At 62.4% G+C, this 46492-nt stretch carries 40 protein-coding genes and 2 pseudogenes; 9 read left to right on the top strand and 33 right to left on the bottom strand.

Features of this window, described 5'->3' with window-relative positions:
- The 10 genes from F753_RS41400 to F753_RS41355 form a co-directional block, all read right to left on the bottom strand.
- The coding region (locus tag F753_RS41400; RefSeq protein WP_023446122.1) for an ExeA family protein at positions 1 to 1154 on the bottom strand (1154 nt) is incomplete at its 3' end.
- A 10-nt stretch (positions 1155 to 1164) separates the two neighbouring features.
- Positions 1165 to 2268 carry a 3-dehydroquinate synthase gene (gene aroB, locus F753_RS41395; protein WP_023446121.1) on the bottom strand — a complete coding sequence of 368 codons (1104 nt, stop codon included), beginning with the start codon at positions 2266 to 2268 and terminating at the stop codon, positions 1165 to 1167.
- Between the two features lie 23 nt (positions 2269 to 2291).
- The gene (aroK, locus tag F753_RS41390; protein ID WP_031298066.1) at positions 2292 to 2837 is read right to left on the bottom strand and encodes a shikimate kinase AroK; all 546 of its coding nucleotides are present in this window, start codon (positions 2835 to 2837) and stop codon (positions 2292 to 2294) included.
- Positions 2838 to 2842: 5 nt separating this feature from the next.
- Entirely contained in the window at positions 2843 to 4918 is a 2076-nt protein-coding gene (locus F753_RS41385) for a type IV pilus secretin PilQ (protein WP_023446119.1), read from the bottom strand.
- A 53-nt stretch (positions 4919 to 4971) separates the two neighbouring features.
- The gene (pilP, locus tag F753_RS41380; RefSeq protein ID WP_051375891.1) at positions 4972 to 5454 is read right to left on the bottom strand and encodes a type 4a pilus biogenesis lipoprotein PilP; all 483 of its coding nucleotides are present in this window, start codon (positions 5452 to 5454) and stop codon (positions 4972 to 4974) included.
- 48 nt (positions 5455 to 5502) lie between these two features.
- Positions 5503 to 7080 carry an IS66 family transposase gene (gene tnpC / locus F753_RS41375; RefSeq protein WP_023445189.1) on the bottom strand — a complete coding sequence of 526 codons (1578 nt, stop codon included), beginning with the start codon at positions 7078 to 7080 and terminating at the stop codon, positions 5503 to 5505.
- An 18-nt stretch (positions 7081 to 7098) separates the two neighbouring features.
- Positions 7099 to 7458, bottom strand: a complete 360-nt coding sequence (gene tnpB, locus F753_RS41370; protein ID WP_023445190.1) for an IS66 family insertion sequence element accessory protein TnpB — start codon at positions 7456 to 7458, stop codon at positions 7099 to 7101.
- Between the two features lie 124 nt (positions 7459 to 7582).
- Positions 7583 to 8206 (bottom strand): type 4a pilus biogenesis protein PilO, encoded by a 624-nt coding sequence (gene pilO, locus F753_RS41365; protein WP_003301043.1) that lies wholly within the window; start codon positions 8204 to 8206, stop codon positions 7583 to 7585.
- Positions 8203 to 8775 (bottom strand): type 4a pilus biogenesis protein PilN, encoded by a 573-nt coding sequence (pilN, locus tag F753_RS41360; RefSeq protein WP_014821721.1) that lies wholly within the window; start codon positions 8773 to 8775, stop codon positions 8203 to 8205. Before pilN ends, pilO begins: the two co-directional genes overlap by 4 nt.
- On the bottom strand, positions 8775 to 9839 hold the full coding sequence (locus F753_RS41355; RefSeq protein WP_023446117.1) for a pilus assembly protein PilM: 1065 nt from the start codon (positions 9837 to 9839) through the stop codon (positions 8775 to 8777). Before F753_RS41355 ends, pilN begins: the two co-directional genes overlap by 1 nt.
- Positions 9840 to 10019: 180 nt before the next feature.
- On the opposite strand from F753_RS41355, the gene F753_RS41350 reads away from it, so the two are divergent.
- On the top strand, positions 10020 to 12452 hold the full coding sequence (locus F753_RS41350) for a penicillin-binding protein 1A (protein WP_023446116.1): 2433 nt from the start codon (positions 10020 to 10022) through the stop codon (positions 12450 to 12452).
- A gap of 62 nt (positions 12453 to 12514) precedes the next feature.
- Here F753_RS41350 and F753_RS41345 read toward each other — a convergent pair whose 3' ends face one another.
- The 3 genes from F753_RS41345 to rpmE all read right to left on the bottom strand — a co-directional run bounded on the left by F753_RS41345 (position 12515) and on the right by rpmE (position 14960).
- A complete protein-coding gene (locus F753_RS41345; protein WP_014821724.1) occupies positions 12515 to 13783 on the bottom strand; it encodes a malic enzyme-like NAD(P)-binding protein in 1269 nt (422 codons plus the stop codon).
- 149 nt (positions 13784 to 13932) lie between these two features.
- Positions 13933 to 14727 (bottom strand): thermonuclease family protein, encoded by a 795-nt coding sequence (locus F753_RS41340; RefSeq protein WP_023446115.1) that lies wholly within the window; start codon positions 14725 to 14727, stop codon positions 13933 to 13935.
- A 20-nt stretch (positions 14728 to 14747) separates the two neighbouring features.
- Positions 14748 to 14960: a 50S ribosomal protein L31 gene (gene rpmE, locus F753_RS41335; protein WP_014821726.1), complete on the bottom strand. Its 213-nt coding sequence runs from the start codon at positions 14958 to 14960 to the stop codon at positions 14748 to 14750.
- A gap of 192 nt (positions 14961 to 15152) precedes the next feature.
- Between rpmE and F753_RS41330 the strand changes: the two genes are divergently transcribed.
- The 3 genes from F753_RS41330 to F753_RS41320 all read left to right on the top strand — a co-directional run bounded on the left by F753_RS41330 (position 15153) and on the right by F753_RS41320 (position 19895).
- Positions 15153 to 17375, top strand: a complete 2223-nt coding sequence (locus tag F753_RS41330) for a primosomal protein N' (RefSeq protein WP_031298062.1) — start codon at positions 15153 to 15155, stop codon at positions 17373 to 17375.
- A gap of 114 nt (positions 17376 to 17489) precedes the next feature.
- Positions 17490 to 19229 carry an arginine--tRNA ligase gene (gene argS / locus F753_RS41325; protein WP_023446113.1) on the top strand — a complete coding sequence of 580 codons (1740 nt, stop codon included), beginning with the start codon at positions 17490 to 17492 and terminating at the stop codon, positions 19227 to 19229.
- Positions 19230 to 19895, top strand: a complete 666-nt coding sequence (locus F753_RS41320; protein WP_023446112.1) for an SPOR domain-containing protein — start codon at positions 19230 to 19232, stop codon at positions 19893 to 19895. It abuts the gene before it with no gap.
- 56 nt (positions 19896 to 19951) lie between these two features.
- On the opposite strand, the gene F753_RS41315 is transcribed toward F753_RS41320, so the two are convergent.
- From F753_RS41315 to trxA, 4 genes and pseudogenes are all read right to left on the bottom strand, one after another.
- Positions 19952 to 20923: a CDP-6-deoxy-delta-3,4-glucoseen reductase gene (locus F753_RS41315; RefSeq protein WP_031298059.1), complete on the bottom strand. Its 972-nt coding sequence runs from the start codon at positions 20921 to 20923 to the stop codon at positions 19952 to 19954.
- A 74-nt stretch (positions 20924 to 20997) separates the two neighbouring features.
- Complete coding sequence (gene ubiD / locus F753_RS41310; protein ID WP_023446110.1) at positions 20998 to 22464, bottom strand: 4-hydroxy-3-polyprenylbenzoate decarboxylase; 1467 nt, start codon at positions 22462 to 22464, stop codon at positions 20998 to 21000.
- 123 nt (positions 22465 to 22587) lie between these two features.
- Positions 22588 to 23866: pseudogene (rho, locus tag F753_RS41305) on the bottom strand (transcription termination factor Rho).
- Between the two features lie 231 nt (positions 23867 to 24097).
- Entirely contained in the window at positions 24098 to 24424 is a 327-nt protein-coding gene (trxA, locus tag F753_RS41300) for a thioredoxin TrxA (protein WP_003283463.1), read from the bottom strand.
- A gap of 183 nt (positions 24425 to 24607) precedes the next feature.
- On the opposite strand from trxA, the gene ppx reads away from it, so the two are divergent.
- A complete protein-coding gene (gene ppx, locus F753_RS41295) occupies positions 24608 to 26110 on the top strand; it encodes an exopolyphosphatase (protein WP_014821733.1) in 1503 nt (500 codons plus the stop codon).
- 116 nt (positions 26111 to 26226) lie between these two features.
- Here ppx and ppk1 read toward each other — a convergent pair whose 3' ends face one another.
- Positions 26227 to 28434 (bottom strand): polyphosphate kinase 1, encoded by a 2208-nt coding sequence (ppk1, locus tag F753_RS41290; RefSeq protein WP_023446109.1) that lies wholly within the window; start codon positions 28432 to 28434, stop codon positions 26227 to 26229.
- A gap of 19 nt (positions 28435 to 28453) precedes the next feature.
- Positions 28454 to 29467, bottom strand: a complete 1014-nt coding sequence (gene hemB, locus F753_RS41285) for a porphobilinogen synthase (RefSeq protein WP_023446108.1) — start codon at positions 29465 to 29467, stop codon at positions 28454 to 28456.
- Between the two features lie 303 nt (positions 29468 to 29770).
- Between hemB and elbB the strand changes: the two genes are divergently transcribed.
- From elbB to F753_RS41270, 3 genes are all read left to right on the top strand, one after another.
- Positions 29771 to 30436 (top strand): isoprenoid biosynthesis glyoxalase ElbB, encoded by a 666-nt coding sequence (gene elbB, locus F753_RS41280; protein WP_003301082.1) that lies wholly within the window; start codon positions 29771 to 29773, stop codon positions 30434 to 30436.
- Between the two features lie 142 nt (positions 30437 to 30578).
- Positions 30579 to 31046, top strand: a complete 468-nt coding sequence (locus F753_RS41275; RefSeq protein WP_003301083.1) for a thioesterase family protein — start codon at positions 30579 to 30581, stop codon at positions 31044 to 31046.
- Positions 31047 to 31157: 111 nt separating this feature from the next.
- Complete coding sequence (locus tag F753_RS41270) at positions 31158 to 33296, top strand: putative bifunctional diguanylate cyclase/phosphodiesterase (RefSeq protein ID WP_023446107.1); 2139 nt, start codon at positions 31158 to 31160, stop codon at positions 33294 to 33296.
- Here F753_RS41270 and F753_RS41265 read toward each other — a convergent pair.
- The 5 genes and pseudogenes from F753_RS41265 to F753_RS41245 form a co-directional block, all read right to left on the bottom strand.
- Entirely contained in the window at positions 33271 to 33726 is a 456-nt protein-coding gene (locus F753_RS41265) for a YaiI/YqxD family protein (protein WP_031298057.1), read from the bottom strand. The genes F753_RS41270 and F753_RS41265 overlap by 26 nt on opposite strands.
- A gap of 14 nt (positions 33727 to 33740) precedes the next feature.
- Positions 33741 to 34395 (bottom strand): annotated as a pseudogene (locus F753_RS41260) (LysE family transporter).
- A 50-nt stretch (positions 34396 to 34445) separates the two neighbouring features.
- Positions 34446 to 35207, bottom strand: coding sequence for a TerC family protein (locus tag F753_RS41255; RefSeq protein WP_023446103.1), 762 nt, complete (start codon positions 35205 to 35207; stop codon positions 34446 to 34448).
- Between the two features lie 8 nt (positions 35208 to 35215).
- A complete protein-coding gene (locus F753_RS41250; protein WP_014821740.1) occupies positions 35216 to 35797 on the bottom strand; it encodes a mechanosensitive ion channel domain-containing protein in 582 nt (193 codons plus the stop codon).
- Positions 35794 to 37704 carry an ATP-binding cassette domain-containing protein gene (locus tag F753_RS41245; RefSeq protein ID WP_023446102.1) on the bottom strand — a complete coding sequence of 637 codons (1911 nt, stop codon included), beginning with the start codon at positions 37702 to 37704 and terminating at the stop codon, positions 35794 to 35796. The genes F753_RS41250 and F753_RS41245 overlap by 4 nt, the downstream gene beginning before the upstream one ends.
- Before the next feature lie 69 nt (positions 37705 to 37773).
- On the opposite strand from F753_RS41245, the gene F753_RS41240 reads away from it, so the two are divergent.
- Complete coding sequence (locus F753_RS41240) at positions 37774 to 38250, top strand: TIGR02444 family protein (protein ID WP_023446101.1); 477 nt, start codon at positions 37774 to 37776, stop codon at positions 38248 to 38250.
- On the opposite strand, the gene F753_RS41235 is transcribed toward F753_RS41240, so the two are convergent.
- The 9 genes from F753_RS41235 to F753_RS41195 all read right to left on the bottom strand — a co-directional run.
- Positions 38226 to 39080: an AlgP family protein gene (locus tag F753_RS41235; protein WP_023446100.1), complete on the bottom strand. Its 855-nt coding sequence runs from the start codon at positions 39078 to 39080 to the stop codon at positions 38226 to 38228. The genes F753_RS41240 and F753_RS41235 overlap by 25 nt on opposite strands.
- Before the next feature lie 102 nt (positions 39081 to 39182).
- Positions 39183 to 39650, bottom strand: a complete 468-nt coding sequence (locus F753_RS41230; RefSeq protein ID WP_014821744.1) for an Rsd/AlgQ family anti-sigma factor — start codon at positions 39648 to 39650, stop codon at positions 39183 to 39185.
- 258 nt (positions 39651 to 39908) lie between these two features.
- Entirely contained in the window at positions 39909 to 40400 is a 492-nt protein-coding gene (locus tag F753_RS41225) for a disulfide bond formation protein B (protein ID WP_014821745.1), read from the bottom strand.
- A 105-nt stretch (positions 40401 to 40505) separates the two neighbouring features.
- Positions 40506 to 41726 carry a heme biosynthesis HemY N-terminal domain-containing protein gene (locus F753_RS41220; protein ID WP_023446099.1) on the bottom strand — a complete coding sequence of 407 codons (1221 nt, stop codon included), beginning with the start codon at positions 41724 to 41726 and terminating at the stop codon, positions 40506 to 40508.
- Positions 41723 to 42916, bottom strand: coding sequence for a uroporphyrinogen-III C-methyltransferase (locus tag F753_RS41215; protein WP_023446098.1), 1194 nt, complete (start codon positions 42914 to 42916; stop codon positions 41723 to 41725). Before F753_RS41215 ends, F753_RS41220 begins: the two co-directional genes overlap by 4 nt.
- A gap of 16 nt (positions 42917 to 42932) precedes the next feature.
- Positions 42933 to 43703, bottom strand: a complete 771-nt coding sequence (locus tag F753_RS41210; RefSeq protein ID WP_023446097.1) for a uroporphyrinogen-III synthase — start codon at positions 43701 to 43703, stop codon at positions 42933 to 42935.
- On the bottom strand, positions 43700 to 44638 hold the full coding sequence (gene hemC / locus F753_RS41205; protein ID WP_023446096.1) for a hydroxymethylbilane synthase: 939 nt from the start codon (positions 44636 to 44638) through the stop codon (positions 43700 to 43702). The genes F753_RS41210 and hemC overlap by 4 nt, the downstream gene beginning before the upstream one ends.
- A 155-nt stretch (positions 44639 to 44793) precedes the next feature.
- A complete protein-coding gene (locus tag F753_RS41200; protein WP_014821750.1) occupies positions 44794 to 45540 on the bottom strand; it encodes a LytR/AlgR family response regulator transcription factor in 747 nt (248 codons plus the stop codon).
- The coding region (locus F753_RS41195) for a sensor histidine kinase (protein WP_023446095.1) at positions 45537 to 46492 on the bottom strand (956 nt) is incomplete at its 5' end. The genes F753_RS41195 and F753_RS41200, both read right to left, overlap by 4 nt.

Genomic DNA, 46492 nt, shown 5'->3' with positions numbered 1-46492 from the left:
GGTGCTGGTGCTGGTGCTGGTGCTGGTGCAGGTGCAGGTGCAGGTGCAGGAATTGTAGGGACTGCGGCATTCGCGGTGGGCCCGCCATTCTCGTCCTCGCTCTCGCCACCAGCAGCGGCCGCCAGCGGCTCGCGCACCACCGGCTGTGCGTCGCCACCCAGTGGCAGGGACAACGGCCGCTCTTGTCCATCGAACTCGATGGCAGCCGGGTCCTGCTCCCCGGTCTCAGCAGACGGCCCCGAGGCAGACGAACCATCGAGCGGCAGGGAGGTCACTTCGGGGGCCGAAGGGCGCTCGGAATCGCCGCCACGCAAGAAAAGAAAGCCGACAGCTATAAGAACAAGGACTGCGACTACAGCAACCAAATGTTTTTTGGGTAGCGGAAATCCGATACCGCCCGATTTCCGCCGCCCGCGCTTGCTCTGCATCGCGGCGATGAGCTCGTCTCGGGCCAACTGATTGATCGCCCCCGGCCAACCACCAGACTGCTCATGGATACGACCAATCTGCTCTTCGCTCAGACACTCTAGGCCGCTACCGGCACCCTCCAGCCGCAATGCCAGGTACTCCCTGGTTTCGTCCTCTTCATACGGCTGCAGCGCGATGGCATGGTAGCGCTCCTCGCCATCACTCAAGGCCTCGAGCCGCCCGCCAAGCGCAGACTCACCGAACAGGAACACATGCGGCCTGGCCTCAGGGGTGCCCGCAGCCAGACGCAGAAGGGTTTCCACCGCAGCACCCGTCAACTGCTCGGCGTCGTCGACCAATAGATAGACTTCCTGACCTGTCAACGCCAGCTGGATGACCTGGGCCATCACGCCGTCGAAATCGGCCTCCTGGCTGTTCAGTGCTTGAGCGATCTGTGCCAACAGCGCGCTCGCATCCATCGTAGCCTGAGGGGTAATGACTACGCTCTGCACCGCCTGCTTGTTGCTACTGGCAACCAGTGCCTGACGCAAAAGGGTTTTTCCACTTCCCTCCGGCCCGGTAACCAGCAGCAGCAACTGGCTGTAGCGCGCCAGATGATGAAGCTGCCCAAGCACCGGCTTGCGCTGCGCGGGAAAGAACTTGAAGCCCGGAACGCGAGCCGCAAAGGGGTCATGGCTGAAGCCATAGTGATTCAGAAACGCGTCGTCCGCAGACAAACTGGTCATGGAAATTTTCTTATGCTCCAAGGTGTTCCGTCATTGCACCGTAACTGGCGCTCAAGGTGGTTTCCAGCACGTCGCGAGGGAAGTCCCCGGTCACAACAGCCTCGCCCATTCGCCGCAGCAAAACGAGGCGCAGCCGACCGTCCAGAACCTTCTTGTCGACGGCCATGTGCTCGAGAAAGTCCTGCGGCTTCATCTGCGCAGGGGGCACGACCGGAAGCGCCGCGCGCTGCAGCAACTTGATGGCCCGGTCACGCTCCATCCGCGTGATCCAGCCCAGCTGACAAGACATCTCCAACGCCATCACGGTTCCCGCCGACACGGCCTCACCATGCAACCAGACGCCATAGCCCATATGTGTTTCTATCGCGTGGCCAAATGTGTGACCTAGATTGAGAATCGCGCGCACGCCGGACTCGCGCTCATCAGCGTTCACCACCTTGGCCTTTGCAGCGCAGGAGCGATGGATCGCCTCCGTCAGCACCACAGGATCAAGCGCTCGAAGTCGATCAACATTTGCCTCAAGCCAGCCAAGGAAGGGCTCGTCGCAGATAAGCCCATACTTGATCACCTCAGCCAGCCCCGCAGAAAGCTCACGAGGCGGCAATGTCTTCAAGGTCGCGGTGTCAATGATGACCGCTCGGGGCTGATAGAACGCCCCGATCATGTTTTTGCCTAGAGGGTGATTGATACCGGTCTTGCCGCCGACCGAAGAGTCCACTTGCGACAATAGCGTGGTGGGAACCTGAATGAAGTCCACGCCACGCTGATAGCTGGACGCTGCATAGCCCGCCATATCGCCAATGACGCCGCCACCCAGCGCGATGACCGTGGTATTGCGATCGTGCCTAGCTCCGAGCAGAGCGTCGTAGATCAGCTGCAGGGTTTGCCAATTCTTGTGTTCCTCCCCGTCGGGAAGAATCACCGGAGTAACGGTGTAGTCGGAAAGGGTCTGAGTCAGTCGATCGAGATACAGCGGCGCAACAGTTTCATTAGTGACAACGGCCACCTGCCGCCCGCGGATCCTGTCGGAAAACAGCTCGGCGCGATCAATCAACCGTTCGCCAATATGAATGGGATAGCTACGCTCACCGAGATCGACCTGAAGAGTCTGCATGGGGCCCCCAACAATAAAGGGGTCTAGGATAGCGCAGATTCATCTCGGCTTTCACGAGGCGGTAAAGACGCGAGCCGGTCGAGAATTTCCGTCACAACCATCCGCGGCGGACGTTCGTCGGTCTCGATGATGACGTCCGCTATCGAGCGATATAGCGGATCGCGAATGGCCATGAGGGCGGACAGAACGCTGCGGGGATCACTAGCCTGCAATAGCGGCCGGTTGCGGTCGCGGGCGGTGCGTTCGAGCTGCTGGTCGACCGACGTGCAAAGATAGACGACTTGCCCACCGGCACGAAGGGCCTGCCGATTATCCTCTCGCAACACCGCACCACCGCCAGTGGCCAGCACCACTCCCTCGAGCTGGCAGAGATCGGCGATCACCGCCCGCTCCCGCTCGCGAAAACCGCCCTCACCCTCCACGTCAAAGATCAGTGGAATGCTGGCACCGGTCCGTTGTTCGATCTCCTTATCGGAATCCTTGAATGGGAGACGAAGCTCTTTGGCAAGCAAACGCCCGATGGTGCTTTTGCCAGCACCCATCGGGCCTACGAGGATAGTGTTCTTCAATGAGGTCAGCGACTCACAGCAACAGCTTGGTGATTGAGAATCTTGGGAGTCAAGAATATCAGCAACTCGGATTTTGAGTCTGCCACGACGTCCCTTCGAAACATACGCCCAAGATAAGGCAGATCACCCAGGAACGGAACTTTATCCACCGACCGGCTTTGCGTGTTGGAGAAAACCCCACCAATAACGACAGTCTCGCCGTCATTCACAAGGATTTTCGCGTTCACTTCATTTTTGCGGATGGTCGGAGTGCCGTTGACGTCGTTTGCAAAATCCGGCTCGTCCTTGGTGACTTTCACCTCCATGATGATCCGGTTATCAGGGGTAATCTGGGGCGTCACCTCCAGCGAAAGCGCGGCCTCCACGAAGGTTGTGGAAGTAGCACCGCTTGAACTCGCCTCTTGATAAGGAATCTCCGACCCCTTGAGAATCTTTGCCGTTTCCTTATCAGCCGTCATGACCTTTGGCTGAGAAACCACTTCGCCATTACCCGACTTTTCCATCGCCGAAAGCTCGAGATCAAGAATCAGATTATCTGTGATATAGCCAATTCCGATTCCGGCAGTCCGATTCGCTACGCCAAGGTCAACGAACGGATAATTACCGTTGCCATCTTCGCCACTTTCACCAGCCTCATCGCCAAAATCGTCGCTACCGTAAACAGCGCCCCGACCGTTAGCGAACAGCTGCGTCCCACCCCAACGTACGCCCAGCGCCTTGTCATAATCTACGTTCGCCTCGACGATTCGAGCCTCGATCATGACCTGTCGGACTGGAATATCCAGCTGCGCCACGATGCGCCGAAGTTCGTCCAAGCGCTCCTGAGTCTGGTAGGCAATGATGTTGTTCGTACGGTCATCAACCGCGAGCGATCCACGCTCGTCTGCCTGCCCCTCGGAATTGGTCACCGACTGAAACAGCCGCGCAATATCGGCAGCTTTTGCATAATTGACCTGAACGACCTCGCGACGAAGTGGAGCAAGCTCGGCGATCTGCCGCTGCGACTCAAGCTCCTGACGCTCACGGGCAGCAATCTCGTCGGCAGGCGCGACCAGCAGCACGTTACCAACCTGGCGCTTATCCAGACCTTTGGTTTTAAGCACCAGATCCAGCGCCTGGTCCCAAGGCACGTTTTGCAGACGCAGGGTTATGTTGCCAGCGACGGTATCGCTCGCCACCAGGTTCAGATCGGTGAAGTCAGCGATCAGCTGCAGTACGGAACGAACGTCGATATCCTGAAAGTTGAGCGAGAGTTTCTCGCCCGAATAAGCGAAGCGCTCAGCCTTGCGCTTCTCGGCTTCATCCTCGGTCAGAGGCTTGATGCTGATGGTCAGTTTGTTGTCTGTCTGGTACGCCAGATAATCGTATCGACCGGTCGGCTCGATGGCGACACTAGCTCCACCGGCCTGAGCGGACGAATCGACAAACTTTACGGGCGTAGCGAAATCCTGAACATCAAGACGAACACGCAGCGCCTCCGGCAGTTGAGCCTTGTCGAAGAGGACACGAATCTTTCCGCCCTGCTCCTCAATGGTCGAGCCTACCGATGGGTCAGAGAGCGTAATAACGACGTTTCCGGCACCGTCTTCACCCCGACGGAAATCGATGTTCTCGATCGCCTTACCTACAGCCATCGCCTTGGCAGGCGCAGCCACTGGAGCAACGGGCGCAGCTGAAACAGCTGGGGCACGTACAGCACCCGAACTTTCGCCCAATACCACAAAGAGATTGTTACCATCTACGCGAGTGGAGTAGGGCACCAGAGTATTGAGATTAACGATCAGTCGGGTACGGCCTTGGGCTTCAACGACGGTCACGCTCCGCGCATTGCCAACTCCTAGCTCGCGATTCTTCGCTCCGAGCTTATTGGATACGCCGGGCAGGTCGAGCGCGATCCGCGCAGGCTGATCGAGGGTATAACCACGCGGTGCAGCCACCGGTTCGTCGAACGCAAGCTTCAATTCAACACGGTCGCCAGGCAGCGCAGCGACATCGAGGGCGTTCAGGTTGGCCGCCAGCAGGGCTGGAGAAATAAACGCCGCCAGCAAAGAGATACCTAGGCGTGAAAGGGTAGTGTTCATAAATTGCTTCCGTTGTGCAGACCGGTAAAGGTTTTCCATGCTTTTGCCCCGCGCTAGGTGCGCTCTTTCAAGGTCAGACTGCGCGGGCGCTCGAGCCACCCACCCTCTCCATCAGGTACGATTTCCACTACATCCACTCCCGCATCGCTGATCTCGACGATACGGCCATGGTTGCGCCCCAAATAGTCACCAATCTTGACGCGATGAACCCCGTCGCCGCCCTTGATCAAGGCGTACCGCCCCCCACCATTGGCTAACGTGCCTACCATCGTGAAGTTCTCGATATTGAACCCCTCAAGAAACTGCTTAACTCGCGACTCATCGGGCTGGATATCTTTTGAGCCCTTTTGCCGCTGGGTTAAATCAAGCTTGACGGGAGGCTGAAACGGATGTCGCAGGGCGGCAGCGCTATAGGTAAAGGCTTCGTAGGGAATGAATGCCGGTAGCGGCTCAATTGTCCCTTTCGGCTTCGCCCTGACCTCATTCATATATTGCTGCAGATCGCCGAAGTCGTTGCTGCTGCCGCAGCCAGTCAGCGCAACGTAAGCGCTCCATAAACCCCGTCCTAGCGGACGGGGTTGTTTTCAGGAAGCAGCTGGCGCTGGCGAGCAGTTCCACGGCAACAGCGCTTCGTAGCCTTCGACGCTGTTGACCTGAGGCAGGCGCTCAAGGATGTGGCGCAGGTAGGCGTAGGGCTCCTGGCCATTGGCTTTGGCGGTTTCGATCAGACTATAGATCTGTGCGCTGGCCGTGGCGCCTTTGGGTGTGTCGCTGAACAGCCAGTTTTTGCGGCCGATGACGAACGGGCGGATGGCGTTCTCGGCGCGGTTGTTGTCGATGGGCAGGTTTCCGCCTTCGATGTAGCGCTCCAGGCGGCTCCAGTTGTTCTCCAAGTAGTTCACCGCCTTGCCCAGGGAGGTCTGTCCGGCGACCTGCGGCTGAGCTTTGTCGAGCCAGGCTTTGAGCTGGTCGAGCACTGGTTGACTGCGCTGTTGGCGGGCACTCAGGCGTTCAGCGTCGCTGGCGTCTTTCAGCTCGCGCTCGATACCGTAGAGTTTGTTGATCAGGTTCAGGGCCATGTCGGCTCGCCCAGTTTTGCCTTTAGGCTGCACCTTCTGCGCCTCGATAAATTTGCGCCTCGCATGGGCCCAGCAGGCCAGCCGCTCGATGCCCGCTTGCGCGGCCACGGCGTTGTAGCCGGAGTAGTCGTCGGTCATTAAATAACCGCAATAGCCGGTGAGCAGGCGCAAGGGTACGTCCTGCGCACGACTGGTTGTGTAGTCGAAGAGGATCACCGGCCTGTCTGGCGGGCCGCCGGTTTGCACCCACATCCAGGATTGGCTGCTCGGGCCGCGCCCCGGTTCTTTGAGCACCTGCACCCGGGTTTCGTCGCAGTGCAACACCGGATAATCCAGCAGCGTGTCGCGCATCAAGTTGAGCAAGGGTTGCAGATAGTCACCGCATTGGATCACCCAGCGAGCCAGGGTCTGCCGCGGGATGTCGATGCCATGGCGATGGAGGACTTTCTCGAAGCGGTACAGCGGGATGCCGTCGGCGTACTTGGTGGTCAGCAGCATCGCCAACACGCTGGGCGTAGCCAGGCTTTTCTCAATCAGTTGCGCGGGCTTGTCCGCGGTGATCGGGGCGGCTTCGCAGGCTTTGCAGGCGTAGGTCTTACGGATATGGCGGATGACCCGCACCTGCATCGGGATGATTTCCAGCTGTTCGCTGGTTTCCTCACCGATCACTTGCTTGCAAGCACCGCAGGCACAGGTCAGCTCGTGCTCGGGCAGCTCATGGATAACCTCAACGCGCGGCAACTCAGCCGGCAGTGGTTTACGCTTGCCACGACGTTTGACCGGCGCGACGACGTCTTCCTCGATCTCTTCGGCAGTAGTTTCGGGCGCGGCTTCGGTGAGGCTTTCGGCTTCGGTGAGGCTTTCGGCTTCGTTGAAAATCTCCAACTGCGGCGAGTCAGGATCGGCCGTCTGCTCGGATTTGCGACCGAACAGGCGTTGGATCAGCAGTGCGTTTTGTTCGCGCAGGTGCTCGATCTGCCCGTCCTTGTCCTTGGCCAATTTCTGTGCAGAAGACAGCACCTCAGCGAGCAATTGCTTGAGCGCTGCGGGGTCGTCAGGAAGGGGTTCAGGCACGGAAATCATGCCATGGATTATACCGGCTCAAGTCACGAAACGTGGTGTCAGCACCTTGTGCGGTTGATTGCCCCAGAGGTCGATGCCCTCCAGCAACTGATTCAATTCCCGCACCGTCAGCTCGATCGCTTCGTCACCGGCATCCGGTTTGGTCTTGAACCGCTCGGCCTCCAAGCGCTTGAGCCACAAACAGAAACCGTTACGATGCCAATACAGAATTTTCACTTGGTTGCGCGTGCGGTTGAGAAAAACGAACAACGCCGGGTCGAACACCGCCACCTTGATATCCAACTCGACCAAGGCGGCCAGACCGTTGATGGATTTGCGGAAATCGACCGGCTTGGGGTAAAGGTAAACGGCTTTGACCTTGGGGTCGGGACGCATCATGGGCTGGGCTCCAGGAAAATCGGGAGCACAGCATCTGTGGGCCTTCACTTAACTTGAAGGTGTGGTTTGTGGAGCGGTTACAGCGCAACCAGACTTAAGCCCAACGCAGTAAGTCTCGCGCGATTCATTTCTGCAGCCCCTTGTCGTTATAACGATAAGTCTTAGCGACGATGTTCATACGCAATTTTGATGTAGCTTCGTTCTTTTCGGTCTTGATCTCGAAATCATGTAGCGTGACGATACGCGGAAGGCTTGCCACACCACTCACGAAAGTTGCCAGATCGTGATACCCCCCAACGACCTTAATATTTATAGGCAACTCGATATAGAACTGCTGAGCCACCTCTGGCTGCAACTTGATTTCCTCGAACTCCAGCCCACTACCGAGACCCGTTCGAGTGATATCTTCCAGAAGCCCAGGGACCTCGGTATCGCTTGGCAGTTGCCGCAATAACGCACCAAACGACGTTTCCATCTCGGCCATTTGCGCTTTATAAGCTTCCAAATTGGCGGCCTGGAAGGCTTTGGTCGAGAACTGCTGCTTCAAGGTTTCTTCCTGAGCGCGCTGCTGCTCCAATTGCAGTTGCATATCCTGCAAATGAAAGTAATAACCTAGAGCAAGCACCGCTGCGAGAAGCATAACGCCAGCAATGAACTTGACCGGCGCAGGCCAAGAACCGAGGTTATTAAGATCGAGATCAGCGAAGTCTATCTTGCGAAAACTATCTAACGATTCAGCCAGACTCATGGCTTTGCTCCTTCCGTAGCGGCAACCGGCTGCGTTTGCTGAACCGTCAGCTGGAACACATTTTCCTGATCCACGGCACCGGCGGTGACGGCTTTCACCTCGTTCAGATTCGGCGCTTCGAGCCAATCAGAGGCATCAAGATTGCGCATAAGGTTGGAGACACGATTGTTCGATTCGGCAGCACCAATGATCGCAATGTTCTTTCCGGTCATTTTTACCGAAGTGAAATACACTCCATCCGGCAGAGTTCTTACAAGCTGATCAAAAACTCGCCCGATAATAGGTCGATTACCTTGCAAGTCCTGGATGATTTTCATTCGCTCCAGTAGTTGCTGACGACGCTCTTTCAATTCCTTGATTTCTTTAATACGAGCATCAAGAACCGCAATCTCCTTTTTGACAAACTCGTTGCGCGCACTCTGCTGCTCAATCGCAGCTTGGAAATAACGATCTCCAAGAAAGACCAGCCCAGCCGCTATGACCAGCACACCGACCAGAGACGCTAGGAAACGCTGCTTTCGTTCTTCACGCAGCTGTTCACGCCACGGAAGTAAGTTGATTTGCGCCATTAGTCGAAGCTCCTCAGCGCCAGGCCACAAGCAATCATCAAGGCCGGCGCATCGCTAGCCAGCGCTCCAGCATTCACTTTGCTGCTCAAAGCCATATCGGCGAATGGATTCGCAACTAGAGTCTGAGTACCGATCTTCTGCTGAATCATGTGATCCAACCCAGGTATCGATGCCGTCCCGCCCGCTAACAGGATGCAGTCGACATCATGGAACTGTCCTGCCGCAAAGAAGAACTGCAACGAGCGAGAAACCTGCTGCACAACTGCCTCTTTGAACGGAAGCAAAACCTCACTGTCGTAGTCGTCTGGGAGGCCGCCTTGCTTTTTGGCTAGACCAGCTTCTTCTTGTGAGAGGCCGTAGCGTCGCTGAATTTCCTCCGTCAGCTGACGCCCGCCGAAAAGCTGTTCACGGGTATAAATAGTACGACCGTTATGCAGAACACTAAGGGTAGTCATGGTGGCACCGATATCCACCACGGCAACGGTCAACTCTCCATGCGCCGCACCCAACTGTGGAGCAAGTAGCCCGTAAGACCGCTCAAGCGCATAGGCTTCGACGTCAACCACCTTGGCAGTGAGTCCCGCCAGCGCAAGCGCTGCCTCACGAATTTCGACGTTTTCCTTGCGGCAAGCGGCGAGCAGGACTTCTGCTCGGCCAGGAGAGCGAGGAGCCGGCCCCTGGACTTCGAAGTCGATCGCCACTTCTTCCAGCGGATAGGGAATGTACTGGTCCGCCTCGATCTTCAGCTGATTCTCGAGTTCTTCGTCGGACAAACCAGCATCCATCTCGATGATCTTGGTGATTACCGCGGAGCCTGAAACAGCCACTACCGCCGACTTGCATCCGGTCTTGGCCTTGGCAACCACCCGCTGCAATGCCTGGCCGACGCCCTCGAGCTCGGCGATGTTCTTTTCAACTACGGCGTTTGCCGGGAGCGGCTCGACAGCATACGCCTCGACGCGGTAGCGACTACCTGATCGACTTAATTCGAGGAGCTTGACTGAGGTCGAACTGATATCGATCCCAAGCAGCGTGTTCGCTTTCTTAGTGAAGAGCCCTAGCACGACCGATTTCCTATCTTTATCCGCAACTTACGGATTAATTATGTTTATCCACATTAGATAACAGCCTTGACAGAAGCGCAAATGGCTACCCGGCAAAAAAACCGCATATAATGTGAACGGTTTTCCCTTTCAGCATCGCCGCAGTCTTCCTCCCCCAAATCCTGGATTCCAAGAACCCTGATGCGTTTTTTGAAATTTTTTCTCTGGTCGTGCTTCGCAGTCTTTTGCGCACTCTTGCTGAGCATCAGCGGCGCATTTCTCTACCTCAGCCCCAACCTCCCCTCCGTCGATTCCCTGCGGAGCATACAGCTTCAAATTCCGCTGCGGGTTTATAGCGCGGATGACAAGCTGATCGCCGAGTTCGGGGAAATGCGACGCTCACCGATCCACTTCGAGGACATCCCTGAGGAATTCATCCACGCACTGCTGGCTGCCGAGGACGACAATTTCGCTAATCATTATGGCGTCGACATAACCGGCCTGATGCGCGCTGCCACGCAATTATTGAAAAGTGGGCAGATTCAGACCGGCGGCAGCACCATTACCATGCAGGTGGCGAAGAATTACTTCCTTACCAGTGAGCGGAGTTTCTCGCGCAAGATCAACGAGATACTGCTGGCATTGCAGATAGAGCGCGAGCTCAGCAAGAACGAAATCCTCGAGCTGTACGTCAACAAGATCTACCTTGGCAATCGTGCCTATGGAATCGAGGCGGCTTCTCAGGTGTATTACGGCAAGCCCATTTCGGAGCTTAGCGTCGCACAGCTGGCGATGATCGCCGGCCTGCCGAAGGCACCTTCTGCATTCAACCCATTGGTTAATCCGACCCGCAGCAAAGAACGACGCGACTGGATCCTGGGCCGCATGCACAGACTTGGCTCACTGGATGAAACTAGCTATCGGCAAGCACTCGCCGAACCTGAGACCGCTCGGTACCACGGCGCAGCCCCCGAGCTGGATGCCGCCTACATCGCGGAGATGGCGCGCGCCGAGATGGTGGGCCGCTTCGGCAGCGCTGCCTACACGGATGGCTTCCGGGTAAAGACCACGGTGTCCAGCGAGCGGCAGCTTGCTGCCAACCTCGCACTCGACAACGGACTGATTGAATACGACCAGCGGCACGGCTACCGCGGACCGGAAGCGCGCCTCGCAGAACTGCCGCGCGATAGCTGGCCCAGCGAGCTGGCCAAGTACCGAAGCCTTTCCGGGCTGCAGCCGGCCGTCGTCACGCAGGTAGAGACCAGCGGGATTCTGGTGCTGACGCGCGACGGAAACGAGCACGCAGTAGCTTGGGACAGCATGAAGTGGGCCCGTCCCTACCTCGGCATCAACAGCATGGGGCCAAGGCCACAGCGCCCAGCCGACGTGGTCAAGCTAGGCGACGTGGTCCGCATTCGCTGGCAGGACGATGAAACAGCCGTATTCAGCCAGGTGCCGCAGGCGCAGGCGGCACTGGTTTCACTCGACCCCCAGGATGGTTCGATCGAAGCGCTCGCAGGCGGTTTCTCGTTTGGCCAGAGCAACTACAACCGCGCCATCCAGGCCAAGCGCCAACCCGGGTCGAGCTTCAAACCGTTCATTTACAGCGCAGCGCTGGACGCGGGCTACACCGCCGCGAGCCTGGTCAACGATTCCCCCATCGTCTTTGTCGAACAGGGCATGGACCGCATCTGGCGCCCGAAGAACGACAACAATACGTTCCTCGGGCCGATCCGCATGCGCGAGGCGCTGTACAAATCGAGGAATCTGGTTTCGATTCGTCTGCTGCAGACAATGGGCATCGACCACACGGTCGATTACATCAGCCGCTTCGGTTTCAATCCGCAGGACCTGCCGCGCAACCTATCTCTGGCATTGGGTACGGCGACGCTTACACCTATGGAGATCGCCACCGGCTGGACGACCTTTGCAAACGGCGGGTACAAGATCGAGCCATACCTGATCCAGCGCATAGAAGACCGTGAAGGCAAGCTGCTCTTCGAGGCCAACCCGGCACGCGTGCCATCGCGGAATACCGAGACTGAGGAAACAGAGGCCGAGGCTTACGCAGCGCCTGACACTAGAGACCTGAATGACGGCGAGGCACTCGACGCCGAACCACGCCTTGCCGAGCAGGTACTCGATGAACGTACCGCCTACATCATGACCAGCATGCTGCAGGACGTTATCAAGCGCGGCACAGGGCGACGTGCGCTGGCCATGGGGCGCGGTGACATCGCAGGCAAAACCGGCACCACCAACGACTCCATCGACAGCTGGTTCTCCGGTTATAACGCCGACATCGTAACCACGGTATGGGCGGGCTTCGACCAGCCACAAAGCCTGGGGCGCAACGAATATGGCGGCACGGTCGCTCTGCCGATCTGGATGAGCTACATGAGCGCAGTGCTAAAGGACATGCCCGAGCACCCGCCAGCGGAGCCGGACGGGCTGCTCAAGCTGCGCATCGATCCGGTCAGCGGTCGCTCTGCCACACCCAGCACGCCTGACGCCTATTTCGAGGTCTTCAAGAGCGAGGATTCGCCGCCCCCCATGGGTGAATTCGACTCTGGAACCCAGGCACCTGGAAGCCCTCTTCCGGCCGATGAAGCCGCCCCGCTGGATCTGTTCTGATCGACCGGTTTTCGCCAGCAACAAAAAACCCCGCCTTGGCGGGGTTTGTTTTTTTAGCGCGGTCAGCCGTTGAAAACGTCGTTAACCGACTGCAGCGGATAATGCGACGGGTAAGGCAATGTCGCCACGCCACTTTCGATGGCTGCCTTGGCCACGGCATCAGACACCAACGTGATCAGACGCGGATCCATTGGCTTCGGAATGATGTACTCGCGGCCGAATTCCAGACTATCCACACCGTACGCAGCAGCCACTTCAGCCGGCACTGGCAACTTGGCGAGATCGCGCAGCGCAATGGCGGCCGCGATCTTCATCTCCTCGTTAATGCGCTTGGCGCGAACATCCAGCGCGCCACGGAAGATGAACGGGAAGCCCAATACGTTGTTGACCTGGTTCGGGTAGTCCGAGCGACCAGTTGCCATGATGACATCCGAACGCGTCGCATGCGCCAGCTCCGGGCTGATCTCCGGATCAGGATTGGAGCAGGCGAAGACAACCGGATTGGCCGCCATGCGCTTGAGACCTTCCGGACTCAGCAGGTTGGCGCCTGACAGGCCAACGAAAACGTCGGCACCTTCGAGCGCATCGTCCAGAGTGCGCTTGTCGGTTTCATGGGCGAACACAGCCTTGTACTGGTTCAGATCGTCACGACCGGCGTGGATGACGCCCTTGCGATCGATCATGAAGATGTTCTCGATTTTCGCACCCATGCTGACCAGCAGCTTCATGCACGAGGTTGCGGCAGCCCCAGCACCGAGGCAGACGATCTTGGCCTGCTCGAGAGTCTTGCCGGCGATTTCCAGCGCATTGAGCATGCCGGCAGCCGTCACGATGGCGGTGCCATGCTGGTCGTCATGGAAAACCGGGATATCGCACTGCTCGATCAGCGCCCGCTCGATCTCGAAGCACTCCGGCGCCTTGATATCTTCCAGATTGATGCCACCAAAGGTGATCGAGATGCGCTTGACGGTATCAATGAAAGCCTGCGGGCTTTCCGCATCGACTTCGATGTCGAATACGTCGACGCCAGCGAAACGCTTGAACAGCACGCCCTTGCCTTCCATCACCGGCTTGGAAGCCAGCGGGCCAAGGTTGCCCAAGCCGAGAATAGCGGTGCCGTCGGAGATAACAGCCACCAGGTTGCCTTTGCCAGTGTAGCGGTAAGCCAGCTCCGCATCGCGAGCGATCTCGCGCACAGGCTCAGCTACACCCGGGCTGTAGGCCAGGGAAAGATCACGAGCGGTGGCGGTGGGCTTGGTCAGCTCGACGCTCAATTTCCCTGGACGGGGCTGGGCATGGTATTCGAGCGCGGCAGTTTTCAGGTCAGTCATGTGGCATTTCCGCTTATTTTACTGGGACAGACAGGCGGTCGAGCATACGCCAAGAACAAGCGCACTCACAAGCCAGCGGGCCGGCTGACTGTCAAGCCCAAGCCGCTACGACTTTCCGGGTAGATTCACGCGCCGTTACGAACAGCCGATCAGCGCGACAACTCCAGCATCGCCGGATGGGTGACGCGCAGCATCCAGCGGGCCTGCCCGGCCCCCACCCGTCCGCGGCGGTCGACCACCCAGCCCCTCAGCTCGAGTCGCTTCCCGGCAAGTACGGTCATTGTCCGGACATCGAATGCGTCAAGCGCCTGCGGCGGTATGTTCACCACCAGCGGACCATCCATTTCGAGCCAATAGCCGCCACGATTGCGCTCGACCCGCTCGACCCTACCTTCGAGCAGCGCGAAGCCACCACGCCTCAACGATTGCGGCGAGCCGGGCTTCAGCTCGCGCCAGACACCCAGACCGTTTTGCCGCGCCCGCTGCTCGGCCCGCTGCTGACAGGCCACCATCCGTGTATTCGGCGCCACCGCGACCATGAAGCCAAGGCCATCGGCAAGCAGCACGGCTTCGAGATTACGTCCCTGCGCGTCATAAGCATGGGCCAGCGTGCGCCCATAGCGATCGTGCCGCTCCTGGCCCAGGACCAGACCGACCCGCCCGTCACTGGCCTGCACCAATGCCTGCAGTCGGCGCCGTGCGGCCAGCGCGAAAGGCTCGGCCTTGCGCCCGTCACGCCCCAGCTCCGGCGTGTTGATGCCGATCAGCCGCACGCTGCGACCATCGACCAGACGCAGCGTATCGCCGTCAACGACTTGGGCCACTTCCAGCGTCGACAAGCGCCCCGGCGACGGGCAGAAGGCAAGCGCTTGAATTTGCCAGAAGACGGAAACGAAAAAGGCGCCCACCAGGGACGCCTTTTTCATGTGCTCGGAAAACCCCATTGGATTCCCGGTACGCCAGCTTACTTGGCGCCGAACACACCGAAACGCTGCTTGAAGCGATCGATACGGCCGCCGGTATCCAGCACCTTCTGCTTGCCGGTGTAGAACGGGTGGCACTCGGAGCACACGTCGAGGCTCAGGTTCTTACCCAGCGTGGAGCGGGTCTTGATGACGTTGCCACAGCTGCAGGTGGCCTCGATTTCGACGTAATTAGGATGGATATCGGCTTTCATGGTGAATCCTCTAGGATTGTGTGCCGCCACCCGACCCTATGTCGAGTACCGCACGAAGTAGGGCGCGAATCATACCAGAGAGCTAGGGTGATGCAAGCGCGGGCGACAGACGCGCTGAGCCGCTGGCGCGCTCGCGACGACGCCGAATCGCGTCATCGTTTACCATCGCCGCACATCACCAAGGATCATCGAGTGTCTTCCAGCATCCTCCGCCTGGCGCTGCCCTCCCCCCTGCGTCGCCTGTTCGATTACCTGCCGCCGGCTGGCGTGTCACCCGCCGCTCTTCAACCAGGCGTACGCCTGCGCGTGCCCTTCGGTCGACGCGAAGTGGTCGGCATTCTGGTCGAGCTGAGCGACCACAGCGAAGTGCCGGCGGAAAAGCTCAAGCCGGCCCTGGAACTGCTGGATAGCAAACCACCCCTCCCCGCCCCGCTATTCAAGCTTTGCCTGTGGACCGCGCAGTATTATCAGCACAGCCTTGGCGACACCCTCAGCTGGGCACTGCCGGTACTGCTGCGTCAGGGCGAACCCGCTGAAGCTCGACAAGAGCGCTACTGGCACGCAGCCGAAGGCGCGAGCCCTGACGATCCGCGATTGGTTCGTGCACCCAGGCAGCGCGAAGCGCTGAAGGCCATCGCCCAGCACGCTCACGGCTTGCCACATGCGCTGCTCAGCAAACTGCAGCTGAACAAGGACAGCCTCGACCTGCTGCTGGAAAAGGGCCTGGTGCGTATCGAATCCCGCCGCAGCAGGCAGACGCGCGGGCACAGTGGCGGCTGGCTGCTACAGGCCGAGCTCACCTTGAATACACAGCAACGCGCGGCCTTCGAGGCGGTGAGCGCGGGCCTCGGAGGATTTCAGGCGTTCCTGCTGGCGGGGGTGACCGGCAGCGGCAAGACCGAGGTCTACCTGCAACTGATTCATCGCGTACTGGAAGCCGGCAAGCAGGCGCTGGTGCTGATCCCCGAGATCAACCTGGGGCCACAGACGCTCGCTCGCTTCGAACAGCGCTTCAACGCCCGGATCGCGCTGCTGCACTCCAACGTCAACGATCGTGAACGACTCGATGCCTGGCTCGCCGCCCGCGATGGCGAGGCGGACATCATCATCGGTACCCGTTCGGCCCTGTTCACGCCGATGAAGAATCCCGGCCTGATCATCATCGACGAGGAGCACGACGCCTCTTATAAACAGCAGGAAGGCTTGCGCTACCATGCCCGCGATCTGGCCCTGCTGCGCGCGCGCCAGGAGAACCTGCCGATTGTGCTCGGTTCGGCCACGCCCTCGCTGGAAAGCCTGCACAACGCCCACAGCGGCCGCTATGCGCTGCTCAAGATGACGCAACGGGCCGGCAATGCACAGTCGCCGCGCTTCCTGCGCCTGGATGTCAAGAGTCGCCCGCTGGACGCCGGCATATCCGGCCCGCTGCAACAGGCCATCGGCCAGACCCTCGGCGCCGGCCAGCAGGTTTTGGTCTACCTCAACCGACGTGGCTTCGCCCCCACCCTGCTCTGCCATGACTGCGGCTGGCTCAGCCAGTGCCCACGCTGCGACGCACGGATGACCCTGCATCAACGCCATAACGAATTGCGCTGCCACCACTGCGGGCACGTCGAGCGACCTCCGCGCAACTGTCCGGACTGCGGCAAGGTGGATCTGCGCCCGGTTGGCGCCGGAACGGAACGCGCCGAGGAGCGCCTGGGCATCCTCTTTCCCGACTATCCGGTGCTGCGTATCGACCGCGACAGCACCTCGCGCAAGGGCGCGATGGAGCAGATGATCGGCACCATCAACCGCGGCGAACCCTGCCTGCTGGTCGGCACGCAGATGCTCGCCAAGGGTCACCATTTTCCGCGCGTCACGCTGGTGGCGATTCTCGATGCCGACGGCGGGCTGTTCTCAGCCGACTTCCGCGCCAGCGAGCGCATGGCCCAGCTGATTGTCCAGGTCGCCGGGCGCGCCGGGCGCGCAGAGGAGCCTGGCAAGGTCATCATCCAGACGCATCTGGCCGACCATCCGCTGCTGGTGCAGCTGACCGAACAGGGTTATTTCGCCTTCGCCGAGCAGGCCCTGTCCGAGCGCCGCGCGGCCGGCCTGCCGCCGTTCAGCCATCTGGCGCTGCTGCGCGCCGAGGCACAGAAGCCCGGCCAGGCCGAAGCCTTCCTTGACGACGCCTGCAACCTCGCCGAACAGTTGCTCGACCAGCTGCAGCTCAACGGCGTCGACCTGCTCGGACCGGTTCCCGCACCGATGGAACGGCGTGCAGGTCGCTACAGGGCGCAATTACTGCTTCAGGGCAACGCACGGGCGACCCTGCACCGGCTGATGGGCGCCTGGGTCCCGATGCTCGAACAACTGCCCGGCGGTCGCGCCGTGCGCTGGAGCCTGGATGTCGACCCGATCGATCTGTTCTGATCGCCTGATCGAAACCCGGACTTTTGCCGCACTGCGCGCCACGCACCTTGAAGCGATACCCATCGCGACCCGATAATGCCGGGTTTTCGCGCACACTTGCGGACTGAGCCGACCATGAAAGACAGCATTCGCCACCTGATCCAGCAAGCCCTCGTCCGCCTGACCGCCGAAGGCGTCCTGCCTGAAGGGCTGACCCCCGCGATTCAGGTGGAAAACACCAGAGACAAGAGCCACGGCGATTTCGCCAGCAACATCGCCATGATGCTGGCCAAACCGGCCGGGCTGAAGCCGCGCGACCTGGCCGAGAAGCTGATCGCCGCGCTGCCGCAGGACGCGCAGATCAGCAAGGTGGAAATCGCCGGACCAGGCTTTCTGAACTTCTTCCAGAACAGCGACGCACTGGCCGAGCGCCTCGAAGCGGCCCTGGCCGATCCAAAGCTGGCAGTGCGCAAGGCGTCGGCGCCCCAGCGCGTGGTGATCGACCTGTCATCGCCGAACCTGGCGAAAGAGATGCATGTTGGCCACCTGCGCTCGACCATTATTGGTGACGCCGTCGGTCGTGTGCTCGAGTACCTCGGCGACGAGGTGATCCGGCAGAACCACGTCGGCGACTGGGGCACCCAGTTCGGCATGCTGCTGGCTTACCTCGAGGAGAAACCGGCGGCGGCGGAAAGCGAGCTGTCCGACCTGGAGCAGTTCTATCGCGCAGCGAAACAGCGCTTCGACGAGTCCGCCGAGTTCGCCGACCGCGCCCGCGAACTGGTGGTAAAGCTTCAAGCCGGGGACGCACAGTGCCTGAGCCTGTGGACGCGCTTCAACGATATTTCCCTGTCGCACTGCCAGAAGATCTACGACCGCCTCAACGTCAAGCTGACCCCGGCCGACGTCAAGGGTGAGAGCGCCTACAACGCCGAGCTTGCAGATATCGTCGAAGCCCTGCGCACTAAAGGTCTGCTCACCGAGGACAACGGCGCGCAGTGCGTCTTCCTCGACGAATTCAAGAACGCCGAAGGCAATCCGCTCCCGGTGATCGTGCAGAAGGCCGGCGGCGGCTACCTCTACGCCACCACCGACCTGGCGGCCATGCGTTACCGCAGCCAGGTCCTGCATGCCGATCGCGCGCTGTATTTCGTCGATCAGCGCCAGGCCCTGCATTTCCAGATGGCTTTCGAAGTGGCGCGTCGCGCCGGCTTCGTACATGCCGGCATGCAGCTTGAGCACATGGGCTTCGGCACCATGAACGGCGCCGACGGCCGCCCGTTCAAGACCCGCGACGGCGGCACGGTAAAGCTGATCGATCTGCTCGACGAAGCCGAGCAGCGCGCCTATGCCCTGGTCAAGGGCAAGAATCCGGACCTCGATGAAGCCGAGCTGCGCCAGATCGCCCGCGCGGTGGGTATCAGCGCCGTCAAATATGCCGACCTGTCCAAGCACCGCACCAGCGACTATCGCTTCAACTTCGAACTGATGCTGAGCTTCGAAGGCAACACCGCGCCCTACCTGCTCTATGCCTACACCCGCGTGGCCAGCGTTTTCCGCAAGCTGGGTCAAGGCATCGATGAGATCACCGGGCAGATTCAGCTCGAGGCTGAGCAGGAACTGGCGCTCGCCGCCAAGCTCGCCCAGTTCGGCGAAGTGCTGAACAGCGTCGGCGAGAAAGGCGAACCGCACTTGCTGTGCGCTTACCTGTACGATCTGGCCGGGCTGTTCTCCAGTTTCTACGAGCACTGCCCGATCCTCAGCGCCGAACAGCCAGAGCAGAAGCAGAGTCGACTTCGCCTCGCTGCCCTGACCGGCAAGACCCTCAAGCAGGGCCTGGAACTTCTCGGCTTGGAAACTCTGGAGCGCATGTAAGTGGCTGCAAGGAAGAAAGCCGCGCCCAAACGAGGCGCGAGCCGCTATCAGGCGCCCGCCAAACAGGCCGTACCAGGCTGGATCTGGCTGGTCTGTGGCCTGGTCATCGGCGGTTTCATCATGTTTCTGATGAGCCTCGAGCCGGGTGGCGAGGAGGTCAAGCGCAACAAGGACGCACCCAAGACCGCGATCAAGGAGCAGCCCAAGCGCACGCCAGCCAGCGAGCAGGCGGCCAAGCCGAAGTACGACTTCTATACGCTGCTACCGGAGTCGGAAGTGATTCTGCCGCCGGAAGCCAAGCAGCCGGAACCGCCGGCCAAGCCGGTAACGCCAGAGGAAGCAGCGAAGATCGACGAAGCCCGCGCGCAGGCCGCACTCAATGGCCAGGTACCACCGCCGCCGCCCACAGTGGCCAAAGCACCGGTTACCCAGTTCTTTCTGCAGGCCGGCTCGTTCCGCCAGCAGGCGGAGGCTGATCGGGTACGCGCGCAGATCATCCTGCTTGGTCAGGACGTGCGCGTGGAAAGCGTCAAGGTGCGTGATGAGCATTGGTATCGCGTGCTGGTCGGACCCTTCGGCAGCCGCGAGCAACTGAATGCTGCACAAAAGACGCTGGCCGCCAGCGGCTACAAGAACCTGCTGTTGCAACAGCGGCAGACGCGCTGAACGAAAAACGCCGGGCTTTCGACCCGGCGTTTTTCATTCTGGCGCAGCAAACCGAATCAGCTTTCCCGCGGCGCGTAGGCAAACACGTCAGCGCGCATCTGATGCGGGTCCATCCCCGCCTCCACCAACGCATCCAGCGTGCCATAGACCATCGACGGCGAGCCGCTGGCATAGATATGCAACGGTTTGAGATCGTTGAAATCCTCGCGAATCGCTTCATGCAGCATGCCGCAGCGACCTTCCCAGCCGCAGACGTCGCTGACGACACGGTGCAGATGCAGATTGCTCATGCCCTGCCACTCATCCCAGTGCGACAGCTGGTAGAAGTCTTCGGGATGGCGAACACCCCAGTACAGATGCACCGGATGCGAGAACCCGGCTGCGCGGCAATACTCGATCAGACTGTGCATCTGCGCCATGCCGGTGCCCGCTGCAACCAGCACCAAGGGACCGTCCGGCAGTTCTGCCAGATGCGTGTCGCCGAATGGCAGCTGGATCCGCGCAAAGCCCTGCCGCCGCAGGAATGCCAGCAGCTCGATCGCGGATTCCTCACGCGCCAGCACGTGCAGCTCCAGCTCTCGGCCGCTGCCGGGAGCAGAGGCGAGGGAAAACGCCGACCACTCACCGTCCTCCCGTTGCAGCAACAGATATTGACCGGCGTGATAGCGCGGCTGGCGACCGGCCGGCAGGCGTAGGCGCAAGCGCACCACATCGCCACCGACCTCTTCATAGCCACTGAGCTGGCAGCTCAGCTCGCGTACCGGCAGCTCGCCGGGCGCCAGCACGCCATCCCACAGCAGCACGCAGTCTTCCAGTGGCTCGGCCAGGCAGGCCAGCAGCTCGCCGTGATCGCGTACCTCGCCGGCCTGCCGCACACGTCCTTCGACCAGCAGCGAGGCGCAGATGTGGCAATTGCCGTTGCGACAGCTCTGCGGGCATTCGTAGCCCAGACGCCTGGCGGCATCGAGAAATCGTTCGCCGGGCCGCACGTCGAGCACGGCACCGGATGGCTGCAAAGTAACTTTCATGTGCACGTCTTATCAGTGAACGGGAAGACCCGCCAAGGCTTTCGGGCGGGCTCGGGCCCGCCTCTTCGGATATGTCAGTCGATACCCAGCTGCGACCAGAGTTCATCAACCCGCTGCTTCACCGCCGGGTCCTGAACGATGACCCGCCCCCATTCGCGGTTGGTCTCGCCCGGCCATTTGTGGGTGGCATCCAGGCCCATCTTCGAGCCCAGCCCGGAGATCGGCGAGGCAAAATCCAGGTAGTCGATCGGCGTGTTGTCGATCATCACCGTGTCGCGCTTGGGATCCATGCGTGTGGTGATGGCCCAGATCACATCGTTCCAGTCGCGGGCGTTGATGTCGTCGTCGGTGACGATGACAAACTTGGTGTACATGAACTGACGCAGGAAGCTCCACACGCCGAGCATGACCCGCTTGGCGTGGCCGGGATACTGCTTCTTCATCGTCACCACCGCCATGCGATAGGAACAGCCTTCCGGCGGCAGGTAGAAATCGACGATTTCCGGGAACTGCTTCTGCAGGATCGGTACGAACACCTCGTTCAGTGCCACGCCGAGAATCGCCGGCTCATCCGGCGGGCGCCCGGTATAGGTGCTGTGGTAGATCGGGTTTCGGCGATGGGTGATGCGCTCGACGGTGAACACCGGGAAGCGGTCGACCTCGTTGTAGTAGCCGGTGTGGTCACCGTAAGGTCCTTCATCGGCCATCTCGCCCGGATGGATATGCCCTTCGAGGACGATCTCGGCGTACGCCGGCACCTGCAGATCGGAGCCGACCGCCTTGACCAGCTCAGTGCGCGAACCGCGCAACAGGCCGGCGAAGGCATATTCGGACAGCGTATCGGGCACAGGCGTCACCGCACCGAGAATCGTCGCCGGATCCGCGCCCAGTGCCACGGCGACCGGGTACGGCCGATCCGGGTATTTATTGCACCATTCGCGGAAATCCAGCGCCCCGCCGCGATGACTGAGCCAGCGCATGATCACCTTGTTGCGGCCGATGACCTGCTGGCGGTAGATGCCGAGGTTCTGCCGCTCCTTGTTCGGCCCCTTGGTGATGGTCAGACCCCAGGTGATCAGCGGCGCGGCGTCGCCCGGCCAGCAGTGCTGTACGGGGATTGTCCCCAGGTCGACGTCATCACCTTCGATGATCACTTCCTGGCAGGGCGCGTCCTTAAGAACCTTGGGCGCCATGCTGATGACCTTCTTGTAGATCGGCAGCTTGCTCCAGGCGTCCTTCAGCCCCTTCGGCGGCTCCGGCTCCTTGAGAAACGCCAGCAGCTTGCCGATCTCACGCAGTTCGGAGACATCCTCGGCGCCCATACCGAGGGCGACCCGCTGCGGCGTGCCGAACAGATTGCCGAGCACCGGCATGTCGAAACCCGTCGGGTTCACAAAGAGCAGTGCCGGGCCCTGCTTGCGCAGGGTGCGGTCACAGATTTCGGTCATTTCCAGAACCGGGGAGACAGCAGCCGTGACGCGCTTGAGCTCACCGCGTTTTTCCAGGCCGCTGATAAAGTCGCGCAGATCGCGATACTGCATGCTTGAGCCTCGCATGGGCCGGCAGGGACGAGGCGCAAAGTTTAGCGCCCGCGTCGGGTTTTCCAAAACCTGCAGACAGACGAAGGCCGGGTTTCCCCGGCCTTGTTGGCAACGACGAGTCGCTTACTTGCGCTTCATGGACATGAAGAATTCGTCGTTGGTCTTGGTGTCCTTGAGCTTGTCGAGCAGGAACTCAATCGCAGCGCTTTCATCCATCGGATGCAGCAGCTTGCGCAGGATCCAGATGCGCTGCAGCTCTTCCTCGCTGGTCAGCAGCTCTTCGCGGCGAGTACCCGAACGGTTGATGTTGATGGCCGGGAAGACACGCTTCTCGGCAATGCGACGATCCAGTTGCAGCTCCAGGTTACCGGTGCCCTTGAACTCCTCGTAAATCATTGACCTCCTCGTAAATCCCCTCGTCCATCTTCGAGCCGGTCTCCACCAGCGCGGTGGCGAGAATGGTCAGCGAACCGCCTTCCTCGATGTTGCGCGCGGCACCGAAGAAACGCTTGGGCTTCTCCAGGGCGTGGGCATCGACACCACCAGTGAGCACTTTGCCGGAGCTCGGGATCACGGTGTTGTAGGCACGCGCCAGACGGGTGATGGAGTCGAGCAGAATGACCACGTCCTTCTTGTGCTCGACTAGGCGCTTGGCCTTCTCGATCACCATCTCGGCGACCTGCACGTGACGGGTTGGCGGCTCGTCGAAGGTGGAGGCGACCACTTCGCCGCGCACGGTGCGCTGCATCTCGGTCACTTCTTCCGGACGCTCGTCGATCAGCAGAACGATCAGGTGGCACTCGGGGTTGTTGCGGGTGATGTTGCTGGCGATGTTCTGCAGCATGATCGTCTTGCCCGCCTTTGGCGGAGCGACGATCAAGCCGCGCTGGCCCTTGCCGATCGGAGCACAGAGGTCGATTACGCGACCGGTGAGGTCTTCGGTGGAACCGTTGCCGGCTTCCATCTTCAGGCGCTCGTTGGCGAACAGCGGGGTCAGGTTCTCGAAGAGGATCTTGTTCTTCGCGTTCTCCGGCCGATCGTAGTTGATCGAGTCGACCTTGAGCAGGGCGAAGTAGCGCTCACCTTCCTTGGGAGGGCGGATCTTGCCGATGATGGTGTCACCGGTGCGCAGGTTGAAGCGGCGAATCTGGCTGGGCGAGACGTAGATATCGTCCGGGCCGGCCAGGTAGGAAGAATCCGCGGAGCGCAGGAAGCCGAAGCCGTCCTGGAGAATCTCCAGCACGCCATCACCGGAGATTTCCTCGCCGCTTTTAGCGTGCTTCTTGAGCAGGGAGAAAATCACGTCCTGCTTGCGCGAACGGGCCATGTTATCGATGCCCATCTGTTCGGCCATTTCCAGCAGTTCGGTGATGGGCTTTTGCTTGAGTTCAGTCAGATTCATAGAGAGAGTCAGGAAGGATGTAGAAAGCGATTAGCTTGAGAAGCCGCGCAGCAAGAGACGAACAGGTTCGTTGTGCTTTATGAGGCTGAAGTGCGTCGGCGACGGCGTGCAGAGGGCGACGGAAGAATGCGTCGCGAGGCCGAATTTAGCATCGTGCAGACGAAGCGTCCCCCCTGCCGATGAAAAAAGCCCCCGCGACTGCGAGGGCTTTAGAGGGGAACTTCGGCGAAGTCAGATGTTGCTGTCGAGGAACGCCGCTAGCTGCGACTTGGACAGTGCACCGACCTTGGTCGCCTCGACGTTGCCGTTCTTGAACAGCATCAGCGTCGGGATACCGCGCACGCCGTACTTCGGCGGGGTTTCCTGGTTCTCGTCGATATTGAGCTTGCAAACCTTCAGACGACCTTCGTAGTCCTTGGCGATCTCGTCGAGTACCGGCGCGATCATCTTGCACGGACCACACCACTCGGCCCAGTAGTCGACCAGTACGGGACCGTCGGCCTGGAGGACGTCCTGCTCGAAACTGCTGTCGCTGACATTGTTGATGTATTCGCTCATGGATTTTCTCCAGGGTCGGAACGGAAAGGTCGCCATCATAGCCCTACTGTGAGCGGATCGAAAGCTGCAGACCCTCGGGTCGGCGACGATCGCCCGCGAGCAGCGCCTCCGTGCGTCAACGACTGCGTTGGCGGATGGGGGCGATCATGTCAGGATGTCTGAGTTTTGCATCGAGACTGCCCAATGCGCCATAACACCGCTGAGACCTTTCCCATGATCGCCGCCCTGGATCTGGGCTCGAACAGCTTTCACATGGTGCTCGCGCGCACCAGCAATGGCGAAATGCGCATCCTCGAACGGCTCGGCGAGAAGGTCCAGCTGGCTGCCGGGATCGACGAAAACCGTCTGCTCGACGAGGCCGCCATGCAGCGTGGGCTGGACTGTCTGCGTCGCTTCGCCCAGCTGGTCAATCATCTGCCGCAGGGCGCCGTACGCATCGTCGGCACCAACGCACTGCGTGAAGCGCGCAATCGCGCCACCTTCATCCGCCGCGCCGAAGAGATCGTCAACCATCAGGTCGAGGTCATCTCCGGCCGCGAAGAAGCGCGCCTGATCTATCTCGGCGTGTCGCACACCATCCCGAGCAGTTCCGGCCGCCGCCTGGTGGCAGACATCGGCGGCGGCAGCACCGAGTTCATCATCGGCGAAGGGTTCGAATCGCAGCTGCGCGAAAGCCTGCAGATGGGCTGCGTGAGCTACACCCAACGCTTCTTCCGTGACGGCAAGATCACCCCGGCACGCTACGCCCAGGCCTACACCGCCGCGCGGGTAGAGCTGATGGGCATCGAGCACGGTCTGCGCCGGCTCGGCTGGCAGGAATCCATCGGCGCGTCCGGCACCATCCGGGCCGTCGGTCTGGCGATCAAGAGCGGCGGCTTCGGCAACGGCGAGGTCAACCTCGAAGGGCTGGGATGGCTCAAACGCAAGCTATTCAAGCTCGGCGACGTGGAGAAGATCGACATCGACGGCATCAAGCCGGACCGTCGCGGCGTGTTTCCTGCGGGCCTGGCGATTCTCGAGGCGATATTCGATGCGCTGGAGATCAGCAGCATGACCCACTCCGAAGGCGCCCTGCGCGAAGGGGTGCTCTACGACCTGCTAGGCCGTCACCATGACGAGGACATCCGTGACCGCTCGCTGAGCTTCCTGATGGAGCGCTACCACGTCGACATGGAACAGGCCGCGCGAGTCGAAGCCAAGGCGCTGGAGGCGTTCGACCAGGTGGCCGAGGCGTGGAGCCTGGATCAGGACTGGCACCGGGAGCTGCTCGCCTGGGCTGCACGGGTGCATGAAGTGGGCCTGGATATTGCGCACTACCACTACCACAAGCATGGCGCCTACCTGATCGAGCATTCCGACCTGCCCGGCTTCTCCCGTCAGGATCAGCTGATGCTGGCGCTGCTGGTGCGCGGCCACCGACGCAATATTCCTCAGGACAAGTTCGGCGAGACCGGGGTCGATGCCGATGCACTGGTGCGACTGTGCATCCTGCTGCGATTCGCCATCCTGTTCCATCACATCCGCGGTGCCAACGCCGTCTCCGAGGTGCAGCTAAAGGCGACCGAACGGGGCCTGGAGCTGATCTTCCCGACCGGCTGGCTGGGCGCGAACCCACTGACCAGGGCCGACTTCGAGGCCGAAGCCGCCTGGCTCGCGCGCGTGGGCTACGAACTGCGGATGAAATGAAACAAGGGCCCTAGGGGCCCTTGATGATACAGGTAACCAGTCTTCGCCTCCTCAGCCAGGCCGACGCGGCGCGCGCCAGCCACATGCCTGAAAACGCACCGCGGGAAACACCTGACTCAGCGCACGCCGACCTGCGGCCCGGTGAGACGCTCCAGCAACGTACTCTGTATGTTGCGCGCATTCTGATTACCGGTGGGGCTGTTGCGCAGGTAGCTGCCGTCAGGCTGCAGAATCCAGCTCTGGGTGTTGTCGCTGAGGAAGCCTTCCAGCTCCTTCTTAACCCGCATCACCAGTTTCTTGCCTTCCACCGGGAAACAGGTTTCCACCCGACGATCGAGGTTGCGCTCCATCCAGTCGGCACTGGACAGGTAGAGCTTCTCGTCGCCGTCATTCTGGAAGTAGAACACCCGACTGTGCTCAAGGAATCGGCCGATGATCGAGCGCACATGGATGTTGTGAGAGACACCGGCGATGCCCGGCCGCAGGCAGCACATGCCACGCACGATGAGATCGACACGCACGCCGGTCTGGCTGGCCTTGTACAGCGCCTTGATCATCTTCGGATCGGTCAGCGCATTGATCTTCAGAATGATATGCGCGGGCCGCCCCTCGGCCGCGTGCTGGGTTTCCTGCGCGATCAGGTCGAGCAGCGTCTTCTTCAGGGTAAATGGCGCGTGCAGCAGCTTCTTCATGCGCATGGTCTTGCCCATGCCGATCAACTGACTGAACAGCTTGGAGACGTCCTCACACAGCGCATCATCGGATGTCAGCAGACTGTAGTCGGTATACAGCCGGGCGTTGGCCGCGTGGTAGTTGCCGGTGCCCAGATGCGCGTAACGGCACAGCTCGCCATTCTCGCGACGCAGGATCAGCATCATCTTGGCGTGGGTCTTGTAGCCGACCACGCCATAGATCACCACCGCGCCGGCCTGCTGCAGGCGGCTGGCGAGCTGCAGGTTGGATTCCTCGTCGAAGCGCGCGCGCAGTTCGATCACCGCGGTAACTTCCTTGCCGCTGCGCGCCGCATCGACCAGCGCATCGACGATCTCCGAATTGGCACCCGAGCGATACAGCGTCTGCTTGATCGCCAGCACGCACGGGTCCTTCGCAGCTTCACGCAGCAGATCGACCACCGGCGTGAAGGACTCGAACGGGTGCAGCAGCAAGATGTCCTGCTTGTTGATCACACTGAATATCTTGTCGCTGTTCTGCAGCAACTTCGGAATTGATGGTGTGAAGGGGCTGTATTGCAGCTCCGGGTGACTGTCCAGCCCGGTGATGCTGAACAGGCGGGTCAGGTTGACGGGGCCGTTGACCCGGTACATTTCGCCCTCGCCCAGACTGAACTGCTTGAGCAGAAAATCGGCGAGGTGCTGCGGGCAGGTATCGGCCACTTCCAGGCGCACGGCATCGCCATAACGACGCGAGATCAGCTCGCCTCGCAGCGCGCGTGCCAGGTCCTCGACGTCCTCGGTGTCAACCGAAAGGTCGGCGTTACGGGTGAGGCGGAACTGGTAGCAGCCCTTGACCCGCATGCCGTGGAACAGGTCGTCGGCATGGGCATGGATCATCGAGGAGAGGAAGACGAAGTTGTCGCCGGCGCCGCCGACCGACTCCGGCACGCGGATCACCCGCGGCAGCAGGCGTGGCGCCGGGATGATCGCCAGACCGGAATCGCGGCCGAAGGCATCGACGCCTTCCAGCTCGACGATGAAGTTCAGGCTCTTGTTCACCAGCAGCGGGAACGGATGGGTCGGATCGAGACCGATCGGCGTAACGATCGGTGCAATCTCGTCGCGAAAATAGCGGCGCACCCAGGTCTTGAGTTTGGCCGTCCAGTGCCTGCGGCGAATGAAGCGGATCTGATGCTCGGCCAGCGCTGGCAGAAGCACGTCGTTGAGGATCGCGTACTGGCGGTCGACCTGTTCGTGGACCAGCTCGGATATGCGCGCCAGCGCCTGATGCGGCTGCAGGCCGTCGGCGCCCGCCTGTTCGCGGGCGAAGGTGACGCGCTTCTTCAGTCCGGCGACGCGAATCTCGAAGAACTCATCGAGGTTGCTGGAGAAGATCAGCAGGAACTTCAGCCGCTCCAGCAGCGGATAGGACTCATCCAGCGCCTGCTCGAGCACGCGGACGTTGAACTGAAGCTGAGAAAGCTCGCGATGGATGTACAGCGCACTGTCGTCCAGGTTGGTCACCAGCGCGACCGGCGTCTCCTCGACGACTTCCAGTGGCGCAGACACCACCTCGGGCAACGTCTGTTCCAGCACCTCGCCGACCACGGCGTCCTGCATATCCTTTTCGCTGAGTCCCTGGTTGATCATCGCTTTGCCTCGAAAGGGCTCACTGGCCCCGTTTTAATTGTTGTGCCGCCTGTTTGGCGAAGTAAGTCAGGATGCCATCGGCCCCAGCACGCTTGAAGCCGACCAAAGACTCAAGGATGACGGCCTCGCTCAGCCAGCCATTCTGGATGGCGGCCATGTGCATGGCGTACTCGCCGCTGACCTGATAGACGAAGGTCGGCGCCTTGAAGGCATCTTTGACCCGCCAGACGATATCCAGGTAGGGCAGACCGGGCTTGACCATCACCATGTCCGCGCCTTCGGCCAGGTCGGCGCCCACTTCGTGCAGCGCCTCGTCACCGTTGGCCGGGTCCATCTGATAGGTATTCTTGTTGCTCTTGCCGAGATTGGCGGCAGAGCCCACCGCATCTCGGAACGGGCCGTAGTAGGCGCTGGCGTATTTCGCCGAGTAGGCCATGATGCGCACGTTGTGGTGTTCGGCCACTTCCAGCGCCTCGCGAATCGCCTGGATACGACCATCCATCATGTCCGACGGCGCGACCACCTGAGCGCCGGCTTCGGCGTGGGACAGCGCCTGGCGGACCAGCGCGTCGACAGTGACATCGTTCTGCACGTATCCGCTGTCGTCGAGAATACCGTCCTGGCCGTGCGTGGTGAATGGATCGAGGGCTACGTCGGTGATGATTCCCAGCTCAGGGAACCGCGCGCGCAAGGCGCGCGTGGCGCGCTGGGCGATGCCCTCCGGGTTCCAGGCTTCGGCCGCATTGAGGGACTTCTTCTCCAGCGGTGTCACCGGAAACAGCGCCAGCGCCGGAATGCCCAGCGCCACCAGCTCTTCGGCCTCCTTGAGCAGCAGGTCGATGGACAGGCGCTCCACTCCCGGCATCGACGGCACCGGCTCGCGGCGGTTCTCGCCGTCGAGCACGAACACCGGCAGGATCAGATCATTGACGGTCAGCACATTTTCGCGCACCAGACGGCGGGAAAAATCGTCACGACGATTGCGACGCAGACGAGTAGCGGGGAACAGCCGGCTGGCAGGAACGAAACTCACGACGGACTCCTGGCCCGCAGAACGGGCGAATATGACGTTTATAGGCCCGACACATGACGAAATGATGACAACGCCAGGCCGTCGAGCCTCCGAAACCGCGCCCATTGTCGCCAGCCATGCCGGCGACTGCCAGTGCTTTGATCAGGCGCAAACTGCCGCGCCAGACCTGCGGCAATGAACACCGGCGCATCGCGCGAATCCAACGGAACGTGTGGGGCTTACCTGGAACCGTCCCAGGTATTAGCATCGAACGCATCCGCCGTGCCCGACGCAGGGCCGCTGAACTTGACCAGGAGTACCACCATGAACAAGAAAGTCGCCGTGATCCTCTCCGGCTGTGGCGTCTACGACGGCTCGGAGATCTACGAAAGCGTCATCACCCTGCTGCGCCTGGACCAGCGTGGCGTCAAGGTGCAGTGCTTCGCACCGAACATCCCGCAGATGCACGTGATCAATCACCTGACCGGCGACGAGATGCCGGAGTCGCGCAACGTGCTGACCGAGTCCGCTCGCCTGGCCCGCGGCGAGATCAAGGATCTGCGCGAGGCGCGCGCCGAGGATTTCGACGCGCTGATCATCCCCGGCGGTTTCGGCGCCGCGAAGAACCTCTCCAATTTCGCTACCGAAGGCGCCAGCAGCAAGGCACTGCCGGATGTCGTGGCGCTCGCGCAGGCCTTTGCCGAGGCACGCAAGCCGGTCGGGATGATGTGCATCGCGCCGACCATGGCCGCGCAGATCTTCGGCGCCGGCGTGGTCTGTACCCTTGGCAGTGACGAGGCCGATGCCGCCAAGGCGGTCGCGCAGATGGGCGCCGAGCATCAGGCGTGCGAAGTCAGCGACATCGTCGTCGACAAGCAGCATCGACTGGTCACCACACCGGCGTACATGCTGGCGCAATCCATCAGCGAAGCCGCTTCGGGCATCTACAAGCTGGTCGACCGGGTACTGGAAATGACCACCGAAGACTGATCCGAACGCCGCCAAATGATCCCGGGTCCGCCCGGGATTTTTTTGCGCGAAAGCCGCCAAAGCCGCGGCTGCTCGTGCCGCCACTCTGTTCAGCGCGAACATCCTCGGGCAGCTTGATCGCTCATCCACAGGAACACCGACCATGAACCACGACGACGCCCTGCTCGCCGAGCAGGCCCAGGCGGTACGCCAGATGTTCGAACGCATCCCCTTCAACCAGGCGCTGGGCATCGAACTGGATGAGGTATCGACCTCCCAGGTCGTCATGCACCTGCCGATGAAGCCGGAGCTGGTCGGCAACTTCGTCCACGGCATCCTGCATGGCGGGGTCATCGCCTCGCTGCTGGACGTGGCCGGCGGGGCGATGGCAATGCTCGGCGCCTTCGACAAGCATCGCCATTTGACCACCCAGGAGCGCGCCGCACGGCTTTCCCGGCTGGGAACCATCGATCTGCGCATCGACTACCTGCGCCCAGGCCGAGGCACCCGCTTCAGTGCCAGCGCGATGCTGCTGCGCTCGGGCAACAAGGTCGCAGTGGTGCGTTCTGAGCTGCACAACGAACTGGGCACCCTGATCGCCGTGGGCACCGGCACTTATCTTTGCGGTTGATCAGCCGATAGGAGATTGGCGGCCAGGGCGACCTCTCGTACACTCTGCCGCAGATGGCCATGCGCCACTATTCTCACGAGGCAGGACGCCCGACTGTTCGAGTGCCGCCGCGTGTCCAGACTTCTGTTTTCCGACCTTCCCGCCGACCAGATTGCCCTGCTCGGCCACAGTCACGACCCTCTGCTGGTCGTTCTCTCCTACCTCGTCGCCAGCGCGGCGGCGTTCACCGCACTGGCGCTGGCCAATCGGGTCAGCCGCAGCGGCAGCCCGCGCGGCCGCGACTTGTGGCGTTGGGTCGGCGCGTTCGCTCTGGGTGGCGGCATCTGGTCGATGCACTTCATCGGCATGCTGGCCTTCAGCGCGCCACTGGACATCAGCTACGACCATCGCATCACCCTGCTTTCGCTGCTGATCGCCATGGCCGTGTCCTATGTAGTGATGCGTCTGCTCGGCCGCGATCGCCTCAGCGTGCCGCAGTACGCGCTGGCCGGCACGGCCGCCGGCATCGGCATCGCCGCCATGCACTACACCGGGATGGCGGCGATACGCTCGCTGGCCACGCTCTACTACGCACCGCTGGCCTTCGCTGCCTCTGTTCTGATCGCCATCGGCGCCTCGATCGCCGCGCTGGTGCTGGGATATCACTTCCGCGCCAGCCAGAGCCGGCACCAGCACTGGCAGCGCCTGCTCTGCAGCATGTTGATGGGCGCGGCGATCGTTTCGATGCACTACACCGGCATGCATGCGCTGATCCTGGCAGTCCCCGCCCACATGCTGGAGCACACCGCCCCGTTCGGCAGTCATGGCGGCCAGCATGCCGTCCTCGCCTCGGCAATCGGTCTGGTCGCGCTGCTGGTGATCGTCACCGGCATCGCCGCCAGCTGGGCCGAGCAGCGCTTCAGCGAGCAACGCCAGGCACTCGACCAGGCCGAGCACCAGCTCAACGCGATGACCCATTACGACCCGCTGACCAACCTGTTCAACGGTCGCGCCTTCACCGAGATGGTCACCCAGGTCCTGGCCGCGCGCGAGGAACGTCAGGCGCTGGCCGTGCTGGTGGTGGATCTGGACAACTTCAAGCGCATCAACGACAGCCTCGGCCACCGCAGCGGCGACCTGGCATTGCAACAGGCGGCGCATCGAATCCGCGCGGTACTCGGTCAGCACGACATGCTGGCGCGCTTCTCCGGCGACGAGTTCTGCGTCTTGACCCTCGGCCAGTGGGAGCAGGCCCAGGCGCTGGCCAACCACATCCTCGAACAGCTGCGCCCGCCCTTCACCCTCGGCGACACCCAGCTGCGCCTGACCGCCAGCATCGGCATCAGCCAGTACCCCGAAGACGGCCTGAACTTCGATGCGCTGTTCCGCCACGCCGGCCTCGCGGTCGGCCAGTGCAAGGCCAGCGGCCGCAACCGCAGCCTGCGCTTCAACCCCGCGCTGGAACTGCGCGCCCAGGAGGATCTGTCGCTGGAACAGGACCTGCGCCGGGCACTGAACGAAAACCTCCTCAGCGTGAACTATCAGCCCATCGTCGATGGCCGCAGCGGCGAGCCGGTGAGCCTCGAGGCGCTGGTGCGCTGGCAGCATCCGCAGCAGGGTTTCATCAGCCCCGAGCGCTTCGTCGGACTGGCCGAGCAACACGGTTTCGTCGCCGAGCTGGACGCCTGGGTCGCGCGCCGCGCCTGTGCCGACCTGGTCGCCTTGCTCGATGAGGGCCACGACCTGCGGGTAGCGGTCAATTGCTCAGCGCTCAACCTGTCCAATCTGCAGATGCCGGAGGTCGTCGCGCGCATTCTCGAACGTACCGGTCTCGACCCGGCGCGGCTGACCGTGGAAGTCACCGAGAATGCGCTGATGAACAGCCTTGGCGCGGCGGTGCGCACCCTCGATGCCGTCCGTGAGCTCGGGGTGAAGGTGTCCATTGATGATTTCGGCAGCGGCTATTCCTCGCTGGCCTACCTGCGCAAGCTGCCGGTGGACACCCTCAAGGTCGACCGCGCCTTCGTTCAGGAAATCGCCGAGCAGGCCAATGACCGTGCCATCACCGCGGCGATCATCGCCATGGCGCATAAACTCGGTCTCAAGGTGGTGGCCGAAGGCGTCGAGGAGGAGGTTCAGCTGGCCTACCTGCGCGAAAACGGCTGCGATTACATCCAGGGCTACCACTACAGCCGCCCGCTGCCATTGTCGGCACTGCGCGACTGGCTGGCCGCGCGGCAGCCGCTCACTGCGGGCGCGACAATCGCGTGAGCAGGCGATCCAGGGAATTGGCGAAGGCCTGGCGGTCGCGCTCGCTGTAGGCCCCCTGGCCGCCGCCCATCTGGCCCTGATCGCGTAGATCGGTGAACAGGTTGCGCACCGCCAGCCGCTCGCCCATGTTGCGCTCGTCGAACTCGCGACCGCGCGGGTCGAGCGCCGCGACGCCCTTCTTCACCAGTCGATCGGCCAGCGGAACGTCGCTGCAGATCACCAGGTCACCCGGGGCGGCATGTTCGACCAGATAGTCATCGGCTGCATCCGGCCCGCTCGGCACCACGATCAGCCGCACGCAGGCGAACGCCGGCTTGACCTGGCTCTGGCCGGCAACCAGCAGCACCTCAAACCGCCGTTTGAGGGCGAACTTGATCACCTGGTCCTTGGCTGCGCGCGGGCAGGCATCGGCATCGATCCACACGCGCATGGCGGTTGCCTCGCTCATGCCGCCGCGCGCCTTACCGTCGCCAGCAGCGCCGCCGCGCCGGCAAACATTGCGGCGAAACTGCGATTGACCAGGCGCTGCTGACGCGGCGTGCGCAACAGCCGCAGCGCTTTCGCCGCCAGCCCGGTGTAGCCGGCCATGACGATCAGGTCGACCACCACCATGGTCGCGGCCATCTCGCTGTATTGCAGCAGCAACGGCCGCTGCGGGTCGAGAAACTGCGGCAGTACGGCGAGGATGAAAACGATTGCCTTGGGGTTGCTGGCGTTGACCACAAACCCGCGCAGCATCAGGCTCAGCGGCCTGCCGATGGGTCGCGGGGCGGCGGAATCATCCAGCGCCTCGGGCTGCATCACCCAGCGCCTCGGGCTGCCCCTGCCACTGCTTCCAGGCCAGCCAGAGCAGGTAGCCGACGCCGAACCACTTGATCAGGCTGAATGCCAGTTCCGACGTGGCCAGCACCGCACCGACGCCCGCCGCGACCACGGCGATCTGCAGCACCAACGCCAGCTGCAGGCCGATGGCATTCCAGTAGCCGCGCCAGAAGCCGTACTGCAGCCCGCAGGACATCGAGGCGATAGCGCCGGCACCCGGCGACAGGCTGATCACCCAACAGGCAACGAAGAACGCGAGCCAGGATTCCAGGGACATGCTGATTACCTCCATTCAACGAGCGCCGGCCGCCCGGCCGGCGCTTCGGTTCAGTCCGGCGAGCCCTTGCCCAGCTTTACCGGCTCCTTGAGCTTGCGCTTCATCGCCTTGCGCATGCGAATGTTCAGTGCCTCGACACCCAGCGAGAAAGCCATGGCGAAGTAGACGTAGCCCTTCGGTACATGCACATCGAAGGCTTCAGCGATGAGCAGCGTGCCGACGACGATGAGGAACGACAGCGCCAGAATCTTCAGCGTCGGATGCTTGTCGATGAACTCGCTGATGGTACCGGCAGCCAGCATCATCACCAGCACCGCGATGACGATCGCCGCGACCATCACCGGGACGTTCTGCACCAGACCGACCGCCGTGATCACCGAGTCCAGCGAGAAGATGATGTCGATCACCGCGATCTGCAGGATGATCCCGATAAACCCGGCCTTCACCACGGCGCCGCCCGCAGCCTGCTCCTCTTCCTCGCCTTCGACGCTGTGCCAGATCTCCATGGTGCTCTTGAACAGGAGGAACAGGCCTCCGAAGAACAGGATCAGGTCGCGCCCGGAAACGCCCTCACCCAGCACCGTGAACAAGTCATTGGTCAGGCGCATCACCCAGGCGATGGATAGCAGCAGCAGGATCCGCGTGCCCATGGCCAGCGCCAGGCCGAAGAAGCGCGCCTTCGGCTGCTGCTCCTTGGGCAGGCGGCTGACCAGAATCGAAATGAAGATGATGTTGTCGATGCCGAGGACGATTTCCAGGGCGGTCAGGGTCAGAAAGGCGACCCATATCTCAGGGTTGCTGAGCCATTCCATGAGGGTTCTTACTCGTTGGGGTTACGGTTATAGAGTTGCACTTCGCTGCCACGCCAACGGCGTACGGCCTTCTGGAAGAACAGGCTGTTGGGCACCTGCACGATGGCGCCGGTGCCGGCTTCGGCCACCTCTTCCAGGGTGGTGTAGACCAGATTGATGTCGATAACCCGACCCTTGACGATCGGCTTGTCGAACGCCTCGACAATTTCCACCACATCGCCCAGCCGGAACGGGCCGACAGTGAGGATGAGCACCGCACAGAGCAGGTTGGACAGCACGCTCCAGATCGCGAAGAAGGCGATGGCCGCCACTGCGACGAAACCGGAGATGGCTGTCCACAGCACGGTGGCGGAGACGCCGAAGCGCTCCAGCACCATGAGCAGCGCGCCGCCGATGATGAACCAGCGAATACCGCCGCGCACCGGGATCAGCAATTCCGGCGGCAACGGGTAACGCGACGACAGCCGAGTCAGTCCACGGGCGACCAAGCGTTGCAGGACATAGGCGACCAGCAGGATCAACAGCACCTGCAAGCCCAGCATCCACTGCAAGCGCCATTCTTCAACCAATGTCAGCCAGGGTTCGCTCATGCACTGGCCTCCAGTTGCGCCTGCAGGCTCTCCAGTATTTCCAGCGCCTCCAGCCAGGCTTCCTCCAGCTCGCCTTCGCGAACCTTCAGCTCGGCCTGCTTGGCCAGCAGCTCACGCAGCTCGTCCTTGCGAGCAGACTCATAAAGCGCACTGTCGCCCAGCTGCGCCTCGAGCGTCGCCAGCTTCTCGTGCACCATCGCCAGATCCTTCTCCAGTTTGTCCGCCTGGCGCTTGTGCGGCGCCAACTGCTGGCGCAGGGCGGCGGCGGCCTGGCGCTGGGCGCGCTTGTCGGTCTTGTCCGCCGCAGGCTCGCCGCTGGCCACGGGTTGCTGGCGCGCACGGTAATCCACCAGCCAGCGTGCATAGTCCTCAAGGTCGCCGTCGAAACTCTGCACCTGACCGTCGGCGACCAACAGGAACTCGTCGGTGGTGCTCTTGAGCAGATGACGGTCGTGGGATACGACCAGCACCGCACCTTCGAAATCCTGCAGGGCCAGGGTCAGCGCCAGGCGCATTTCCAGGTCGAGGTGGTTGGTCGGTTCGTCGAGCAGCAACAGGTTGGGCTTGCCCCAGGCGATCAGCGCCAGCGCCAGGCGCGCTTTCTCGCCGCCGGAAAAATTCAGCACCGGCTCGTCGCAGCGCGCGCCGCGGAAATCGAAGCCGCCGAGAAAATCACGCAGCGTCTGCTCGCGCTCGGCCGGAGCGATGCGCTGCAGGTGCAGCAAGGGGCTGGCCTTGGGATCGAGCGAATCCAGCTGATGCTGGGCGAAATAGCCGACCGCCAGGTTCTCGCCGCGCTGCAGGCGGCCGGACAGCGGGGCCAGTTCAGCGGAGAGTGTCTTGATCAGCGTTGACTTGCCGGCACCATTCGGCCCCAGCAAACCAATGCGCGCGCCGGGCACCAGCTGCAGCTTGACCTTGTCCAGCACCACCTTTTCGCCGTAGCCGAGGCGCCCTTCGGCGAGGTCCAGCAAGGGGCTGGACACCTTGTCCGCCTCGCGGAAGCGGAAGTCGAACGGCGAGTCCACGTGCGCCGGCGCCAGTTCTTCGAGGCGCTCCAGCGCCTTGATCCGGCTCTGGGCCTGGCGTGCCTTGGTCGCCTGGGCCTTGAAGCGGCGGATATAGCTTTCCATGTGGGCGCGCTGCGCCTGCTGCTTCTCGAAGGCCTGCTGCTGCTGCGCCAGACGCTCGGCGCGAGTTCTTTCGAAGGCCGAGTAGCCGCCGCGGTAGAGCGTCAGTTTGCGCTGTTCCAGATGGATGACGTGATCGACCACCGAGTCGAGGAAGTCGCGGTCGTGGGAAATCAGCAGCAAGGTGCCGGGGTAGCCCTTGAGCCAGTCCTCGAGCCAGAGGATCGCATCGAGATCCAGGTGGTTGGTTGGTTCGTCCAGCAGCAACAGGTCGGACGGGCACATCAGTGCCTGGGCGAGGTTGAGACGCATGCGCCAGCCACCGGAGAAGCTGCTGACCGGCAGCGCCATCTGCTCGTTGGCAAAGCCCAGCCCGGCGAGCAGCTTGCGCGCGCGGGCGTCAGCGCTGTAGCCGTCGACGTTGTCCAGCTCGGTGTGCAGACGCGCCAGCGCATTGCCATCGTGGGCCTGTTCGGCGGCGGCAAGCTCGCGCTGAATGCGCCGCAGCTCGACGTCGCCATCGAGCACATAGTCCACCGCCAGGCGATCGAGGGTATCGATCTCCTGGCGCATGTGCGCGATGCGCCAGTCCGGCGGCAACTGGCAATCGCCGCCGTCGGGTACCAGCTCGCCACGCAGCAGCGCGAAGAGGGTGGATTTGCCAGCGCCATTGGCGCCGATCAGGCCGGCCTTCTGGCCGGGGTGCAGGGTCAGCTCGGCGCCTTCCAGCAAACGCTGAGGGCCACGCTGTAGAGTGAGGTTCTGGAGTCGGATCATAATGCCGGCGAGTTTATCAGTTCGCCTGGAAAGCCAGCCGGGCCACCCGCAAAAAAAGGCGTGCCACTTATGCCCAACCTGGATCTCTGGACGTTTGCCCTCAACTGCTACGCACGAGAGGGGGTCGAGACTGCCTGCCTGGAACTGCAAAGTCAGGGGGCGGATGTGTGTGTGCTGATCTGCGCGGCCTGGCTGGAAGCACGCGGGGTGGCCTGCAATCAGGAGCGGATGTGTGTATTGGAAGAGGTCGCCGCACCGTGGCGACACATAGTGGTGGAGCCGCTGCGCGAACTGCGTCAGGCATGGCGCTCGCCGGCTGAACAGGACGAAGCGCTGCGAGAACTGCGCAAAACACTCAAGACACTGGAACTGCAAGCCGAGCGCAGCCTGCTGGAACGGCTACAGACGGCAAGCCGCGAATGGAACGATAGCGCTGACGCCAACCAGTGGTTGAGCGCTCTTGCGCCGACAGGTAGTTGCCGCGTTGCGCTGGAAACCCTGCGCAACGCGGCCTATCAGACTCAGCTGGAGCTGGCCGGTGTCTGAGTCGCGGTGCGCTTGGCTGCAGGTTTGCGAGTGGCAGGCTTTTTCGCCACGGCCTTGGCGGCGGGCTTCGCAGTCGCAGGCTTGGCCGCTGAGTCAGCCGCGGCGGGCGCTGCACTGTCAGCTGATTGCGAGGCCGCAGCGGGTTTGGCCACAGTAGCCGAGCGGGCGCGAGTCGGTGCCTTGGCCGGTGCAGGACGTGAGGCTGCAGGCTTGGCCGCGGCACCGCCAGCTGATGTCTTCGCTGCTGTCTTGGTCGGTGCTTTCGTTGGAGCCTTGGCTGGCGTTTTAGCGGCCGGCGCTGTCGCTGCCTTGGTGGTCGGAGCCTTGGAGGATGTTGCTGCCGATTTGGCTGCAGTCGAGGCGGCCTTGCTGGCCGGCTTGCGCGCTGCCGGACGGGAGGTTGCGGCGGGCTTGACGGCCGTCGCCTGCTGCTGGGCGCGCAAGGCCTTGTCAGCGTCATCTGCGACCTTGCGGATGCCCTGAGCCAGCTTCAGGCTCTGCTCGACATCACGCTTGAGGTCGGCCAGGTAACTCAGGGTTTCGCTCTGCCGGCTCTGCAGCAATGCAAGGGATTCTTCCAGCTCGCCGAGTCGGGAACGCGCTTTGGTTTGCGCCTTGGTCTTGCCCGTGCTGCCGGCCTCGTCGAGCTTGGCGCGCGCCTTGGTCAATTTGTCTTGCGCCTTGCCACGCTGCTTTTGCAGCTTGGCGAGGGCACTTTCGGCATCCTTGATCGCCTGGCTGCAGGCTTTGTCCAGATGCTCGATGAGACTATGGGAAAGCTGCTGCAGCAGATGCAGCGGAGTGGTGACCGACTTCTTCTTCGCGGGCATGAAAGTGCCTCCTGGCGGGAACGATGCCCCCATACTAGACGGCCCGCCAGGTGGCCGCCAGGGGACGCAAAGCGCCACACCCGCCGAAGCGGATGGAAGATCTCAGGCCGGAGCAGCCGCCTGCTTGTGCGCGGTATGCAGCACCTCGATTAGGCAGTCTTCCAGCTCGAACCGCTCATGCAACAGCTGACCGAGTTTCTTGAGCTCATCGGCCAAGCCCGGGCTACCCAGGCAATCGCCCTTCTCGCAACGATCGTTGAAGCCCAGCGAGACTTGGGTGATGGTTTCGATACGCGGATATATCTGCTTGGCCAGTTCGATGGCGCGAGCATCACCGAAGGCTTCGGCCTCGGCGAGCAGTTGTTCATAGATTTCGAAGTGGCCGGCAGAGACGTAGTCGACCAGATATTCGCAAAACCGCTGCAGGGCCTGGCGAGCGGCGGCATCGTCACGCTCGGTATGCAGCCCGTCGTACGCATTGATAAGCGCGTGGCGCTCGTTCAACCAACGGTCGATCAGCAGATGTACACCACCCCAGCGTTCCTGGGCATTCCGACAGCTCTCGAGCATGATGACCTCACTTCCCTAATCGATGTTGCTTTACGCCATTCCGAGACGTTTTTGTCTTTCGGTATCGGCCTTTGGGTGAGTGACGGTGACGAGTGGCAAGAATCCGTCACCGCACGAGCAGACTATGCCGCGCTGCTCGAAGCATCAAGCAAAATGCCGACGAATCTTGCGAGCGCAGCGGCACCGGGTGGATGCCGCACGTCGAGAAGAAGACCGCACAAGCGTGACGGGAGTTCGCCGGGGAAGGTAAAGATCGGTTCAGTCGCGACGCAGCAGTTGCCACGCACAGACGATGGCCATGCCGATGAAGCCCAGCAGGCTCCACTCGGGGATGCTCAGGCCGAGCATGGTCCAGCTCACCTCGGCGCACTCGGCGGTACCGTGCAGCACCAGCCGCGCGATCTCCTGAAACGGCAACGCCTCCATCATGTATTCCAGGCTCGGCAGGCAACTCGGCAGCTGATCGGCCGGCACGCTCTGCAACCAGATCTGGCGAATCGCCGTGGCCGCGCCGGCAGCCACGAAGAGCAAGGCGAAACCGGAGTAGACGCGCCGCCCCGTCTTTGCCGGCCCGTGAATCGCCGCGGCCAGGCAGATCAGGCCGAAACCGATGACGCAGATGCGCTGGACAATACACAGTGGGCAAGGCGCAAGCCCCATCACGTGCTCCATGTAGAGCGCGATGGCGATCAGCAGGGCGCTGCCCAGAGAGGCGAGAGCGAACAGGGAACGAGGGCTGGCCAGGCGCATGATGGCTCCACTAGCTGGAAAAGTTCGCTACGGTAGTGGAAACGTCGATAGGCTTACAAGCCGCGGCAGCGTCAGGCCCGCCACATGGCGGACCTGACTAACCGATCACAAGGTGGCCGGGAGATTTCGATCCAGCAGAACCACGCCCTGCTGGAATAGCCGATTGCTGCTTTCGGTATCACCCAGCTGAGCCAGCAGCCGCGCCAGTTCAGCACAGGTTTCCGGACGATGATCGAAGCGCAGACTCGCTTCCAGGTAATCACGCGCCTTGCCCCACAGCTCGTTGCGCAGGCTGATCCGCCCCAGCGCCAGCAGCAGCACCGGGTTCTGCGGATGATCCTTGAGCCAGCCTTCGGCGTGTGCGAGCTGGCGCGCCGGAACGCGACCCTGCACCCTTCCATAGCGTTCGACCAAGCGATCATCGAACTGGCGTTTGATCGCCGTGTAGAGCACCTCTTCGGCCTTCGCCTGAGCGCCGAGACGAGCGAGCCCATCCGCATACGCACGCACCGCCAACGGCTCGCTGCGCAGCGCGCTGGGCACAGTCTGCCAGCGCTGGTTCAGCGCTTCGAGGCTGGTCTCGGCAGGCAGCTCGGAGGGCTGACCGGCCTGCTCCACCGCGGCAGTCCAGGCCAGCACTTCCAACTCGTTCAGGCGTGCCGGTGGCAGTACGCGGTGCTTGCGCAGCTCCGGCAGCAACCGGCACAGCGCCGACCAGTCCTCCAGCTGCACGTAGAGTTGTTGGAGCAAGGTAAGAACGTAAGGGTGACGCGGATGGTCGTTTTGCAGTTCACCAAGCGATGCGCGCGCCTCGACATACTGGCCGCGGGCGATCTGCAGCTGCGCCTGCGTCAGGCCGATCGCCAGCGCCGCCTCGGGCTCGCGCTCGCGCGCCTTCTGCAGCAGCTCGTCGCTCTGCGCATATTCACCCAGCTCATTGGCTGCGCGCGCAGCACCCAGGTAATGCACCAGCGGCTGCTGATCCTTTTCTGCCGCCAACTGCAGATGCCCCAGCGCCGGCGCCCACTGCCCCTCGGCAAGCTCGCGCAACCCGCGGCGAGAAGCCTTCTCCACCCGCCGGGCGCGGTGCCGGCGCGACCAGGGGTTGACCAGCGCCCCGGAGACCTGCAGCAGCCCGAGCAACCAGTGCACCACCATGGCCACCAGCCAGAGGCAGGCGACCAGTGCGAGGAATACCCAGAAGCTGGATTCGTAGCGGAACTGGTCGTAGGTGATCAGCACGTAGCCGGCACTCTGGCTGATTGCCCAGCCGAGAAAGCCCGCGATCGCCAGCAGAAGGATGAATACAAGAGCCAGACGTTTCATGTGCGCTGAGCCTCCTGCGCCTCATTCTCGACCTCGGGCTCAGCCGACGAATCTGAGGATTCAGACGATTCCGGCGCTTGCGCCTCATCGCCGCGCTCACGCTTCTGCACGTAGCCCTGCAGCGCCTGCAATGCTGGCGCGAGATCAGGCAGGGTCACCTCCACCTCGCGCCGTGACAGCTCGTCGAGACGCTTGCGCAGGCCACTCGCCTGGCCATTGTCTTCGCTGAAGTGATCCTTGAGCACAGAGCTGGCCTGCTCCAGCGACTGCCGGTAGACCTCGGCATTGCCATTGAGCACCGCCCACTGGGCCTGCTCGATGGCCAGCGAAAGGGCCAGTCGCACCTGTCCCAGGGTCTGTCCGGCGAGCAGCGGCTTGACGTCGCCACTGGCATCGAACTCCACACGCACATAGCGCGTCAGCTCGTTCAGCCAGCGCTGCCAGCGGCTGTCCTGCGCGCTTTCCGACTGCGCCTCGCCATTGACGAACTCCGGTGCCAGCGCGCTGAGCTGAGCGGTCTGCCCGCGCAAGGCGCCGAGCTGCAGAAACAGCCCGGTGCGATCGAGCTCCGGCAGGCTGCGCAGGGCTTCGAGCCCTTCCAGCAGCTTCTGCCGCGTGCTGTAGGCACCGGGATCGTCCTGTTTCTGCAGAATCAGGTCAGCTTCGTGCACCAGCATCTCGGCGCTGTTCACGTCCTGCATGGCCGAGAGCTGCAGCATTGCCATGCGCAGCAGGTGTTCTGCCTCGGCCAAGCGCCACTCTTCGCGACTGGCACCGAGCACCTGCTCGACACGCCCGGAAAGGCGCTGTTGATCGCTCTGCAATGTCGCCAGCAAGCGCCGCCGCTCCTCCAGCTCGCTAGCCGAAGGCAGCTGCTCCAGCCGGCCCAGACGTGCCGCCAGCTCACGCTCACGCTCGGCCAGCTGGCGAGTCTTCTCATCGGCACTCTGCAGGGCTTCGAGCTGACGATCCTCGTCGGCGCCAAGCTGCTGCAGCTGCCAGACACCATAGCCGCCAAGCGCCACACCGCCCAGCCCGACCAGCAGCGCCAGAGCCGCAAGAGACTTCCCGCCACCGCTGGACGCCGGCCGGGATGGCGCAGGCCTGGCGGGTTTGACCGGATCGACGGCGGGGGGCGGCTCACTGGCGGGGGGGTGCAGCGGTTCTTTCTTGGGGTCTGCTTCGCTCACGTTTCCATCCTTTGCTTCAGGAGGCGGTCACCGCGGTTTCCCGCAACGCCGCCAGCAAGGCCGCGACGGTGGCGCCGCGGCAATCCACAATTCGTTTGGCGCCCAGCTGCCGAGCCATCTCCGCCACCCGCGGACTGGGTACGAACAAGGGTAGCTCAAGCATTTCGGGCCAGGTATCGGCCGCCAGCTCACGCAGCGACAGCAAACCCTGCCCACTGCTGACCACCAGGCCGTTGAGCCGTTCCGAGCGGAGCGTGGCGGCGAGTGTTCCCGCGGGGTAATCGGGCAGGTAGCGCCGGTACAGCTCGAGGATATCCACCTGCACCCCGCGCGCGCGCAATGTCTCGGCGAGCAGCTCGCGGCCGCCCTCCCCACGCAGGATCAGCACCTTCGGATCGGGTCGTGCCAACGCCTCGCCGAGCCGCGGCAGCGCCAGCAGCGCCTCGCTGTCGTCGCCGCGCTCCGGCCAGCTGGCGTCCAGTCCGTAGTCGGCGAGTATCGCACCGGTGGCGGCGCCGACGCTGAACCAGGCCTGGGCGAACGGTGGCTGCGGCCAATAGCGGTCGAGTAGCTCGATACCCAGCCGGGCCGCCGGCTTGCTGACCACAATGACCGCGCAGTAGCGATCCAGCTCGAGAACCGTCGCGCGCTGCTCGGCGGTTTCCGGCAAGGGTTCGATCGCCAGCAGCGGCAGGCTGGCACCGTGAATCCCGGCTTCAGCCAATACCGCCGCAACCGCGCCACACTCCTCGGCCGGCCGGGTCAGCAGCAGACGCCAGCCGGTCACGCGTGACCAGCCTCGCCGTAGACTGCCTGGAGAATCTGCTCCGCGCCCTGATCCAGCAGCGCTTCGGCAACCTGCACCCCCAGCGCCTCGGCATCGGCGGCGGGCGCACGGCCCTCGGCGCGCAGCAGCACGGTGCCGTCCGGCTGGCCGACCAATCCGCGCAACCACAGCTGGTCGCCTTCGAGCACCGCGTAACAGGCGATCGGCACTTGGCAGCCGCCGTTCAAGCGCTTGTTCAAGGCGCGCTCGGCGACGACACGTGTCGCGGTCGGCGCGTGGTTCAGGCATTCCAGCAGCGCATGCAGTTCGCTGTCGGTGGTACGGCATTCGATGCCGACCGCACCCTGACCGCCGGCCGGCAGGCTCTCGTCGACGCTGATGCTGGAGCGGATGCGTTCACCGAAGCCAAGGCGGATCAGCCCGGCGGCAGCGAGGATGATGGCGTCGTACTCGCCAGCATCGAGCTTGGCCAGTCGGGTGTTAACGTTTCCGCGCAGGAACTGGATCTTCAGGTCCGGTCGACGCGCCAGCAGCTGGGCCTGACGGCGCAGCGACGAGGTGCCGACCACACTGCCGGGCGGCAGCGCATCGAGGTCGTCGAAATGATTGGAGACGAAGGCGTCGCGCGGGTCTTCACGCTCGCAGATGCAGTACAGGCCCAGCCCTTCGGGAAACTCCATCGGCACATCCTTCATGGAGTGCACGGCGATGTCCGCTTCGTTCTCCATCAGCGCTGTTTCCAGCTCCTTGACGAACAGGCCCTTGCCGCCGATCTTCGCCAGCGGCGCGTCAAGCAGCTTGTCGCCGCGGCTGACCATCGGCACCAGGCTGACCTTCAGCCCTGGGTGGGACGCCTCCAGGCGCGCCTTGACGTATTCGGCCTGCCACAGGGCCAGGGCACTCTTGCGGGTAGCGATGCGAATTTCGCGAGACATGGGCAATTCCAGAACAGTGAATTGCCGGCGATGATAACAGGCCGGACAACCAGCCTGGGTTGGCCGGAATCAAGTAAAAGGTGGTGTCACGCCACCGCGCCGGCGCCCGCCAGCTGCACGAGCTGACGGCCTCCAACGCAGCGAACCGTACTGGTTCAGAGGTTCTGCATCAGCTTGCGCACACCGGCCACATGGCGACGGCTCACCGTCAGCGCCTCACCCTCGAGCCCCTTGAGGAACAGCTGGAAATGCCCGAGCGGCGTGCGCTGCAGGCGCTCGATACGATCACGGAACACCAGCGCGTTGCGGTGAATACGCACGAAGCGCTCGCCGAACTCGTCTTCCAGAGACTTCAACGGCTCGTCCAGCAGCACCTCGCCACCGATATGGCGCAGGGTGACGTACTTGTGGTCGGCGATGAAGTAGATCACGTGGTCCAGCGGAATCAGCTCGATGCCCTTGCGGGTACGCGCGCTGATGTGGGTGCGAGGCCCGGCACCGGAAACCGCTGCCGGCCGGGTCAACGCAGCGAGCTGCACTCGGTTCGGCCGTTCCGCCTTCTTCAAGGCCTCGGTGAGGTGTTCCGGGCGCACCGGCTTGACCAGATAGCCAACCGCGCTGACCTGGAAAGCCTCCAGAGCAAATTCATCATGGGCAGTACAAAAGATCACGGCAGGCGGCGCATCCGTCTCGCAAAGCCTGGCTGCAACCTGCAGGCCATCTAGCCCCGGCATGCGGATATCCAGCAGCACGACATCAGGGCGCAGTTCCTCGATCAGCGTCAGTGCTTCTTCGCCATTGCTGGCAGCGGGCTCGAGGACACGATAGCCGTCGAGGTCACCTACCAGTCGGCTGAGGCGCTCGCGGGCTAGAGGTTCGTCATCGACAATCAGGACATTCATATAGATCTGGCTTCCTGCGTTTGTCTCGCACATGGATAGCGTAGACATGTGTAATGGCGGCCTTCACGGCGCTCCACGCTGAGACTCGCTAGCGGACCGAAAAGTGCCGCTAATCGTGCGTCGATGTTCTGCAGACCCTGCCGTGTCCCGCGTGAAGCCTGCGCTTGAGCGGTTTCGTCGAAGGGGTTGCTGACCACCAACTGAAACACGCCATCGACATAATCGGCGGTTACGCTCACCACACCTCCCTCGATACGGGGCTGGATGCCATACACCAGCGCATTCTCCAGCAACGGTTGCAGCGTCAGCTGCGGAATCGGCAGATCGTCCGGTACGCCGGCGACCTGCCAGTCCATCTGTAGACGGTCGCCCAGGCGATATTGTTCGATCGACAGGTAGCGCCGCGACAACTCCAGCTCCTCGCTCCAGGCCACCAACGTGCCGGGTCGGGCCAGGCTGGCACGGAACAGGTCCGACAGATCCAGCACCGCCTGCTCTGCCTTGACCGGATCGCTGGCCACCAGTGCGGCGATGCTGTTGAGGCTGTTGAACAGGAAATGCGGACGGATGCGCGCCTGCAGCGACTCGATCCGTGCCCGCAGTTCGGCCTGCTCCTGGCGGCGCCACTGGCTCTGCAGATAGAAATAGCGTAGCAACAGCCCGGACATGATCAGGCTGATCAGCGCGTGACGCAGGTAGAGATTGACCTCTCCGTCGCGCGAAAGCGGGCCGCCGAGCTGGTAGATATCGGCCACCGCGGTGCAGGCCAGGGTCAGCCCGACCACCAGCGCGCAGCAGGCCAGCCCGGCGAAGGCAGTGCGCAGACGCGCCAGCACGGGTCGCAGCAGACACATGGTGCCGGCCGAGAGCAGCACGATCCACTGCACGAACAACGACGTCAGCGCCAGCCGCATCCAGTCAAAGCCAGGCTGCATCGGCTCCGCCCGCACCC

Source organism: Stutzerimonas chloritidismutans AW-1 (assembly GCF_000495915.1).
GTDB lineage: Bacteria > Pseudomonadota > Gammaproteobacteria > Pseudomonadales > Pseudomonadaceae > Stutzerimonas > Stutzerimonas chloritidismutans.
The sequence above is the reverse complement of the archived record's forward strand: the minus strand, read 5'-3'. Positions and strand labels throughout refer to the sequence as shown.

Excerpts from the sequence above, each read along its gene's own strand:
- aroB (WP_023446121.1), bottom strand. The coding sequence starts at position 2,268 with ATGCAGACTCTTCAGGTCGATCTCGGTGAGCGTAGCTATCCCATTCAT.
- F753_RS41385 (WP_023446119.1), bottom strand. The coding sequence starts at position 4,918 with ATGAACACTACCCTTTCACGCCTAGGTATCTCTTTGCTGGCGGCGTTT.
- tnpC (WP_023445189.1), bottom strand. The coding sequence starts at position 7,080 with ATGATTTCCGTGCCTGAACCCCTTCCTGACGACCCCGCAGCGCTCAAG.
- tnpB (WP_023445190.1), bottom strand. The coding sequence starts at position 7,458 with ATGATGCGTCCCGACCCCAAGGTCAAAGCCGTTTACCTTTACCCCAAG.
- pilO (WP_003301043.1), bottom strand. The coding sequence starts at position 8,206 with ATGAGTCTGGCTGAATCGTTAGATAGTTTTCGCAAGATAGACTTCGCT.
- pilN (WP_014821721.1), bottom strand. The coding sequence starts at position 8,775 with ATGGCGCAAATCAACTTACTTCCGTGGCGTGAACAGCTGCGTGAAGAA.
- F753_RS41350 (WP_023446116.1), top strand. The coding sequence starts at position 10,020 with ATGCGTTTTTTGAAATTTTTTCTCTGGTCGTGCTTCGCAGTCTTTTGC.
- F753_RS41345 (WP_014821724.1), bottom strand. The coding sequence starts at position 13,783 with ATGACTGACCTGAAAACTGCCGCGCTCGAATACCATGCCCAGCCCCGT.
- F753_RS41340 (WP_023446115.1), bottom strand. The coding sequence starts at position 14,727 with ATGGGGTTTTCCGAGCACATGAAAAAGGCGTCCCTGGTGGGCGCCTTT.
- rpmE (WP_014821726.1), bottom strand. The coding sequence starts at position 14,960 with ATGAAAGCCGATATCCATCCTAATTACGTCGAAATCGAGGCCACCTGC.
- argS (WP_023446113.1), top strand. The coding sequence starts at position 17,490 with ATGAAAGACAGCATTCGCCACCTGATCCAGCAAGCCCTCGTCCGCCTG.
- F753_RS41315 (WP_031298059.1), bottom strand. The coding sequence starts at position 20,923 with ATGAAAGTTACTTTGCAGCCATCCGGTGCCGTGCTCGACGTGCGGCCC.
- ubiD (WP_023446110.1), bottom strand. The coding sequence starts at position 22,464 with ATGCAGTATCGCGATCTGCGCGACTTTATCAGCGGCCTGGAAAAACGC.
- trxA (WP_003283463.1), bottom strand. The coding sequence starts at position 24,424 with ATGAGCGAATACATCAACAATGTCAGCGACAGCAGTTTCGAGCAGGAC.
- ppx (WP_014821733.1), top strand. The coding sequence starts at position 24,608 with ATGCGCCATAACACCGCTGAGACCTTTCCCATGATCGCCGCCCTGGAT.
- ppk1 (WP_023446109.1), bottom strand. The coding sequence starts at position 28,434 with ATGATCAACCAGGGACTCAGCGAAAAGGATATGCAGGACGCCGTGGTC.
- elbB (WP_003301082.1), top strand. The coding sequence starts at position 29,771 with ATGAACAAGAAAGTCGCCGTGATCCTCTCCGGCTGTGGCGTCTACGAC.
- F753_RS41275 (WP_003301083.1), top strand. The coding sequence starts at position 30,579 with ATGAACCACGACGACGCCCTGCTCGCCGAGCAGGCCCAGGCGGTACGC.
- F753_RS41265 (WP_031298057.1), bottom strand. The coding sequence starts at position 33,726 with ATGCGCGTGTGGATCGATGCCGATGCCTGCCCGCGCGCAGCCAAGGAC.
- F753_RS41255 (WP_023446103.1), bottom strand. The coding sequence starts at position 35,207 with ATGGAATGGCTCAGCAACCCTGAGATATGGGTCGCCTTTCTGACCCTG.
- F753_RS41250 (WP_014821740.1), bottom strand. The coding sequence starts at position 35,797 with ATGAGCGAACCCTGGCTGACATTGGTTGAAGAATGGCGCTTGCAGTGG.
- F753_RS41245 (WP_023446102.1), bottom strand. The coding sequence starts at position 37,704 with ATGATCCGACTCCAGAACCTCACTCTACAGCGTGGCCCTCAGCGTTTG.
- F753_RS41240 (WP_023446101.1), top strand. The coding sequence starts at position 37,774 with ATGCCCAACCTGGATCTCTGGACGTTTGCCCTCAACTGCTACGCACGA.
- F753_RS41235 (WP_023446100.1), bottom strand. The coding sequence starts at position 39,080 with ATGCCCGCGAAGAAGAAGTCGGTCACCACTCCGCTGCATCTGCTGCAG.
- F753_RS41230 (WP_014821744.1), bottom strand. The coding sequence starts at position 39,650 with ATGCTCGAGAGCTGTCGGAATGCCCAGGAACGCTGGGGTGGTGTACAT.
- F753_RS41225 (WP_014821745.1), bottom strand. The coding sequence starts at position 40,400 with ATGCGCCTGGCCAGCCCTCGTTCCCTGTTCGCTCTCGCCTCTCTGGGC.
- F753_RS41220 (WP_023446099.1), bottom strand. The coding sequence starts at position 41,726 with ATGAAACGTCTGGCTCTTGTATTCATCCTTCTGCTGGCGATCGCGGGC.
- hemC (WP_023446096.1), bottom strand. The coding sequence starts at position 44,638 with ATGTCTCGCGAAATTCGCATCGCTACCCGCAAGAGTGCCCTGGCCCTG.
- F753_RS41200 (WP_014821750.1), bottom strand. The coding sequence starts at position 45,540 with ATGAATGTCCTGATTGTCGATGACGAACCTCTAGCCCGCGAGCGCCTC.